At 67.1% G+C, this 56,823-nt stretch carries 48 protein-coding genes and 1 pseudogene; 22 read left to right on the forward strand and 27 right to left on the reverse strand.

Annotated elements, in window-relative coordinates; genetic code table 11:
• Positions 1–164 precede the first annotated feature (164 nt).
• Positions 165–1,370 (reverse strand): MFS transporter, encoded by a 1,206-nt coding sequence (locus tag ACTOWJ_RS18815; protein ID WP_441336154.1) that lies wholly within the window; start codon positions 1,368–1,370, stop codon positions 165–167.
• A 654-nt stretch (positions 1,371–2,024) separates the two neighbouring features.
• Between ACTOWJ_RS18815 and ACTOWJ_RS18820 the strand changes: the two genes are divergently transcribed.
• Together ACTOWJ_RS18820 and wrbA are read left to right on the forward strand one after the other, a co-directional pair.
• On the forward strand, positions 2,025–2,789 hold the full coding sequence (locus tag ACTOWJ_RS18820; RefSeq protein WP_441336155.1) for a hypothetical protein: 765 nt from the start codon (positions 2,025–2,027) through the stop codon (positions 2,787–2,789).
• 86 nt (positions 2,790–2,875) lie between these two features.
• A complete protein-coding gene (gene wrbA / locus ACTOWJ_RS18825; protein ID WP_441336156.1) occupies positions 2,876–3,475 on the forward strand; it encodes an NAD(P)H:quinone oxidoreductase in 600 nt (199 codons plus the stop codon).
• 421 nt (positions 3,476–3,896) lie between these two features.
• Here the strand turns inward: wrbA and ACTOWJ_RS18830 are convergent.
• Positions 3,897–4,192 (reverse strand): annotated as a pseudogene (locus ACTOWJ_RS18830) (DUF1304 domain-containing protein).
• A 14-nt stretch (positions 4,193–4,206) separates the two neighbouring features.
• Between ACTOWJ_RS18830 and ACTOWJ_RS18835 the strand changes: the two are divergent.
• The 3 genes from ACTOWJ_RS18835 (at position 4,207) to ACTOWJ_RS18845 (ending at position 6,663) form a co-directional block, all read left to right on the forward strand.
• Positions 4,207–4,770, forward strand: a complete 564-nt coding sequence (locus tag ACTOWJ_RS18835) for a DUF4442 domain-containing protein (protein WP_441336157.1) — start codon at positions 4,207–4,209, stop codon at positions 4,768–4,770.
• Positions 4,771–5,112: 342 nt separating this feature from the next.
• Positions 5,113–5,712: a hypothetical protein gene (locus tag ACTOWJ_RS18840; protein ID WP_441336158.1), complete on the forward strand. Its 600-nt coding sequence runs from the start codon at positions 5,113–5,115 to the stop codon at positions 5,710–5,712.
• A 162-nt stretch (positions 5,713–5,874) separates the two neighbouring features.
• A complete protein-coding gene (locus ACTOWJ_RS18845; protein ID WP_441336159.1) occupies positions 5,875–6,663 on the forward strand; it encodes a hypothetical protein in 789 nt (262 codons plus the stop codon).
• Here the strand turns inward: ACTOWJ_RS18845 and ACTOWJ_RS18850 are convergent, their stop codons facing one another.
• From ACTOWJ_RS18850 to ACTOWJ_RS18870, 5 genes are all read right to left on the reverse strand, one after another.
• Positions 6,664–7,017 (reverse strand): DUF1304 domain-containing protein, encoded by a 354-nt coding sequence (locus ACTOWJ_RS18850; RefSeq protein ID WP_441336160.1) that lies wholly within the window; start codon positions 7,015–7,017, stop codon positions 6,664–6,666.
• Positions 7,018–7,156: 139 nt separating this feature from the next.
• On the reverse strand, positions 7,157–8,287 hold the full coding sequence (locus ACTOWJ_RS18855) for an SDR family oxidoreductase (RefSeq protein ID WP_441336161.1): 1,131 nt from the start codon (positions 8,285–8,287) through the stop codon (positions 7,157–7,159).
• Positions 8,284–9,654 (reverse strand): NTP/NDP exchange transporter, encoded by a 1,371-nt coding sequence (locus ACTOWJ_RS18860; protein WP_441336162.1) that lies wholly within the window; start codon positions 9,652–9,654, stop codon positions 8,284–8,286. The genes ACTOWJ_RS18855 and ACTOWJ_RS18860 overlap by 4 nt, the downstream gene beginning before the upstream one ends.
• Before the next feature lie 350 nt (positions 9,655–10,004).
• Entirely contained in the window at positions 10,005–10,898 is an 894-nt protein-coding gene (locus tag ACTOWJ_RS18865; protein ID WP_441336163.1) for a metallophosphoesterase, read from the reverse strand.
• Complete coding sequence (locus tag ACTOWJ_RS18870; RefSeq protein ID WP_441336164.1) at positions 10,895–12,298, reverse strand: NTP/NDP exchange transporter; 1,404 nt, start codon at positions 12,296–12,298, stop codon at positions 10,895–10,897. Before ACTOWJ_RS18870 ends, ACTOWJ_RS18865 begins: the two co-directional genes overlap by 4 nt.
• A 177-nt stretch (positions 12,299–12,475) precedes the next feature.
• Here ACTOWJ_RS18870 and ACTOWJ_RS18875 point away from each other — a divergent pair, with 177 nt between their 5' ends.
• Together ACTOWJ_RS18875 and ACTOWJ_RS18880 are read left to right on the forward strand one after the other, a co-directional pair.
• On the forward strand, positions 12,476–14,176 hold the full coding sequence (locus ACTOWJ_RS18875) for a GMC family oxidoreductase (RefSeq protein WP_441336165.1): 1,701 nt from the start codon (positions 12,476–12,478) through the stop codon (positions 14,174–14,176).
• A gap of 365 nt (positions 14,177–14,541) precedes the next feature.
• Positions 14,542–15,963 carry a serine hydrolase domain-containing protein gene (locus tag ACTOWJ_RS18880; protein ID WP_441336166.1) on the forward strand — a complete coding sequence of 474 codons (1,422 nt, stop codon included), beginning with the start codon at positions 14,542–14,544 and terminating at the stop codon, positions 15,961–15,963.
• A gap of 121 nt (positions 15,964–16,084) precedes the next feature.
• Here ACTOWJ_RS18880 and ACTOWJ_RS18885 read toward each other — a convergent pair whose 3' ends face one another.
• From ACTOWJ_RS18885 to ACTOWJ_RS18925, 9 genes are all read right to left on the reverse strand, one after another.
• The gene (locus ACTOWJ_RS18885; RefSeq protein WP_441336167.1) at positions 16,085–16,618 is read right to left on the reverse strand and encodes an SRPBCC family protein; all 534 of its coding nucleotides are present in this window, start codon (positions 16,616–16,618) and stop codon (positions 16,085–16,087) included.
• A 697-nt stretch (positions 16,619–17,315) separates the two neighbouring features.
• Positions 17,316–17,771, reverse strand: a complete 456-nt coding sequence (locus tag ACTOWJ_RS18890; protein ID WP_441336168.1) for a hypothetical protein — start codon at positions 17,769–17,771, stop codon at positions 17,316–17,318.
• A gap of 631 nt (positions 17,772–18,402) precedes the next feature.
• Positions 18,403–19,080 carry a hypothetical protein gene (locus tag ACTOWJ_RS18895; RefSeq protein ID WP_441336169.1) on the reverse strand — a complete coding sequence of 226 codons (678 nt, stop codon included), beginning with the start codon at positions 19,078–19,080 and terminating at the stop codon, positions 18,403–18,405.
• Between the two features lie 610 nt (positions 19,081–19,690).
• Entirely contained in the window at positions 19,691–20,086 is a 396-nt protein-coding gene (gene gcvH, locus ACTOWJ_RS18900) for a glycine cleavage system protein GcvH (protein WP_441336170.1), read from the reverse strand.
• A gap of 246 nt (positions 20,087–20,332) precedes the next feature.
• Complete coding sequence (locus ACTOWJ_RS18905) at positions 20,333–20,956, reverse strand: 2-hydroxychromene-2-carboxylate isomerase (RefSeq protein WP_441336171.1); 624 nt, start codon at positions 20,954–20,956, stop codon at positions 20,333–20,335.
• A 14-nt stretch (positions 20,957–20,970) separates the two neighbouring features.
• Positions 20,971–22,107, reverse strand: coding sequence for a glycine cleavage system aminomethyltransferase GcvT (gcvT, locus tag ACTOWJ_RS18910; protein WP_441336172.1), 1,137 nt, complete (start codon positions 22,105–22,107; stop codon positions 20,971–20,973).
• 252 nt (positions 22,108–22,359) lie between these two features.
• Positions 22,360–23,088, reverse strand: coding sequence for a hypothetical protein (locus ACTOWJ_RS18915; protein WP_441336173.1), 729 nt, complete (start codon positions 23,086–23,088; stop codon positions 22,360–22,362).
• Positions 23,089–23,091: 3 nt separating this feature from the next.
• The gene (locus tag ACTOWJ_RS18920) at positions 23,092–23,532 is read right to left on the reverse strand and encodes an NfeD family protein (RefSeq protein ID WP_441336174.1); all 441 of its coding nucleotides are present in this window, start codon (positions 23,530–23,532) and stop codon (positions 23,092–23,094) included.
• Positions 23,533–23,535: 3 nt separating this feature from the next.
• Complete coding sequence (locus ACTOWJ_RS18925) at positions 23,536–24,501, reverse strand: SPFH domain-containing protein (RefSeq protein WP_441336175.1); 966 nt, start codon at positions 24,499–24,501, stop codon at positions 23,536–23,538.
• Between the two features lie 143 nt (positions 24,502–24,644).
• Here ACTOWJ_RS18925 and ACTOWJ_RS18930 point away from each other — a divergent pair, with 143 nt between their 5' ends.
• From ACTOWJ_RS18930 to ACTOWJ_RS18940, 3 genes are read left to right on the forward strand one after another with little or no spacing between them, the layout of a single operon-like run.
• On the forward strand, positions 24,645–25,214 hold the full coding sequence (locus ACTOWJ_RS18930; RefSeq protein WP_441336176.1) for an RNA polymerase sigma factor: 570 nt from the start codon (positions 24,645–24,647) through the stop codon (positions 25,212–25,214).
• Positions 25,207–26,262 (forward strand): hypothetical protein, encoded by a 1,056-nt coding sequence (locus tag ACTOWJ_RS18935; RefSeq protein ID WP_441336177.1) that lies wholly within the window; start codon positions 25,207–25,209, stop codon positions 26,260–26,262. The genes ACTOWJ_RS18930 and ACTOWJ_RS18935 overlap by 8 nt, the downstream gene beginning before the upstream one ends.
• Before the next feature lie 41 nt (positions 26,263–26,303).
• Positions 26,304–27,575, forward strand: coding sequence for a PDZ domain-containing protein (locus tag ACTOWJ_RS18940; RefSeq protein WP_441336178.1), 1,272 nt, complete (start codon positions 26,304–26,306; stop codon positions 27,573–27,575).
• Between the two features lie 381 nt (positions 27,576–27,956).
• Here ACTOWJ_RS18940 and ACTOWJ_RS18945 read toward each other — a convergent pair whose 3' ends face one another.
• The 5 genes from ACTOWJ_RS18945 to ACTOWJ_RS18965 form a co-directional block, all read right to left on the reverse strand.
• Complete coding sequence (locus tag ACTOWJ_RS18945; RefSeq protein ID WP_441336179.1) at positions 27,957–28,916, reverse strand: DUF6607 family protein; 960 nt, start codon at positions 28,914–28,916, stop codon at positions 27,957–27,959.
• Between the two features lie 78 nt (positions 28,917–28,994).
• A complete protein-coding gene (locus tag ACTOWJ_RS18950; protein ID WP_441336180.1) occupies positions 28,995–29,591 on the reverse strand; it encodes a Hemin transport protein in 597 nt (198 codons plus the stop codon).
• A 2-nt stretch (positions 29,592–29,593) separates the two neighbouring features.
• Entirely contained in the window at positions 29,594–31,891 is a 2,298-nt protein-coding gene (locus tag ACTOWJ_RS18955) for a TonB-dependent hemoglobin/transferrin/lactoferrin family receptor (protein ID WP_441336181.1), read from the reverse strand.
• A gap of 357 nt (positions 31,892–32,248) precedes the next feature.
• Complete coding sequence (gene hemP, locus ACTOWJ_RS18960; protein ID WP_075575093.1) at positions 32,249–32,398, reverse strand: hemin uptake protein HemP; 150 nt, start codon at positions 32,396–32,398, stop codon at positions 32,249–32,251.
• Positions 32,399–32,676: 278 nt separating this feature from the next.
• Positions 32,677–33,651, reverse strand: coding sequence for an aldo/keto reductase (locus ACTOWJ_RS18965; protein WP_441336182.1), 975 nt, complete (start codon positions 33,649–33,651; stop codon positions 32,677–32,679).
• 75 nt (positions 33,652–33,726) lie between these two features.
• Between ACTOWJ_RS18965 and ACTOWJ_RS18970 the strand changes: the two genes are divergently transcribed.
• The 9 genes from ACTOWJ_RS18970 (at position 33,727) to dusB (ending at position 44,787) form a co-directional block, all read left to right on the forward strand.
• Positions 33,727–34,668 carry a hypothetical protein gene (locus tag ACTOWJ_RS18970; protein ID WP_441336183.1) on the forward strand — a complete coding sequence of 314 codons (942 nt, stop codon included), beginning with the start codon at positions 33,727–33,729 and terminating at the stop codon, positions 34,666–34,668.
• Positions 34,669–35,021: 353 nt separating this feature from the next.
• Positions 35,022–35,612, forward strand: coding sequence for a TMEM165/GDT1 family protein (locus tag ACTOWJ_RS18975; RefSeq protein ID WP_441336184.1), 591 nt, complete (start codon positions 35,022–35,024; stop codon positions 35,610–35,612).
• A gap of 149 nt (positions 35,613–35,761) precedes the next feature.
• On the forward strand, positions 35,762–36,901 hold the full coding sequence (locus ACTOWJ_RS18980) for a GGDEF domain-containing protein (RefSeq protein WP_441336185.1): 1,140 nt from the start codon (positions 35,762–35,764) through the stop codon (positions 36,899–36,901).
• Positions 36,902–37,127: 226 nt separating this feature from the next.
• Complete coding sequence (locus ACTOWJ_RS18985; RefSeq protein WP_441336186.1) at positions 37,128–38,426, forward strand: NupC/NupG family nucleoside CNT transporter; 1,299 nt, start codon at positions 37,128–37,130, stop codon at positions 38,424–38,426.
• A gap of 6 nt (positions 38,427–38,432) precedes the next feature.
• Complete coding sequence (locus tag ACTOWJ_RS18990; protein WP_441336187.1) at positions 38,433–39,410, forward strand: ribokinase; 978 nt, start codon at positions 38,433–38,435, stop codon at positions 39,408–39,410.
• 351 nt (positions 39,411–39,761) lie between these two features.
• The gene (locus ACTOWJ_RS18995) at positions 39,762–41,882 is read left to right on the forward strand and encodes a TonB-dependent receptor (protein WP_441336188.1); all 2,121 of its coding nucleotides are present in this window, start codon (positions 39,762–39,764) and stop codon (positions 41,880–41,882) included.
• Between the two features lie 27 nt (positions 41,883–41,909).
• Positions 41,910–43,016 carry a PepSY-associated TM helix domain-containing protein gene (locus ACTOWJ_RS19000; protein WP_441336189.1) on the forward strand — a complete coding sequence of 369 codons (1,107 nt, stop codon included), beginning with the start codon at positions 41,910–41,912 and terminating at the stop codon, positions 43,014–43,016.
• A 296-nt stretch (positions 43,017–43,312) separates the two neighbouring features.
• Positions 43,313–43,645 carry a YegP family protein gene (locus ACTOWJ_RS19005; protein ID WP_441336190.1) on the forward strand — a complete coding sequence of 111 codons (333 nt, stop codon included), beginning with the start codon at positions 43,313–43,315 and terminating at the stop codon, positions 43,643–43,645.
• 143 nt (positions 43,646–43,788) lie between these two features.
• Positions 43,789–44,787, forward strand: a complete 999-nt coding sequence (gene dusB / locus ACTOWJ_RS19010) for a tRNA dihydrouridine synthase DusB (protein ID WP_441336191.1) — start codon at positions 43,789–43,791, stop codon at positions 44,785–44,787.
• Positions 44,788–44,956: 169 nt separating this feature from the next.
• Here the strand turns inward: dusB and ACTOWJ_RS19015 are convergent, their stop codons facing one another.
• Positions 44,957–45,445, reverse strand: coding sequence for a PEGA domain-containing protein (locus ACTOWJ_RS19015; RefSeq protein ID WP_441336192.1), 489 nt, complete (start codon positions 45,443–45,445; stop codon positions 44,957–44,959).
• 198 nt (positions 45,446–45,643) lie between these two features.
• Entirely contained in the window at positions 45,644–46,735 is a 1,092-nt protein-coding gene (locus ACTOWJ_RS19020) for a metal-dependent hydrolase (protein ID WP_441336193.1), read from the reverse strand.
• Positions 46,736–46,939: 204 nt separating this feature from the next.
• Here ACTOWJ_RS19020 and ACTOWJ_RS19025 point away from each other — a divergent pair, with 204 nt between their 5' ends.
• Entirely contained in the window at positions 46,940–47,641 is a 702-nt protein-coding gene (locus ACTOWJ_RS19025; protein ID WP_441336194.1) for an aspartate/glutamate racemase family protein, read from the forward strand.
• A gap of 309 nt (positions 47,642–47,950) precedes the next feature.
• Here the strand turns inward: ACTOWJ_RS19025 and ACTOWJ_RS19030 are convergent, their stop codons facing one another.
• The gene (locus ACTOWJ_RS19030; RefSeq protein WP_441336195.1) at positions 47,951–48,778 is read right to left on the reverse strand and encodes a UDP-2,3-diacylglucosamine diphosphatase; all 828 of its coding nucleotides are present in this window, start codon (positions 48,776–48,778) and stop codon (positions 47,951–47,953) included.
• A 24-nt stretch (positions 48,779–48,802) separates the two neighbouring features.
• A complete protein-coding gene (locus tag ACTOWJ_RS19035) occupies positions 48,803–50,545 on the reverse strand; it encodes a lysophospholipid acyltransferase family protein (RefSeq protein ID WP_441336196.1) in 1,743 nt (580 codons plus the stop codon).
• A 337-nt stretch (positions 50,546–50,882) separates the two neighbouring features.
• Here ACTOWJ_RS19035 and metK point away from each other — a divergent pair, with 337 nt between their 5' ends.
• Positions 50,883–52,106, forward strand: a complete 1,224-nt coding sequence (metK, locus tag ACTOWJ_RS19040) for a methionine adenosyltransferase (RefSeq protein WP_441336197.1) — start codon at positions 50,883–50,885, stop codon at positions 52,104–52,106.
• A gap of 73 nt (positions 52,107–52,179) precedes the next feature.
• Here metK and ACTOWJ_RS19045 read toward each other — a convergent pair whose 3' ends face one another.
• Positions 52,180–53,160 (reverse strand): hypothetical protein, encoded by a 981-nt coding sequence (locus tag ACTOWJ_RS19045; RefSeq protein WP_441336198.1) that lies wholly within the window; start codon positions 53,158–53,160, stop codon positions 52,180–52,182.
• A gap of 161 nt (positions 53,161–53,321) precedes the next feature.
• On the opposite strand from ACTOWJ_RS19045, the gene ACTOWJ_RS19050 reads away from it, so the two are divergent.
• Positions 53,322–53,756, forward strand: coding sequence for a DUF3955 domain-containing protein (locus tag ACTOWJ_RS19050; RefSeq protein WP_441336199.1), 435 nt, complete (start codon positions 53,322–53,324; stop codon positions 53,754–53,756).
• Between the two features lie 399 nt (positions 53,757–54,155).
• On the opposite strand, the gene ACTOWJ_RS19055 is transcribed toward ACTOWJ_RS19050, so the two are convergent.
• On the reverse strand, positions 54,156–56,645 hold the full coding sequence (locus ACTOWJ_RS19055; RefSeq protein ID WP_441336333.1) for a prolyl oligopeptidase family serine peptidase: 2,490 nt from the start codon (positions 56,643–56,645) through the stop codon (positions 54,156–54,158).
• Positions 56,646–56,823 lie beyond the last annotated feature (178 nt).

The raw sequence follows: 56,823 nt of genomic DNA on the forward strand, positions 1-56,823 counted from the left end.
TTGCTTTTGCTCTGCAACGCGAACGGCCGAAGTAAATCCCCCGCGCTACGGTTGATCATCTGAAACGCAACTTTCGCCGGGCGCTTGCCTCCTTTTCCATAGGGGTCAACGGACCGTCGCCGACCTGTGTATGGCAGATTCGCGTTGCACGTAACTTCGGTGGACTACGAAACGCAGTCCACCGTCTGCTCCGGTTCCGCCGCGACGGCAGCCTGCGCTTCAGGCTCGATCCGCGTCCCCACCGACATCAGCACGAAGCCCAGCAGCACCGACACCGCGACGATGCCGGCGGCCGCATAACCCAAGCCGCTCACGCCGACCGCGTCGATCACCCGACCGCCGACGATCGCGCCGACACCGATGCCCAGGTTGGCGCCGGAGATGTTCAGCGAGGCGGCGAACGCCGGCGCTTGCGGCGCCGATTTCATCACCCGCACATGGCTGACCGGGAACAACGCGGCCTGGGTGATGCCCCACAACGCCAGCGTCACCGCGAACAGGGGCAAGGACGACACCGCCGGCACCACCAGCACCAGACCCAGCGCCATCGGCACGCTGAAGATCAGCGACGCCGCGAGCGGGTTGCGGTCGACGATGCGGCCGCCGAGCGTATTGCCGACCAGGCCCACCGCGCCGAAGGCCATCAACGCCCAACCGACCAGCGAACCCTTGAAGCCGGCCAAACGCTCGAACATGTCGGCCAGATAGGTGTAGGCGGTGAACATGCCGGTGAACAGAATCACCGACAGCAGCACGTGTCCGCCGACGCGCGGATCGCGCAGCACGCGGAACTGTTCGCTGAGCTTGCTCTGCGGCTGCGCGGTGCGGCTGTCGGGCAGGAACACGAACAGCAAGGTCGCCTTGAGCACCGAAGCGATCGCCAGCGCCACGAACGCCGCGCGCCAACCGAAGGCATCGGCGATCAGAGTGCCGGTGGGAACGCCGATCACCGTGGCGCAGATCACGCCGAAGGAAATCACCGAGATCGCGCGGCCTGCGCGCTCCTGCCCGGCCAAGTCGACCGCGGTCTCGCTGGCCAACGCCCAGAACACCGGCACGCCCAGCGCCGGAATCAACCGCGCCAGCGCCATCACACCCAGGTTCGGCGCCATCGCCGCGAGCAGGTTGGACGCGGCGAACAGCAGCAAGACGATGATGAACAGACGTTTGCGTTCGAAGCGCGAAAAGTACGCGGTCAAGAACGGGCCGCTGGCGGCGACCGCGAACGCGAACAGGGTCACCAGCAAACCGGCCTGCGACACGCTCACGTTCAAATCGCGTGCGAGCGAGGGCAGCAGGCCGACCAGGATGAATTCGGTCGTCAGCACGGTGAAACCGGCCGCCGACAACAACATGAGAGGCAATAGCACGGCGAACTCCATGGGCGGCATGCCGGCGCAGCGCGAGCAGCAGCGCACCGGCACGGCGGAAATAAGGAAAGGTGGGCCTGGCTGGATCGGGCAGAGTGCCGGGCCGGCGCCACGGCGGCGCGTGGCATGACTGTAGGCAACCATGCGTCATGGATAAACCGCATCGCCACGGCCACATCGTTCCGAACCGGGGACAATGCCTGCGCGCCTTGTGGTTGCGGGCTTTGGCGAGTTTGATGCGGATCGGGACTATAAATCCCGTATCCGGGGCTAGTCGCGCGCGAAGGCTCGAGGCACGCTTGACAAGCGCACGTGTGATCCGCGCGAAACGAAGCTCTTGCAATGAACCCTTCGGGGCCAGTGCCTTTCGATCAGCCGCGGTGATGTAAGGCAAGAGCGTCGGGGCCGAAGCCCCTCCAACGAGAGCAGCGTAGCGGCGATGCACCGGTGATTGCGTTTTCTCATCAAACACCGCCGGCGGCGATTGCCGTCACCCATCGCTTCATCTGAAGCAGGACAGGCCAAGTTCCAAACGCCGCCACATTGTTTGCATGACGTTCGAAAACGTGCGAATCATGGCCGCGCCGCGATCGGGCTTGTACTCGCCGTTGGCGCAGAACCACTGGCATGAATCATTCTTCAAGGATCCAGGATATGCGAAAGATCCTGTTTGCCATGCTGCTGTGTCTGGCGGCGCTGCCGACTCATGCAACGGTAATACTCGCCACGTTTTCCGGCGGTGGCTATGACATCACCATTTGGGGACACTCCAGCGTTCAGGAGGTAGAGATGGACGGGCCAGGCCCTCGCCGATTCAAAATACCCGCTCCTCCTCAGCTGACGGTGTCAGGCAGCTCGTTGAAGCGCGAAATACTCATCAAGGTGGCGAATCCTGGCGACCCCGCCTACGCGCCAAGCTTTGTCTTCAAAGGCTACGGCACCCGGGGAACGCTGACCATCGGCGGCAAGACCTTCACCGGTCCACTGCATTGGGATTCGGGTGGGATCGGTGACAACGAAGACTTGCTTCGCTTCAACCGGTTTTATTTCGAATCGCCCGGGCATCCGCACGGTGACATGGTCATAGCGCTGCAAGGCTATGAGGACCCTGGCGAACCGGTGATGGTCTACAACGACTACGGACCTCTGCCACTGCCCGAAGGCAGTTACAAGATCCAAATGAACAGAAAAACCAAGCGACTGACCATGCGCTTCATCAACCCCAGCGTCCCTGCCATCCATGAACTGGAACGCCTTCCGTCCTCTTTCGTGCTTACCGTCGACGGCCAGGCGGGCACCGTGAAGCATGACGGCAAGACCTATGCCGGAACCGCCAAATGGGATTTCCTATCGCCCCAAAGGGCGAATTCCGGCCGGCAAAAGCCCGTCTCCCGACAAGACCATTCCGCCCGTCCTTGATCCCAGCAAGGATCGACCGCCATCACATCGCGTGAAACATCGCTGTCCTAGGCTCGATGCCCTGTCAACAGCGCGAGGCGAGAGTCATGGCGAAGGTACTGGTGCTTTACTACTCGGCCTACGGCCACTGCGAAAAAATGGCCGCAGCCGTGGCCGAAGGCGCGCGCGAGGCCGGCGCCCAGGTCGACATCAAGCGCGTTCCGGAACTGGTGCCCGACGAAGTCGCGCGCAAGTCGCACTACAAACTCGATCAGGCCGCCCCGATCGCTCAGATCGCCGATCTGGAGCATTACGACGCCATCGTGGTCGGCACCGGCACCCGCTTCGGCCGGATGTCCTCGCAGATGGCCAACTTCCTCGATCAGGCCGGCGGGCTGTGGGCCAAGGGCGCGCTGCACGGCAAGGTCGGCGCGGCGTTCACCTCGACCGCGACCCAGCACGGCGGCCAGGAAACCACGCTGTTCTCGATCATCACCAACCTGCTGCACTTCGGCATGGTGATCGTCGGGCTCAACTACGGTTACGCCGGTCAGATGCGTCTGGACGAAGTCACCGGCGGCTCGCCTTACGGCACCACGACGATCACCGGCGGCGATGGTTCGCGGCAGCCGACGCAGAACGAACTGGACGCGGCGCGGTATCAGGGGCGCGAGGTGGCGCAGACCGCGATCAAGTTGCACGGGTGAGTTGGGGTGGTAGTGCGAAGAGCAGAAGCAAAAGCAAATCCCTCCTAGCCCTCCGGCCCGCAGGCATAGCCTGCGGTCGTTCAGTGCCGCGCGAACCTGCGGTTCGCAAGCGCGGCCCTTCACCCTTTTTCAAAGGGGGAACAGCATGGGCGGTGGCGGATTGGAAGTTGGAGGACGGCCGTGTCCGATCAGGAAAGTGGGATCCACAACAACTCCAGCGGTGCCGCGTCAATTCGCCCCCTTTGAAAAAGGGGTCTGGCGCCCTGTGGCGCACGAAGTCCGAAAGATCCGCAGGCGCCGGGGGATGTGCTCTTTGCTGCAGACGCGGCGATCGATCAGTAAAAGCAAATCTCAGCCGCCATTTTTCAACAATGGCGACGCAAATTCCCGCCGCTCTCCTCAACGCGACTTCAATCGCAAGTCACAACAACCAAAGCGCCGCCAACGCGGCAAACGCCGGAACCTGATGGACATAGGAAGATCCGACGGCTGACCCGTGGTCGCGGCGCACGAGCTCGCGACCACCACGCAGACCAGGAAGAACGTCGCCACGTCGACTCGTGCGCAGATCAGTCCCCACACCGGGCCGGCCACGAGGAAGCCGTTATACAGGCCCTGGTTCGCCGCCAGCCCTCGGGTGATCTCGGCTTTTTCCGGGGTGTTGCGGAACACCTTCATGCTCAGCGGCTTGGTCCATAGGAACATTTCCAGGACCAGGGCTCACCGCGGGTGTGATGACCGACGCGACGATTCCCAAGTCGATGCGCTGGATTCCCAAAGGCATGAGCGTGGACTACCTCAAGAAGGCGGTCGGCACGATGCGCGCGGTGGCGACGCCGGCGATTCCCGTCGTCGGATCGGCCAACGGTTACGAACTGCCCGTCAAGGCCGCCATCACCGATCCGTCCGGCGACACCGTGTTCCGCGCACGCATCGGCATGTGGGTCGCGCCGTGCAAGCAGCCAGATGACTTCCGGGAAAGCTTCGATAGGCGCTGGCGAATCCGTTGCAACCAGGGCATGTGCGCAGACGATCGCTCGAAGCGGGTTTTCTCGAAGCTGGCCCTATCGAGACAAGCGTTCTCAAAAAAAAAACCTCGCAGACAGGCCCGAGAACCGTCTCACAACAGACCTCAAAAACGGTCAGTTGGAAACACTCAGCAGCCTTTTCATTTGAAGCAGGTGCCGGGGAAACATGCGGCACCGCGGAAGATTCGCATCGCGCTGGCCGGGAACCAGCCTCTACGACCCACCTTGTCCACCGGGGTCATTTTTTGGCCACGCTTTTTGAGATAAACATCACTTTAAAAATGAGAGTGGAAGCCGGAAAAACGATCAGTTGGAAACACTCAGCAGCCTTTTCATTTGAGGCAGTTGCCGGGGAAACATGCTGCATCGCGGAAGATTCGCATCACGCTGGCCGGGAACCGCCCTTTTTCGACCCGCATTGTCCACCGGGGTCATTTTTCGGCCGCGCCTATTGAGATAGCCATCACTTTGAAAATGCGGTTGAAATCCGGTTCTGTGGCAGGCCTCTGCGCGTGAGCGATTTTGCAACATGCCATCACGGTTACGGCCCGGGTGCTTAGCAAGCCTAATGTTGTCACACGTCGTACAACCAAACCTAAGGAGAACACCATGTCGAAAGCGTATCGCACGGCCGCGGGACTCTTGGCGGCTTGCGGATTGTCATTGCTGGCTCCCAGCGCGTTCGCGCAGGTCGGGGGCGGCAGCTGGACCTCGTACTCGCCCTCCTTCAACGTGCAGGAGCGCGGTTGCGGCCAGGTCAACAACCTGACCTTCACCCTCACCTGCTCCACCGCAAGCGGTGACCAGCGCGCCGAGCGGCGCTACGTCACCTACACCGGCGGCACGCACCAGTTCGAAGGTAGCTTCCGCATCGTCAGCCTGGGCGGCACCCGCATCAGCCTGAAGCAGACGTTCAACGATTCCGCGCCCGGCCCCTTCTTCATGCTGGCGGCCGAAAACGGCGGCCGGCTCTACGCCGTGCACGGCGGCGCCACCATCGGCTCGGAAGCGACCGTCGGCAACTGGGTGCGCGTCAATACGATCCACGAGATCGGCAACAGCCACCGCACCTACATCAACGGGCAGCTGCGCCACACCTACGGCAGCTCGAACGCCAGCTACTACGACAAGTTCGGTGCCTACCGCACCAGCAGCGGCCAGGGCCCCGCGACGGTGGAATGGCGCGGCATCCGCTTCTGGCGTCGTTGACGCTTCCCGCGCCGCCGCAAGCATGCGGCGGCGCTTCTATCGGTGGAGAACACACTCTTGCAGAACGTGCCTCGGCAGAACCGGGTCTTGGAGACTGCTTGTTTGGAGCGTGCTTGTTTGAAGCGTGCTCGTTTGGAGAGTGCTCGTTTGAAGAATGCTTGTTTGATCAGGCTTTCGTTTCCGCGCTGGTTGAGCCTGCCCGTCGCCGCGCTGCTCGCGGCCTGTTCCTCCTCGGCAACTTCGCCTGCCGCCACTGCGACACCGCAAGCCCTTCCCGACACGCTGAGTGCGACCCTGACCGCGCCGACGGACATCGTCGTCGCCTGGACGCGCAAGGACACCGGCGCCGCCGGACGCGTCATCGAATTCGCCACCGAACCGCAAGGCCACTTCACCATACTGAAGTTCATGCCGCTGCATGAGGCGCGTTTCGATCACAACGAACTCATTCCCCACACCACGTTCTACTACCGCCTGCGTCCGTACTACGGGCCGGCTTCCAACGAAATCACTTTGACGCTGCCGCCGGGCGACTTCAACGAGAAGGACCAGAGCCGTGACCACCAATGGGCGCCGCCGCGCCATGCGCCGCAGGCGCCGACCACGCAGTTCTCCGTGCGCGGCACCGCGCCGGCCGGTCCGCACGATCTGAAAGCCACCGTCATGCACGCCAACGGCATCCATTTCACCTGGACCGACCGCGCCAACGACGAAGACGCCAATCTGCTCGAAGTACGGCCGCAGAACAGCGCAGACTTCCACACCGCGGCGTTGCTCGATCCGGACACCAATTCGTTCGGCCTGATCACGATGCCGGACGAGAAGACCGCGACCTACCGTGTGCGCCCGATCTACTACACCGCCGCATCGGACGTCGTCCACCAGACCACGGGCGCCGCACCGTGGGAACGCGCTGAAACGCCAACGCGGGCCGAAACCCCTCGGCCGTAATCAGCCCAGCAGTACGAGCGCAGCGATCGCCGCCAGCGCCGGAACCGCCTGCACGTAGAAGATGCGGCGGCTGACCGTGGCCGCACCGTACGCGCCGGCGACCACCACGCAGACCAGGAAGAACATCGTCACGTCGACGCGCGCGCAGACCAGCCCCCACACCAGGCCGGCAACCAGAAAACCGTTGTACAGCCCCTGGTTCGCCGCCAGCACACGGGTGATCTCGGCTTTCTCCGGCGTGTTGCGGAACACCTTCATGCCCAGCGGTTTGGTCCACAGGAACATTTCCAGGACCAAGAAGTACAGGTGCAGCAAGGCGACCACGGCGATCAGGACGATGGCGAGCCAATGCATCGGTCGGAGCTCCTTGCGATAAGAACGAAGCCGCCAGCATACGGCTTTGGCTCAAACGCGCCGAGATCGGCGGCACGGCTTGCGCCTTGCCGCGATCCCATCGTTCCACGCGCCCGCTCCGGCTTCGTTCGGCGCGTGCTCAGCCGGTCTTGGCGTCCGCCTTCGCATGCCAGGCCTTGAGCACTTCGGCCTCGCGCTCGGCCGCTAATCCCGCCTTGAGTTTGGCGCGGCGTTCGGCCGGCAGCGCGCGCCACCAGGTCAGGGTATCGCGCACCGTCTCGCGCAAGGGGCGGTAGCTCAGGCCGGCGGCGCGCGCCTTGGCCACCGAGGTGCGGCCGAACCCGGCGTACTCGCCGCGCGCGGCAATCCACGCCGGCATGTCGGACCAGGCCTGCACCTTGTGTTCTTCGAGGAAATCGGCCGGCACCCAGGTCACGCTGGATTTCTTGCCCGCTGCGGCTTGCGATTCGCGCAGCATCGCGCCCATGGTCAACGTGCCCGGCGCGGCATCGGCGTTGTAGATACCGAAATGGCCGCGTTCGATCGTGGCCAACAAGAACGCGGCCAAGTCGCGCACGTCGATGAACTGGGTCGGGTCCTGCGCGCTGCCGGGCGCGAGAATCTCGCCGCCGCGATCGGCGCGCGCCGGCCAATAGGTGAAGCGGTCGCTGTTGTCGCCCGGCCCGACGATCAGGCCGGGACGGACCACGGTGGTGCGGCCGGGCAGCTCCTGTTCGGCGGCTTTCTCGCACAGCGCTTTCAACCCGCCGTAGGTTTCGCCGGTGACCTCGGTGACGTTGGGATCGGCCAGCGTCGCCAACGGCGAGGTCTCGTCGGCCGGCACATCGTTCTTGGCGTAGACCGAAATCGTGGAGACCAGCAGATACTGCTTTACCCGCGAGGCCAGCAGCTTGCCCGAACGGGTCACATCGGCCGGAATGTAAGCGGAGGTATCGAGCACCGCATCCCACTGCCGGTCGCCTTCCAGCGCTTTCATATCGGTCTTGCGGTCGCCGTGCAGTTGCTCGATGTCGTGGTATTGCTCGCCGGAGAATTTGTCCGGATTGGTCTTACCGCGGTTGAACAAGGTCAGCGTGTGGCCATGCTTGCGCGCGATCTCGACGAAATGCGGACCGAGAAAACCAGTACCGCCCAGCACCAACAGCTTGCGCGGCTTGGGCCTGAGAATCGTGCGGGCGAACGAAGGCAGCGCAAGCAGGCCGGTGCCGGCGGCGCCGGCGGCGAGAAAGTCGCGGCGGCTGGTGGTCATGATTCACCTCGTGCGGGTTGGCGGTCGGAAATGGTGTCGGAAGAGGAATGAGCGCCCGGCAAGCCGCGCTGCGCGCGCACGATGCTCCAGGCGCCCGCCGTCATGCCCGCGGCGGTGAGCACGCCGGCCGCGAACACCGCCTGGGTGCCGAACAAGGCGACGCCTTTGTGGATCCAGACGAACGCCAGATCGGTGCCGCGGAAGATGGCCGTATCGATCACCGCCTTGCCCTTGTAGCGCGACGGCCGATCCATCCGCGTGTACAGCGTCTCGCGCGCAGGCTTGGCCAAGGCGAACTCGCTGGAACGCTGCAGCACCTGCACGATCGCCACCATCACCGGCACCGGCGAGGCCATCAACAACCCGAAGCCGAGCAGCAAAGTCAGCCCCGGCATCAGCAGCGCGGGCGCGACGCCGTGACGGTTGAGCAACCAACGGGTGAGCAGCAGTTGGGTGAGGATCGCCAGCAGGTTCACCGCGCTGTCGATCCGCGCGAAGTAACGCGTCGCCGCTTCGGCGGTCGGATAAAACTCGCGCGCGATCGCCGCCTGCTGGTTATACAACAGCGTCGCCGCGCCGACGCTGAAGAACAAGGTCACCGCCATCGCCCGCAGCACCGGCTTTTCCCAGACCAGTTTCAAACCGGCCCACACCGAACCGCCCATGGCCGCCTCGCCGCTGTCCAGGCCCTGCGCCTGCGCTCGCGCGATCGCATACGGCCGCAGCCGCACGATGCACAGCACGCACACCGACAACAGCGCGGCCGACACCAGCAACAGATTGGCCACACCCAAAGGCTGCACTAACCACTGCGTCAGCGCCGGCCCGATCACCGCGCCGGCGGTGCCGCCCGCGCCGATGTAGCCGTACAAGCGCCGCGCCTGCCGATCGTCGAAAACGTCGGCCATGTAGCTCCAGAACACGGTCACCGCGAACAGGTTGAACACCGCGGTCCAGACGAAGAACACCATGCCGCGGCCGGGAACGCCGGCATGGAATGCCCAATGAAATCCGAGCAAGCAGACGATGAACAAGGCATACACCACCGGCAGGAACACCCGTCGCGGAAATCGCGCGACCAGGGCGCCGTACAACGGTTGCAAGGCGATCATGGCCACGAAGGTGCAAGTGAATAGCGCTTGCAGCACGAAGTCCTTGAGCTGCCATCCGTGCGACTGCGCCCATTGGATCAAGGCATGCGGAAACACCGTGGCCGCATCGTTGGAGGCGCCCATCGCATCGCGCACCGGGCGCAGCACGTAGTAGCCGCACAGCAGGCAGAAGAAATAAAGCAATGCCCACCACAGCGGTGGCGTGCTCGCCAGGGCGCCGCGCAGGCGGTCCAGGCCGGGTTGGGCGGCGCTCACGACCGCGCGTCCCGCACGGCCGCCTGCATCCGGCACGACGCGGTACCGACGCAGGCGCGCCCGTCTCCGCTCAGCCCAAATGGCGTGCGCATGATCGCCGCTCCCTATTCCCTCGCCTACGTTAACCGCGCCCACCTCGGGCGGCCTCTGCGGATGGTCATACCAACCTTCGGCACAGGTTGTTGGCGAGTGTGGCGCAGGTCTGTCGCCTGGGTATCGAGATCGGCGCGGGTGTGCGGGGTTCGCGGTCGCGGCTTGCGCCGCTCCTACAGACGGACTACAAAGCTGCGATCACCCCCCTGTAGGAGCGGCGCAAGCCGCGACCGCGCGCCCCGCACACCGGCGCAACCCTACCGTGCGACAGAACCACCCGACGCCGGCCGATTCGCTGCGCGCAACGTCAACCGCGAAATCTCCGGCGGCACCCCGAACCGCACCGGCAAGATGCTGGTGCCGATGCCGGTGGTGACGAACAGCGACTTGCCGTCCTCGATCAGATAACCGCCGGCGTAGCGCTGCTGCGCCGGCAGTACCGGGGTGCCGATCAGCGGCAGTTTCACCTGGCCGCCGTGGGTGTGGCCGGCGATGGTCAACGAAGCGCGCGGCGGAATGTCGGGGAACAGATCCGGGTTGTGGGTCAGCGCGATCGCCGGCGCGTCGTCGGCGACGCCGGAGAATGCCCGCGGGATATCGTGACGGGTTTCCCATTTGTCGCCGATGCCCACGATCCACACCTTGCACGCGCCGAACTGCGCGGCCTGGGCCTGGTCTTCGAGCACGATCACCCCGGCCGACTCCAACGCCGCGCGCACCTTGTGTCCGTCCTTCCACCAGTCGTGGTTGCCGAGCACGGCATAGACCGGTTTGCGCGCGGTCAAAGGCTTGAGATGCGGCGCCATCTGTTCGGCGGACACGTAGGTGCCGCCGAGCACGCTGAGGATCACGTAGTCGCCGGCCATCAACACCGCGCTGGCATCGCTGGCCGACAAGCGTTCGACGATTTCGTCGAGCTTGTCCAGGCCGTTGTGCGGCGAACCGGTATGGATGTCGGAGACCACGTCCAGGCGCAGCCCGTCGCATGCGCGCGACCAATGCGGCAGGGCGAATTCGTAATCGCGCTCGATCAGCCGGCGCGGTTCCCAGAAGAAACCCCAGGCCAGGCAAGCCGACGCGCACAGCGTCAGCGTCACGAACAGGCGCTGCAACCACGGCTGGCGCGGCCACGGCCGCCAACCGCGCCTCATGCGCGAGCGCTCTCGCCGGCAACGCCACGCTCGGCGATGTCCGCGCCGCCGCGCTGCACCCAACGCGCGATGTTCCAGCCGACCACGCCCGCGCCGGCGGCGACCACGGCGCTGATCCCGGCCATGCCGGCGACACCGACGCCAAGGCTGCGCAGGCTCACCATCGCGGTGGCCACCATCACATCGCCGAACCGCCAGGCGGCGGTATCGACTGCGTTCTTGCCCTTGTAACGCAAGGTGCGCGCGGCGCTGGCGAACAGGCTCTCGCGCGCCGGGCCGACCATGCCGTAGGCCAGCCCGCGGCTGACCACCAGCGCCACCGCCACCGCCGGCAGCGGCGCGATCGTCGCCGCCATGCCTTGCGGCAACGAAGCCACCAGCGCGCCATAGGCCGGGAACAGTTCGGTCAGCGGCGCATGCGCGTCGGCGACCACCGCGGCCAGGGTCAGGAAGCACACCGTCACCACCGACCACACGCCGATCACCGCCGCCGCGCCGCGCCGCGACAACAGCCACGGCGTCAGCAACACCTGCATGCTCAGCGCCAGGATATTGGTCAGCAGGTCCAGGTCGGCGGCGAAGCGCGTGCGCGCCACCGCGTCGGTGAATGTGGCCTTGGAGTAGTCCACCACTAGACCGTAGTTGACCGTACCGATCCAGTCGCCCAACAGCAGCAGAATCGCCATCGAGCGCATGAAGGGATTGGCGAAGATCTGCTTGATTCCATCCAGCATGCCGCCGCCGAGCGCATCCTCGTGCGCGGTCTCGAACCGGCGCGAGCCGTGCACCCGCGACCAGCGCCCGAGCAGCACCACGAACACCAGCGCCACGCTGAGCAAGCTCGCCGACACCACCAGCAACGGCGCCACGCCGATCACTCCGACCAAGGCGCGGGTCAGCGCCGGCCCGACCAGCGAACCGACCGTGCCGCCGACGGCGATGATCGGAAACAACCGGCGCGCCTGCCCCTCGCTCCAGATATCGGTCATGAAGCTCCAGAACACCGACACCACGAACAGATTGAAGATGCTGATCCATAGAAAGAACAGCGTGCCCAGCACGCGCGGGCTCAGCGGTCCGTTTTCGGCGAACAGGGGCGCGAAGCCGATCAGGCAGGCGATGAAGAAGCCGTATACCAGCGGCACCACCACCCGGCGCGGGTAGCGCGAGACCAATCCGGAGAACAACGGCGTCAACGCCAGCGTCGCCACGAACGTGGCGGCGTAGAACCACGGCAACTGCGTGGACCCCACCACCGCGCTGAGCTGATCGCGCACCGGCCGGATCACGTAATAAGCGGTGAGCACGCAGAAGAAATAACCCACCGACAAAGCCACCGCGCGCCATTCACCGGTATATACCCGTCCGGTGGACAGGCTGGCGCCTTGAACTGCCGACATCGCGTCGCTCCGTGAGGGAACCGCCGCACTGCGGCCGGTTCTGCAGATCGTGGATTGCGGATCAGCGGCGCGGGGTGGCGTGACGCGCTCCCGTCGTCGCCTGCGCGGTCGCCACTGCCGGCCGCCCAGGTTTGCCGGCACGGTAGCCCAAGGCGTCGGCGGCCGCCACCACAGCGTATGGCGAAACCGCGGACGCCGGCCGTTGGGAGCATTTGCTCTAGTTTTGCCGCTTACGGTCGGCCGATCCGCGCGGCGAGCGACGCTGCGCCCCTGCCGGAAGCGCCAGTGCCCACCGAGTTCGACTACATCATCATCGGCGCCGGTTCGGCCGGCTGCGTGCTCGCCAACCGTCTCAGCGAAGATCCCGACACCCGGGTGTTGCTGATCGAAGCCGGCCCGCGCGACGTGCATCCGTTCATCCACATGCCCGCCGGCGTGGCCAAGCTGGTCAATAAGAAGGGCGTGAACTGGAACTACGACACCGCGCCCGAGCCGCAACTGGACAACCGGGTGCTGTGGTGGCCGCGCGGCAAGGTCCTGGGCGGTTCGAGTTCGATCAACGCCATGTGCTACATCCGCGGCGTTCCCCGCGATTACGACGATTGGTCCGCCGCCGGCGCCAGCGGCTGGGATTGGAACTCGGTGCTGCCCTATTTCAAGCGCAGCGAACGCAACAGCCGCGGCGACGATGCTCTGCACGGCAGCATGGGTCCGCTGTACGTGTCCGATCTGCGCTACACCAATCCGCTGTCGGCCGCTTTCATTCAAGCCGGGCAGCAGGCCGGCTTCGCGCTCAACTCCGATTTCAACGGGCCGCAGCAACAAGGCGTGGGCTATTACCAGGTGACCCAGAAAAACGGCGCGCGCTGCTCCACCGCGGTCGCTTACTTGGACCCGGCGCGCGAACGCCGCAACTTGCACGTCGTCACCGGTGCGCTGGTCAGCCGCATCACCCTGGAAAACGGCCGCGCGACCGGCGTGGTCTACAGCAGCGGCGGCCGCGCGTATCACCAGCACGCGCAGCGCGAAGTGCTGCTCAGCGGCGGCGCGATCAATTCGCCGCAGTTGCTGATGCTCTCGGGCATCGGCCCGGCCGAACAACTGCGTCGTCACGGCATCGAAGTCGCCGTCGACGCAGCGCAGGTCGGCCAGAACCTGCAGGATCATCTGGACGTCTGCACGCTGCAGCATTCCACCCGGCGCATCACCTACGACCGGCTCAGCGACGTGGTCGTCGCGTTCAACTACTACCTGCGCGGCCACAGCGGTCCGGGCAGCAGCAATCTCGCCGAGGCCGGAGGCTTCGTGCGGTCGAACCTGGCGCCGGACGACCGCGCCGACGTGCAGTTCCACTTCGTGCCGGCGATGCTCGACGATCATGGACGCCATCGTCTGGCCGGCGACGGTTACACCGTGCACGCCTGCTTCCTGCGTCCGCGCAGCCGCGGCCATATCGAACTGGCCAGCGGCAGCGCCGGCGACAAGGCGCGGATCCGCGCCAACTACCTCAGCGATCCGGAAGGTTTCGATCTGAAGATGATGGTCGAGTGCGCCAAGCTCGGCCGCACCTTGCTCAAGCAGAAAGCGTTCGACGCCTACCGCGGCACGCCGATCTTTCCTGCCCGCGACGACCTCAGCGATGCCGAACTGGTCGAGTTCGTGCGCGCCAAGGCCGAGTCGGTCTATCACCCGATCGGCACCTGCCGAATGGGCGACGACGCGGCGTCGGTGGTGGACTCGCAGTTGCGCGTGCGCGGCGTCGAAGGCCTGCGCGTGGTCGACGCCTCGGTGATGCCGACCCTGATCGGCGGCAACACCAATGCCCCGACGATCATGATCGCCGAGCGCGCTTCGGATCTGATTCGCGGACGGGTTTGATTCGGGATTCGGGATTCGGGATTCGGGATTCGGGATTCGGGATTCGGAAATCGGAAATCGGAAATCGGAACTAGGCCCTCACCGCGCCCCTTCCAGATCGATTCCCCCCATTGAAAAAGGGGGCCAGGGGGGATTTGCTCTTGCTCTTCCCTCAAAAGCCAACCAAAGCCGCCGCCCCGAACAGCCACCCGGGCACAAATACCTCACCATTTGGCCGCTCACCGCCCCTCGTATCGTTTGCACAATCGGTCCTCAGCCCGACCACTAATCCCTGAAAAATCAGAATCCTGAATGCGGTTGTTGTTCAACTCCCTGAGATCGGCGCTAGAATCGGCTCAACCCGGTCCACGCAGGCGCTGCGAGCGATGAAACACGATCCTTCCCCACGCTCCCTCACCCCCTGGCGTCTGGGCACTCTCGCTGCCCTGCTCACCCTGACCCTGGGGTCCACCGCGCAGACTTCGCTGCATTGGCGCACGCCCGATGCGACCCAGACCGCTACCTCGCAGCCTGCGGTCGCGCGCGCGCAAGGCTTCGACGGCACCGCCGCGACCGGCCTGCAGATCGGTTCGGTTCCCAACCTCAATACCCGCGTCCTGCCGCTGGCCGCCGACTTCGACGTGCACCAGTTCGAAGCCATGGCGCAAGCGCTGGTCGCCGATCAACGCATTCCGGGCATGGCCATGGCCATCGTCCACAACGGCCAAGTCCTCAGCGCGCGCGGCTACGGCATCACCGACGTGCGCAACGCCGAACCGATCGACGCCCATACCGTGTTCCGCCTGGCGTCGCTGTCCAAGAGTTTCGCCGGCACCCTCACCGGCCTGCTGGTCAACGACGGCACCCTGCGTTGGGACAGCAAGGTCGTCGACTACATGCCCAGCTTCCAACTCGGCGACGCCAACGCCGCGCGCACGGTCACCGTCGCCGATCTGCTCAGCCACCGCGTCGGCCTGAGCCACAACACCTACGACCGCGATCTGGAGAACTACGCCGACTACCGCGTACTGACCCAGAAGCTGGCCTATGCGCCGATGACCTGCCAGCCAGGCACCTGCTACGGCTATCAGAACATCGCCTTCAGCATGATCGGCGACGTGGTCTTCGCCGCGACCGGCGACTTCTACAGCCAGGAAGTGCAGCGCCGCCTGCTCAAGCCGCTCGGCATGAACGATGCCAGCCTCGGCCTGGAAGGCATCACCTCGGCCGCGCGCTGGGCCAAGCCGCACGTGCGCGCGCGCGGCGGCTGGGCTTCGCTGACGCCCAAGCCGACCTATTACCAGTTGCCGCCGGCCGCTGGCGTCAACGCCAGCGCCAGCGACATGGCGCAGTGGCTGATCGCGCAGACCGGCCACCGCCCCGACGTGCTGCCGCTGCCGCTGTTGGCCACCCTGCACCAGCCGCTGGTCGAAACGCCTTCGGAGATCCGCGGCTCCAGCTGGCGCCGTCAACGCCTGACTTCGGCCGGCTACGCGCTGGGTTGGCGCGTGTTCGATTACGCCGGCCGCCGCGTGGTGTTCCATGCCGGTGCGGTGCAGGGCTACCGCGGCATCGTCGCGATGCTGCCCGAACGCGACCTCGGCATCGCCATCTTGTGGAACAGCGAAAGCGGCCTGCCGACCGGCCTGCTGCCGACCCTGCTCGACCGCGCCATCGGCATGCCGGCGCAGCGTTGGCTCGATGTCGACGGCTTCGACGACCCGGGCTTGTACGCTTCCGAGGGCGTCACGCCGCAATACGATCCCAACGGCAGCAACGCGCAGAAGTCCACCGCGGCGCCGCATTGATTCGGGATTCGGCAGAGCATAGAAAAGGCCCGCCATTGGCGGGCCTTTTCGTTTCTGCCTGCGGGCGAACTCAGGCCGCGTGGTGCGGCGATGCGTTCGCTCCAACGACTCTCGCCCCGGCTTACTGCGCCCCGGTCTCCAACACCTGCTTCAACTTCGCCAGGCCCTTGTCGTAGTCCTTGCCGACCATCGAATCGAGCAGTAGGCCGAACCAGCGCGAAACCAGATTGTTGCCGTGTTCGCTGTCCAAGGCCCAGGTCACGCGCGTGCCGCTGCCTTGCGCCTGCAGGGTGAACGTACCGGTGGCCTGAGTGCCGTCGAAGTCCAGCGCGTTGACCACCTTGAGCTGCGGTACCGACTCGGTGATGCGCTGGCTGCCCTTGCCGACCTTCGCGCCTTCCCAGGCCATCGCCGCGCCGACGCCGGATTCCGGGCCGCTGTAGTTGTAGGTCGCGGTCGGCTCGATCTCGTACCAGGGCGACCACTCGTTGAAGCGCTTGTAGGAATCGAGCATCGCGTGGACCTCGCCGGGCGGCCGTTCGACGACGATCGAGCGCTCGACGTGACTGCGTCCGGGCAACAGGAAGCCGCCGACGACGAACACGATGGCCAGCAGGACGACGAGATAGAGCAGCCCCTTGAGCAAGGATTTCATGGCGCACCCCCGGTGGTGGATTTCCGGCGATGCTAACCACTGAGCGCGGACCGTGGCATGCAGGCCTCGGGTTTGCCGACGAGAGGCACGGCGATGCTCGCGGCGGGTCGTGAGTTAAGGTGAGCGAGCGCGGCGGCATGGTGGCGGGGGATGGAGGGCGCGTTGGCGGAGACAGCCGGCTCGATCCGCGCTCGTCGCCCAGGCGCTCGCGAAGCCGCGAGCCTGCGGCTCGATGAGCCATCCATTGTCGTCTTCGCGGGGAGTCTTCGCTTGCCCGGCCCGGGCTGGTCGCCCGGGCGCTCGCGAAGCCGCGAGCCTGCGGCTCGATGAGACATCCACTGCCGTCTTCGCGGGGAGTCTTCGCTTGCCCGGCCCGGGCTGGTCGCCCAGGCGCTCGCGAAGCCGCGAGCCTGCGGCTCGATGAGACATCCATTGTCGTCTTCGCCGGGAGTCTTCGCTTGCCCGGCCCGGGCTGGTCGCCCGGGCGCTCGCGAAGCCGCGAGCCTGCGGCTCGATGAGACATCCATTGTCGTCTTCGCCGGGAGTCTTCGCTTGCCCGGCCCGGGCTGGTCGCCCGGGCGCTCGCGAAGCCGCGAGCCTGCGGCTCGCAAGCGGCTTCGCTCGCCCCACAAAAAAACTCTCCCCCCGCCTGGGCTGCGGGGAGAGAGTCTGGATTACGGCTAATCGGGGATTTTTATTAGATCAGCGGAGCCGGGGTAGCCGGCATCGCCGCAGCCTTCGGCTTGCGCTTGGCAGCCTTCTTAGCGGCCTTCTTCGGGGCCTTCTTGGCGGCTTTCTTGGCAGTCTTCTTAGCTGCCTTCTTGGCGGTCTTCTTGGCGGTCTTCTTGGCGGTCTTCTTGGTCGCCTTCTTAGCAGCCTTCTTGGCGGTCTTCTTGGTCGCCTTCTTGGCAGCCTTCTTGGCGGTCTTCTTGGTCGCCTTCTTAGCAGCCTTCTTGGCGGTCTTCTTGGTCGCCTTCTTGGCGGCCTTCTTGGCGGTCTTGCGGACGGCCTTCTTGGCGGTCTTCTTCACGGCCTTCTTGGCGCCGGCCTTCTTGGCGGCTTTCTTCACGGTCTTCTTGGCGCCGGCCTTCTTGGCGACTTTCTTGGTCGCTTTCTTGGCGGAGGCTTTCTTAGCAGCTTTCTTAACGGCCATGGGATGGCTCCTCGTCAGTGATGATCAGGGATGATCAGTGGTAGTGCGGTAAGCCCAGATATGAAGAACTCTGTGGTGGCAGAGCCGCGGGAGTCGGACCCGCGTGCAACCGCCGGCGCGCGGAGCGCGTCGGAACGGATCGGGGATCGCGTCCGGCCGTGGCGGCGGCAGGACCGATGGCGTACCCGCCGAAAAGGCGGGCGAGGCTGGCCGCGAAACGGGGCGGCCAAACAAAAACCCGGGCCGCCGAACGCGAACCGGGTTGCTGGAAGCAGGACGCCAACGATGTCATCAGGGATTTGGATGTCATCGGCGAAGAGAGCGAGGCCAACATTTCTGCAGAGGAAGCGAATCCTGCGTCCACCGTTTTGATTGTCCGGGCGGAGGTTCGAATTGTGCTGCGTGTTGTCGCGCTTTGTTTTCTCACTCTCGTGGCAGGAAACGTCTGCTGGGCGAAACCTAATCACGCTTTTTCTGACTGTCAACAACCTCGGCGATTTTTTTTTGGGGCCGCGGCCCCGGACCGCGCCACCGCCGACCGCGCGCGCGTCGTCGCCGATCGCGCGCGCGCATCGACGCATCGACAACGCATTCGAATCGACATCGCTGAAACCCAAGCGTGGCGCGGGTTTCAGCGCACTCGCGTTTTTCGTTTCGATTTTTTTCCGAAAGCGCGCGCGTGTTCGTCGACGCTTCGAAGGCGTCCCGCACGACCTGTACCGGAAGAAAAAATTCCTCTCCGCGACGACCCCGGATTTCGCGTCGCACAAGCCCGATTGCGCGAAAGTGCGCGAACTTTTTTCGGCCGCGACGACCGCCCGACCGCCGCCGCGCGCACCGTCGGCGGGTCGGCGACGACCGCGAACGCGGCTTCGAATGCCGGCGCGAGGCGACCGCGAACGCGACGACGAGCGCGCGCGACGGTGCGAAGCGACGCGACCGTCGCCGGTCCGATGCGCGCGAAACTACCGTTCGTCAGCCGAGCCGGAACGCTCGCCGTCGTCGGTCGCGCACGATCTGCGGCGCGCACGCCGAGTCGGAAAGCGTTTACGCCGACACGCATCGCCGGTCCGCGCGCCGCGTCGCCGACCACGGCCGCGAGCGCGAGCACCATGTCGCGATGTTGTCGCCGCGTCGGCGCGGCGAGTTCGCGAGCCGGCCAAGCGCCACGCGAAAGTGGCGGCGCATCCTGCGCGCGCAGCGCGTCCTCGCGCTCGCGCACGGCCGCGGCGACGCTTGCGTCTTCACGCCGGATACACGGTTTTCGCGACGGCGGCGGCAACGCATCGAGGCATTCGAAGGCGCGCACGCCGACTCGCCGCAGCCTCGCCAGACGCGCTCACCCGACCTCGCCGCGCACGCACGCGATCGTCTGCCGCATGCGCGCGGTAATCGCAAACGACGGTTTTTCCGCAGCGGATTCGCGCAACGCAGAATTGCCGCGCCTGTTCTTCGTACGCGTCGTCGCGCGACCTAGGCGATCGAAGGCGATCGAAGGCGGGCGCGGCACGCGGCGACGGACGAGAGGTCGCGGTCGCGCGAGCGACATGCCTCGCCCGTTCGTCGGCGACGCGCCGTCGATCCGGCGGCGCGCCGAAAGCCGATGCGAAGGACTCGCCGAAGACCGGCGCGCGTCCCTCGCGCTCTCGCGCGCCCGACGCATTGCCACCTCGGATTCGCATTCGACCGACGACCCGCGGCGTGGCCGGAATATCCGTCGGCATCGCGCGGCGGGATCGATACGCTCGGCGAGAGCGGACCCATCGCGCCCTCGCTTCATCTCCAATCGCCGCGGCCGCCGGACCCGATGTCCGGCCGAACGTTCGCCGCAAACGAAACGGGGAGCGAGTCCGGTGCCGCATCGCGGTCCGGTCTGCGCTCCCCGTCTACCGTGGCCGTCGCCGGCCGCGGCGGGTCGATCAGTGGTCGTCTTCTTCGAGCAGCTCGGCGTAGTCGTCCGGAGCCAGCAACTCATTAAGCTGGTCGGGCTCGTCGATTTCTACGGTGTAGATCCAGCCTTCGCCGTACGCGTCTTCGTTGATGGTTTCCGGCTTGTCGGCCAGCGCGGCGTTGACCGCGGTCACGGTGCCGGACACCGGCGCGTAGACGTCGGAGGCTGCCTTGACCGACTCGACCACGGCACTGGCGTTGCCCGCCTCGACGCGGTCGCCGACGTTGGGCAGTTCGACGTAGACCAGATCGCCGAGCAGGCCCTGGGCATGGTCGGAGATGCCGACGGTGACTTTGCCGTCGCCTTCGACGCGTGCCCACTCGTGGGATTTCAGGAACTTCAGATCGCCGGGAATTTCACTCATGGCAGGGGCCTCGAACGTTGCAGGGAGCGGCGGGTGGTGGCGCGTAGTTTAACTATGCTGAGGCGCCATGGGAGGGGTGGAAGGTCGAAGCGGCGCGACGACGCGCAAATCGGGGCGAGAGAAACCGGGTCGAAGAACTGATGCGCCGTCGCAGGTACATCGCGCAAGTCGCGGCCGGCCCGCGATTTCGGCGCGCGCCGGGCATGTGAAATCGCATGCCGGACCGGCGGCGCGATGCCGCCTCGCTCAGTTCGCACTCACCCCGAACGGCTCGCGCCCGCTGACCAGCGCCTCGCGCAGCGCTTCGACGCGGTCCTGTCCCCAGAACGGCTCGCCGCGCAACACGTAGCCGGGCAAACCCGGCAGATCGGCGTCGATCGCCGCGGCGGTGTTGGCCTGGTAGCTGACGCCGACTGCGTCGCTGTCGGCGGCGGCGAAGATCGCATCGGCATCGTGACCGTCATCGCGCAACAGTTGGGCCAGCACGGCGCGATCGGCCAGATCCCGATCGTCGACCCAGATCGCCCGGAACGCGGCGTCCATGTACGCGGCCGGATCGCGGCCCGCCGCGCACAAGGCGATGGCGCAGCGGTCGGCCAGGCTCGGATCGACCGGGAAGAACTTCGGCGTCAGATTCAGCGGCACGCCGCGCTGCGCGCGCGCCCGCTGCAACTCGACCAGGCGATAGCGCCGGCGCGCCGGCGCGCGCTGGCCCAACGGCAGGCCGCCGTTGGCCGCGAACAGCTCGAAGATCCGCACCGGCTTGTAGACCAGGCGCGAACCGGTCTCGCGCGCGAGCGCGAGCACGGGCGCATGGCCCAGGTAGGCATAGGGCGAGATCAGGCTGAAGTAGTAATCGATGTGGGTCATGGCCGCGGCACCGTTCAGGCGAGCACGCCGTCCTGCGCCTGTCCGTCGCGCACGAACGGGAACTTGACCACCCGCACCGGCACTTCCTTGCCGCGGATGTCCACGCGCACGTTACCAGCCGCGCCCAACGCGATCTCGCCGGCCGGCACGCGCGCGAAGGCGATCGACTTGCCCAGCGTCGGCGAGAAGGTGCCCGAGAGGATCTCGCCCTCGCCGTACGGCGTCAGCACTTTCTGGCCATGGCGCAACACACCCTTCTCGTCCATCACCAGACCGATCATCTGCCGCGGCGCGCCGGCGCCCTTGTGTTGCTGCAGCGGGCCGCGGCCGATGAAGTCGCGCGGCTCGCCCTCGGCGCTCGCGTCCAGGGCCACCGTCCACGCCAGCGCGGCTTCATAAGGAGACACGGTGTCGTCCATGTCCTGACCGTACAGATTCATGCCCGCTTCCAGGCGCAGGGTGTCGCGCGCGCCCAGGCCGGCCGGCTTGACGCCGACGCCCAGCAGCGCGTCCCACAGCGCGACCGCGCGATCTTCCGGCACGACCACTTCGAAACCGTCCTCGCCGGTGTAACCGGTGCGGGCGATGAACAGCGCGATGCCGTCGGAGGTCTGCGCCTCGCCGGCGACGAATTTGCCGAGCTTGCCGATCCGCGCGCGATCTTCCTCGCGCAGCAGGCCGATGACTTTCGCGCGCGCGTTGGGGCCCTGCACCGCGATCATCGCAAGCTCCGGACGCTCGGTCACCGACACGTCGAAAGCGCGGGCCTGCTCGCCGATCCACGCCAGGTCCTTGTCGCGGGTGGCGGCGTTGACCACCATGCGGAAGTAAGCCTCGTCGAGGAAGTAAACGATCAGATCGTCGATGACTCCGCCGTCGGGATTGAGCATGCAGGTGTAGAGCGCCTTGCCGGATTTCTGCAGCTTGTCGACCGAATTGGCGACCAGGTGGCGCAGGAAATCGCGCACGCGCGCGCCGCGCAGGTCGACCACGGTCATGTGGCTGACGTCGAACATGCCCGCGTCGCGACGCACCTGGTGGTGCTCCTCGATCTGCGAGCCGTAGCTGATCGGCATGTCCCAACCGCCGAAATCCACCATCTTGGCGCCGAATGCGCGGTGGGCGTCGTTGAGGATGGTTTTCTGGCTCATGGGGGCGTGGCCTGCTCGTGGGGTTTGGAGGCGGCGATTATCCCTCAAGCGCGCGTCCCGCGTATCGACCGGATTTGGGTACGCGGGCGAATGGTGTGCGTGGCGTTCTCGCTTCAGAGGGTAGGAGCGGCGCGAGCCGCGACTGCGGACTTGCGGTTGCCGGCGGCGCGATCTGGAGGGCGCGCGGTCGCGGCTCGCGCCGCTCCTACAGTGAGGGGGTGTCCGTGGGGCGATCTTGCAAAGCAACCGATTTCATTCCCCTTCGGTTCCTTCGTTGTAACAGCTTACTTCGGTTGGCTTGACCGGAATGAAGCGGCCCTTGCGGCGGTCGAGCTTCACCGCCCAACGCACCGCGTCGAACATTTCGCGCGCGTCGGCGCCTTCCACGGCGGTATCGACGATCGCGATCACGCCGGGGTCGTTGACCCCATCAATCATGCAGGTCGACATCGATACGCGCTCGCCGCGCTGCAGTTTCGGATACGGCACCACGTCGGTGATCTTCCAGCGCGCCTCGTTGCCGATCCGGCCGACCAGTTCACCGGCGTAGAACTTCAATGAACGGTCTTCGGCGTCGTCGATGGTACCGATGCTGCGCGCGCAGATCTGTTCGGCGCTGCGGCCGCTGCCGACGCAGCCGCCGGTGTTGGATTTGTAGCCGTCCGGGTACGGCGGCACTACCTTGCCGATCCAGTTACCGACGCCGGCGGCGGCGTCAGCCGGCGCGGGATGCGTCGAGCGCGACGCCACGCTCGATGTCGGCGCCGACTGCACGGAGGGCGCCGCGGTGGCCGTGGCGCACAGGCCGATGGAGGCGATCAGGCACGCCGACATCGCCGATGCGCGCAGGGCTTGTTTGGCGAGTGCATGCTTGGCAAGGGCTGGCTTGGCAATGACTGGCTTGGCAAGGGCTGACTTAACGAGAACCTGCTTGGCAGAAGCAAGCTCGGCAACAGCCCGCTTGGCGCGCGCGGCGGTCATCGTTCAACTCGCCGGCTCGACCTGCAAGGTCATGCCGTCGGTGGCGACCACGCGCACCATCGCGCCGGCGTCCAGCTCGGGCCCGATCACGTCCCAGAACGCATCGGCGATCTGCACCCGTCCGCGACCCTGGACGATGCCGCGCTCCAGCGGCACCACGCGGCCGACCAATTGCTCGGCGCGCCGGTTCAACAAAGGCTGGTCGCTCTGCCGCTCGCGGCCGCGGAACCAAGTGCGGTACGCCTGGATCGAGGCGAAGCTCAGCACCACGAAAGCGGCGACCTGGGCCAGCAAGGTCAAGTCCGGGAACGCCACCACCAACACGAACACCGCCGCCGCGGCCAGACCGAGCCACAGCATGAACGCACCGGGTACCAGCGCCTCGGCCGCGAACAGCAGCAGCGCGATCGCCGCCCAGCTGATGGTCTGCCAGCTCCACGACATGGGTCAGCCTCCGCTGCGCGGCGCGACCGCGCCGGTGCCGCGCGCGGCCTGCTGCGCGTTCAGCGCATCCTTGGCCAGCTCGCCGATGCCGGCCAGCGAACCGATGATGCCGGCCGACTCCATCGGCATCATCACGAATTTCTGATTCGGCGCTTCGGCCAGCGACTTGAACGCCTCGATGTACTTCTGCGCGATGAAGTAGTTGATCGCCTGCACGTTGCCCGAGGCGATCGCGTTGGACACCACTTCGGTGGCCTTGGCTTCGGCCTGGGCCAGACGCTCGCGCGCCTCGGCCTGGCGGAACGCGGCTTCCTTTTCGCCCTCGGCTTCCAGGATCACCGACTGCTTCTCGCCCTCGGCCTTGAGGATCGCGGCCTGGCGGAAACCCTCGGCTTCCAGGATGTTGGCGCGCTTCTCGCGTTCGGCCTTCATCTGCCGGGCCATCGAGTCGACCAGATCGCGCGGCGGCTGGATGTCCTTGAGCTCGATGCGATTGACCTTCAGGCCCCAGGGATGGGTCGCCGCGTCGACCGCGTTGAGCACCTTGGTATTGATCTCGTCGCGCTTGGACAGCGATTCGTCCAGGTCCATCGAACCGATCGCGGTGCGGATGTTGGTCATGACCAAGTTGAGAATCGCGATTTCCAGCTGCGCGACCTCGTACGCGGCCTTTGCCGCGTCCTGTACCTGGAAGAACACGATGCCGTCGACCTTGACCACCGCGTTGTCCTTGGTGATCACGTCCTGGCTGGGCACTTCCAGCACCTGCTCCATCATGTTGATCTTGCGGCCGACGCCGTAGATCACCGGGACCAGGAAGTGCAGGCCGGGGTCCATGGTGTGGGTGTAGCGGCCGAATCGCTCGACGGTCCACTGATAGCCCTGCGGGACCATGCGCACGGTCTTGAACAGCAGGATCACGCCCGCGAATACCAGAACCAACGCCAACAAGCTGGTGCCCGTGCCCATGTGCCCCCTCCTCCTTGTCCGATGGGCGCAGTATAGGCCCAGCACCGTGGGTGCGACCCTTCACGCCCTTGCCGCATCCTTGTCTGGGAATGCCGCCCGAATCGACCCCATCGCCGCTGCCCGCCCCCGCGCCCGACCGGCCGGTGTCGAGCTTCGCCATCGACGTCCCCGAGGCGCTGCTGGCGCGCGTGCGCGCCGGCGACGGCGCCGCGTTCGAGCAGATCTACCGCTGTTTCGAGCGTCCGGTGTTCACCTTGGCGATACGCATCGCCGGCGATCGCGACGGCGCCACCGACGTGCTGCAGGAGACCATGCTGAAGGTATTCACGCGGATCGGCGATTTCCGCGGCCACCGCGACGGCAGCGGCACGCCGTTCTGGGGCTGGCTGCGCCAGATCGCGGTCAACGAGGCGCTGATGCGTCTGCGCAGCCAGCGCCGCCACGAGCACGCGCTGGAACCGGAGGACGAACACCTCGTGGACGAGCGCATTCCGCCGCCTCCGGCCGCGGCCGACGCCGCGGCGCTGGGCCGGGCGCTGGCGCAGTTGCCGGCGCCGACCCGCAGCGTGCTGTGGCTGTACCACGCCGAGGGCTACACCCATGAGGAGATCGCCGCGTTGATGCAGCGTTCGACCAGTTTTTCCAAATCGCAGCTCGCCCGCGGCGGACGCCGCCTGCGTCAGTTGCTGGAACCGGAGCAGGCCCATGCCTGATCGCAATCCTCTCCCGCCGCAAAACTGGGCCGACGCGTTCGCGCGGCTGCCGCAGGAAACGCCGCCGACCGACGGCTGGGCGCGCATGGCCGCGACCCTGGCCGCCGGCCGCGAGCAAGCGCCGCGCGCGGCCGATGCGCCGCTGGGTTCGGCGCAGACCGGCCCGGCGCGCGGCGAGTCCCGTCACATCCAGACGACACCGCGGCGCAGGGCCGCGACGCATCCGGCGCGACGCTGGGCGATCGCGGCGATGCTGGCCGCGGCGCTGCCGCTGGGCCTGTGGCTGGCGCTGAACGCACAGCGGCCGACGCTGCCGACGCGCTCGCCCAATCCACTCGCGACGGTTCCTGCCGCGCGCGACACCGTCGATCCGCAAGCCGCGACGCCGCATCGGCCCGCGGGCGATGCGAGTTCCACCGATGCAACCGCATCGGTCGCCAAGGCTCCGGCTGCGGCCTCCACCGGCGCCGCGGAAACGCGCGCGAACGATTCGGCGCGTGCGCGGAGCGATACGGCGAAGACGGGCCTGGCCACGATGACACCGACGGGTGCAGGCGACGCTGCGCGGGAATCTCCGCGTCGCGCCGCCGCGACCGGCACTGCAGCAGTCGCCACCGCCGCGGTCGCGAACCCCTTGGCGCGCACGCCTGCCGCCGACGTATCCACCGCTGCGCGAATCGCCGGCGTTTCGGCGGCCGATGCCGCGCCGCGCGTCGCCGATGCGTCCGGCCGCGAACCCGCCGACCGCATCGCCCGCCAGTTGCAGGATCTGCAAGCCGAATCGGCCCAGCTCGAAGCGCTGGTCGCGCTGACCCGCGACGACAGTGTCGCCAATGCCAGCGCGACGGTGATGAGCGCCGACCTCGATCAGCGCCTGCGTCTGATCGATGCCGGCCTCACCGATGCCGCGCTGTCGGCCGAGCAACGCCTGGCGCTGTGGCATCAGCGCGTCGGCGCGTTGCGCTCGCTGGCCGGCGTGGAAAGCACCCAACGCTGGTTCGCCGCGCGCGGCGAACGCTACGGCGACGCGCTGGTGCGCGTCGACTGACTCTTCCTTATTCCATACCGATCCGCGTACCGGAGATCGCCATGTCACGCATTCCCCTGCTTCCCGCGCTGTTGTTCGCCGCAATCGGCAGCGCCCTCGCCCAGCCGGCCGCCGCGCCGGCGGTCGGCGCGCAGCCCGTTCAAGCGCATACGCGCACCCTGCTGATCCAGCGCCAGCACGGCGCCGCGCCGTCGTTGCTCGCGCAAGCGCGTCCGCACGTGCTGCCGATGCCGGGTACCTCACGTGGCCCCGGCGGCTTGCCCGATCCGGTGACCAAGCCGGTGCTCATCCGCGACGAGATCCGCGGCCCGCAGCTCGGCGTGATCCTGGCACCGGACGACCAGCGCGGCGTCGGCATCATCGCGGTCACCCCCGGCAGCGCCGCGGCGCAGGTCGGTTTGCGCAGCGGCGACCGGTTGCTCTCGGTCGACGGCAAGCCCGTCGACGGCAAGGACGGCGATGCGCGTTTGCAGAGCGCGCGCGCCCTGCTCGGCAAACTCGAGACCGGCAAGGTCACGCGCATCGGCTATCTGCGCGATGGCCGCGATGCCAAGGTCGAGGTGACGCCGCGGGTCGGCGAGCGGGTGATGGTGTTCGAGAACGCCGATGGATCGCAGATGGTCGCCAGCGGCCGGGTCGAGATCCTGCGCTCGCCCGACGGCACGCTGGACGTCAGCAGCGATTCGTTCGAATACACCGTCGCCGATGCGGCGGTCGCCCCGCGCATGCGCACCGAGATCCACCGCATCGGCCCCGACCAGGACTGCAAAGGCAAACCCTGTCCGCTGCCGATGATCAGCGAGGCGCTGCGCTGGAACGGTCTGAACCTGGCCACGGTCGACGCCAAGCTCGGCCGCTACTTCGGCGCCCAGCGCGGCGTACTGGTGCTCAGCGCGGGGCCGAAACTCAAGGGTCTGGAAGCCGGCGACGTGATCCAGAGCATCGACGGCCGCGCGGTCGCGAGCCCGCGCGAAGCGATGGAGGCGCTGCGCGACAAACCCGAAGGTACGCAGGTCGAGATCGGCTATCTGCGCGACCGCGCCAGCGCCAAACTCAAGCTCACCCTGCCCAAGGCCGTGGCCTGGGTACCGCCGGCACCGCCCGCGCCGCCTGCGCCACCGCCGCCGCCGCGTGCGCCCTCTGCGCCGGTACCGCCCGCTCCACCCGCTCCGGCTGCGGCGCCCGCACCGCCGCCTCCGCCGCCGCCGGCATCCAACGAAGTCAGCGCGGCGCCAGCACCGCCCTCGCCGCCCTCGCCGCCGCGATGGGCGACGACGACCGGCACTCATATCTATACACAGCGCGTCGATTGATCGATCACCGTGGCGGCCGGTGATCTGCAAAGGGTTTGCGGTTATCTGAGCGGAAGGCGTCGGGGCTGAAGCCCCTCCCACAAGAAACCTCGTCGCCACGTTGGCTTTTGTGGGAGGGGCCTTCAGCCTCGACGCTTTACCCGCCCGACCGCGACTGGCCCCTCATGCCGCGGCCATTCGCAAAACCCGCGCAAGCGGCCCTCGCGAATCCCTGCGCCGAACGCCGGCGCAAGAAAAAGGCCGGGCATCCTGCCCGGCCTGTTCCGATCATCGCTCCGGCATCCCGCGTTCCTTCGCGGCCCGCACCGGAAAACTTGGACGGTGGTGCGGTGATGCCGTCGGCTGCGATCTCTGTGCAGCCCACGCATTACCGCCCCTCGCTCACTCCGCCGGCGCGACGGTCACCCACTTGGCGAACACCGCGTCGATGTCCTTGTCGGCGACCTTCTTGCCCTGCTCCAGCTTTCCGGCCTGCTCGAACAGCGGAATGATCATCGCCATGCCGTCGACCTTGGTCTTGAGCAGCACGCCCGGCGCGCGACCCAGATAACGGTCCCAATGCGCGCGGACCTTGGCCCAATAGCCCTGGGTCGCGTCCCAGTACTTGTAGGCCGGCTTGAAGTCCACATCCTTGGTCTTGACGTAGTCGTTGAAGCCGAACTCGCGGGCCAACTCTTCCTGCGTGCCGTCGGGCTTGCGCAGCACCTTGGTGTTGAACTGCTCGTGGGTCCAGCCGTTCGGAGTGACGGTGTGGCGGTTGATCGCGGCGACCGCGTTGTAGTCGCTGCGCTTGGTGTATTCGCGGCGAGGCAACGGGCGCCAGCTCGGATCGCTGGTCCAGGTCGCGACATCGTTCTTGTACTCCCAACGGCCGGTGCCGCAGTAACGCGGCGCATCGCTGACTTCGAACACGCACTGGGTCCAGGCGCCGCGGTTGAGCTCGGCCGGAATCTTGCGCACGTGCCAGGTCTGATCGGCGCTGAATTCGAAACGCTGCGGCGCTTCATAGGTCCAGTCCTGACGCCAGTGCTTGGTCACGTGGCCACTCTTGGCGTCGACCAGAATGTGCTGCAGCACCAGCTTGGCCGGGGTGTTCTCGACCACGATCACGGTCTCGTTGGCGCCGCTGCGCATCGCCGGCGCTCGCTCGTAACCGGGCTTGAGCAGCACGGTTTCGTCGAAGGCGAAATCGACGATGTACTCGCCCTGCATCGCCAGAATCGAGGCGCGATCGCGTTCGGGCGAAGGCGCCTGCGCGGCCGGGGCCGATTGGGCCGGCACGAGCGGGCTGAACGAAAAACAGATCGCCAGCACGCTGGCGCGGTAAGGCATTGGGGTCATGGCTGAACTCGGTGGCTTTTTGGCTTTGAGAGAGAAAGAAGGAATGGGTCGGTCGTGGTCGTGGATCGAAGCGCGCGCTCAGGCGAACTGCGCCGGACCGGCACCGTCGCGCAGGCCCGAGGCCATGCAGCAGCACACGTCGGCCTGCGCCTGCAGACGCGCGCCCTCGCCCGCGGCGATACGGCGCGCGCGCGCATGGCCCAGCGCCGACAGTTCGGCGCCGTCGGCCAATAAAACGCAATGGCCGGCGTCGTCGCGCAGCACCTGCAGGCGCAGCACCTGCGCGCACCAGCGTCCGCGCAGACGCCGCAACCAGCGCCGGCGCAGATCGACCCAGACGCCGCTGCGCGCCTCGCTGCCACGATGCGCGGGCAGATCGGCGGCAGCATCGTCCCAGGCCAGGAAGTCGCTGTCGGGCAGCAGGTACAGACGCCAACACACGCGGCCGGCGGCATCGCGGAACAACAAGGCTTCGCAGGCGTTCTCGCCGTCCTGGCGACTGACGCGTTCGGCGCTGCACGCCGCCAGCCAGCCGTCCAGGGCATCGCGATGGCGGCGCGGGCGCACGCACAACACCGTCGCCACCGCGGCCAACCGTTCCGGCGCCGGCAAGCCGGCGCGGGCCGGCCTGACGGTCGCCGCGGCGGAACCGGCGATGGTCGACGGCGCGCGCATGCTTACCAGCTCACCGCGATGCTGGCGCTGACGCTGCGGCCCGGCGCGCTGTAGCGATCGATCACGGCGCTGCTGGCGAGGATGGTGCCCGGCAGGTCGCCGCCGTCCCAGTAGGTCTTGTCGGCGAGGTTGAACACGCCGACGTTGAGCTTGGCGCCCGGCGCGAAGTCCCAATGCGCCAGCAGATCCAACACGCCATAGCCCGGCGTGGCGTAGCGGTTCGGCGCCGGCAGATCGGTCTTGTGCTTGGCGAAACGGCCGGCCAGTTCCACGCCCCAGGCTTCGCGGTCGAAGGCCACGCCGAGGGTTCCGCTCAGCGGCGCGATCGATTCCAGCGGACGGTCGGCGGTCTTGTCCTCGCCCTTGCTGTAGGCCGCGGCGAAACGCGTCGACCAGCCGGCCAGCGACGGCGACAACTCGCCGAAGTCCACGCCGCCGCGCAGCTCGACGCCGCGGATGCGCGCCTTGGCCACGTTCTGAGACTGGAACACGACCAGCGGTGTCTGCGGCGGCGCGCTGACCTGGCGGCTGGACTGGATGAAGTCCTTGTAGTCGTTGTAGTACGCCGACACCTGCGCGTATGCCGCCTTGCTGTTGAAACGCAGACCCAACTCGTAGCCGTCGCTGGTTTCCGGCTTGAGATCGGGATTGGGAATAGCGGTGTAGCCCTGCTGCAAGTTAGTGAAACCCAGATTGACGTCGTTGTAGGGCGGCGCGCGGAAGCCGCGCTGGTAGCCGCCGTACAGCGACCAGTCTTCGGCGATATGCCACACCGCGCCGAGCTTGGGCGAGACGCTGGTCTTGCTCAGGTCGCTGACCTTCATGCCCGGATTGTCGCTGGTGAAGATCGCATCGGGCTTCACCCGCAGCTCGTAGCGGTCCACGCGCACCGCCGGCACCAGGCGGAACTTGCCGTCGGCGAACTGGATTTCGTCCTGCACGAACACGCCGGCGCTGCGGGTCTGGCTGATCGGGAAATCGCGCACCGGGAAGGTGTCGGGCGAGATCGTGTTGCTGACCGCGCCGGTGGTCAGATTGACCAGGCGGCCGTCGCGCTTCTGCCGGAAATCGGTGTGTTCGTACTCGAAGCCGTAGGTCAGCGAGTGTTCGACCGAACCGGTGGCGAAGTCCTTGTGCGCGGTGGCTTCGGCGCCGTAGACGCGCTGATCGAAGTTGAATTCGCGCAGGCGCAGGATCGGGTTGGGGTCGGCGGCCAAGACCACGCGCTGCTCGCGGGTGCGCTGGGTGGTCTCGCTGTCCTGGCGATAGATCTGCCAACGCAGCGAACCGGCCAATACGCTGTCGAGCGAATCGATTTCATGCGCGAACGACACGCGGGCGCGGGTCTGGTGATCGTCGCCGAACATCGAAGCCACGCGCGAGCGCGGCGTGTTCGGCGGCGCCCCCGGGGTCGGCGGGACCAGGCCCAGCGCGCTGAAAGCGTCGGTGTCGGTCTGGTCCTCGCTGCGTTCCACGGTCAGGCGGAAACGCTGGTTATCGCTGGGCGCGTAGACCAGCTTGGTCAGCAGGCTGCGGCCGTCGAAGTTCTGCGGGTTGGCGCGAGTGCGCGAGCCATCGTGGGCATCGTTATTGCCTTGGTTCTCGGTTTCCTTGCCTTGATGATGGTTGACCACCACCAGGCCCGACCAACGATCGCCGCCGAACGCCGCGGTGGCGCTGGCGAACAAGCCCTCGTTCTGGCTTTCGCCGCCGAACTTGAGGCCGAAGTAGCTCTTTGCACCGTCCTTGAGGTAGTCGTCCGGATCCTTGGTCACGAACGACACCACGCCGCCGAGCGCATCGGAGCCGTGCAGCGCGCTGCTCGGGCCGCGCACTACTTCGACTTCCTTGACCGTGTCCAGATCGACGAAGTTGCGCCCGGCGTTGGAGAAGCTGCCGATCAAAAAACTGTCGGACACCGAGATGCCGTCGATCAGCACGCGCACGCGGTTGCCGCCCAGGCCGCGGATACGGATGTCGCTCAGGCCGAAGCGCTCGCGGTTGGCGCCGACTTCGATACCGGGCTCGTAACGGAACAGGTCGCGGATGTTGCGCACCATCTCGTTGTCCATGCGCTCGCGATCGATCGCGTTGACCGTGGCCGGTACGTCCTGGACCTGACGCTCGGTACGGGTGGCGCTGACCACCACGCGATTGAGCTCGTTGACCTCGGCGGCGGGCGCCTCGGCGGCCTGCGCCGCCGGCAGCGCCAGCAACACGGCCAAGGCCAGCGCGGAACGCGCTGGAACATGGGGAAAGGTGGATCGTGCGAGCAGGGCCGGGAGTTGGACGCGGGACATTCTTTCGACTCGGATGATGAGATGAGACCTAGGCGGCTGGCATCCGAAACGAACGGGGGCTGGCAGCCTTGGAAGAAAAGGTGCTGGCGGGCCCCGGCAGGGGCCGACACGCCCCGCCGCACCCCGGAACTGGGGCGCGGCGGGGCGGTGACGCGGGCGTTGGGACGGCCGCCAGGGGCTCGGCAAGACCGGTCGGACTTCGCGATGGACACGGCGGACTGGAGAGAAGTCCGCGGAGGTCCGGGGGCGAGGCGGTCGAATCGGTTGGGGAGAGGGAGACTGCCGGGGGGGCTGGTGTCCGGCCTGACCCGCTGGATGGTGCTGAGCGGGCTTGGTCGGGGCGCGCCTTACGCGGGGTTACTTGGTCAGGATCAACTTGTCGTTGCGGGTATGACGCAGGCGGTAGACCTCGCCGCCGTGGCGGATCAGCACCTCGCGCGCGCCGCGCAGCAGCGCGGTGCTTTCGACCAGAACGCCCTGAGCGGCGGCGACGACGGCCGAGGTCACGGCCGCAGCGGACGCCGGGGCCACGGCGGCGACGGGCGCGGCGACGGCGGCCAGGGAACGATCGGTGCGGGGCTTCAACTGCAGCACGGGGTTGCGCAGAGACATGGCGGAGACTCGTTCGGGGGTGGGCTCCCGAATGATGATAATGATTCTCATTTGCCAGTCAACACGCAAATGCAGAAATTTGTGACGTTCCGCCTGAAGGCCGGCATCGGACCGGCGTCAGCCGACAAGCGGCACCACGCGACGCCGCGAGGCAGGCCGGAGCCCTGCTTCGTTCAGCCGGCGGTGACCGCCTCAACCCGTTGCCAGCCGGCCTCGTCGACCCGCTCGACCAGTTCCAGCGCCTGCAGGTTCTGCAACAGTTGCTCGACCCGGCTGGCGCCGAGAATCGCGCTGGACACATGCGGGTTGCGCAGGCACCAGGCGATCGCCAGCGGCGCCGGGGCCACGCCCAATTCGCGCGCCACCGCCGCGAACGCCGCGGCCCGCTCCAGCCGGCGCTGCTCGGAGCTGCCCACCGCGACCCGTCGCAACCATTGCTTGTCGGCGTGGCCCAAACGGCTTTCGCCGTCGAAGCCCGCGCTGTACTTGCCGGTCAACAGGCCCGAGGCCAGCGGCGACCAGATCGTGATGCCCAATCCCAGTTCGGCATACAACGGCGCGTATTCGAGCTCGACCCGCTCGCGATGCAGCAGGTTGTACTGCGGCTGCTCCATGCTCGGCGCATGCAGATGGTGGGCGCGCGCGAGCTTGTGCGCTTCGCGGATCGACGCCGCCGGCCATTCCGAGGTGCCCCAGTACAGCACCTTGCCCTGGCGGATCAGCGCGTCCATCGCCCACACCGTTTCCTCCACCGGCGCGTCGGGATCCGGGCGGTGGCAGAAGTACAGATCGAGATGATCGACACGCAGCCGGCGCAGCGCCTCGTGGCAGGCTTCGGTGACGTGCTTGCGCGACAGTCCCTTCTGGGTCGGACGCGGTTGTTCGTGTGCGCCGAAGAACACCTTGCTCGATACGCAGTAACCGTCGCGCGGCAGGCGCAGATCGGCGATCGCCTCGCCCATCACCCGCTCGGCCTCGCCGTTGGCGTAGCTTTCGGCGTTGTCGAAGAAATTGATGCCATGGTCCCAGGCCGCGGCGATCAATTCGCGCGCGGTGTCGCGGCCGACCTGCGCGCCGAAGGTGACCCAGGCGCCGAAGGACAATGCGGAAATCTGCAGGCCGGATGAACCCAGTCGTCGGTATTGCATGCCAGGACTCCAATCGAACCGGTGATTGCAGGCATGCTACGCGCAGATCGGCGATACGAAGGACGGTATGCGGCAATGGCTTTGAAAACCCGGGGCTTGGTCGTGGGCCTGATCGCGATCGCCGCCGCGCTGCTGGGTTGGCAGCTTTGGCGCCTGCGCGCGCCGCAAGCGGACGCCGCGCCGACGCCGGCGCAAGCCGATGCAACGCCGCACGCTCAACCGGCAACGGCAGCCACGCCGACCGACACGCCGCGCAAGATAGAGCCGACCGCGGACAACTATCGCAATCCCCAGTTGGCCGAACTCAAGGGCCGCGCCGACGCCGGCGACAGCCGCGCCTCGTGCCAGCTCGGCATGGAACTGCTGCGCTGCACCGACACCTCGGCGGCCGAACAGATGCTCGCCGCGGCCGAGGAAAACGCGCGCCCGGATCTGCCGCCCGACCAGCGCGCCTACATGACCAAGCTGGAGAACCGCGCGCGGCAGATGCTGGCCGAATGCCGCAACACGCCGGCCGATGCGTGGAAACAGGGCAACCACTATTTGCGCCAGGCGGCGTTGGCCGGCGAACCCGAAGCGATGTACCGCTATGCGCGCGGCGATTCGGTGCTGGTCGACTACTCGCACATGAATTCGCCCGAGTTCGATCGCTGGCGTTCGGAGGCCGGCAACATGCTGCAGTTGTCCTTCGAGGCCGGCTACCTGCCCGCGGTGTTCGATCTGATGGTGGCCTACAGCGACAACTCCTCGCCGCTGACCGGCCTGATCGCCAACGACCCGACCAAGTCGCGCGCGATGCGCGTGTTGATCGGCCGCCTGGCCGGCCGTCCCGTCGATCGTCCCGAATCGCGCTATGCCAATCTGGAACCGGCCGCGGCGGCGCTGGCCGCGCAGTGGCAGCGCGATTATTTTCCGACGGTGAAACCGCCGCTGCAGAAACTGCCGCGCGTCATGCCGGCAGGATTCTCGGCGCTGTACTCCGACGAAGCCGATCAACCCGCGCCCTGCACGCAGTGAGGCGCCGCCGACCGCGCGTGCGCCACGCGGCAAAGCCAAGCGACACGCGCGGTCAATAGCGAAAGCTTCTCATTTGCTGCGTGCCCTGGTCGGGCCGGCTACAATGCGCGCACTTTCCTCCTCCGGGGAGTAGCCCACCGGCGACCGAACAGGCTCGCGGGGACATGCGTCAACACACTTGGCCCACCGGCCATGGCGCATGAGCGGCAGCCAGTGCGATCGCACCCGACATCGGGCCCGCGACCGGCGCAGCTACCACGGACAAGACCGAAGGCAGGCGTTGCGCGAAACCCGGGTCGGGCCGCGCGGCGTCCGCCTTCGCGTTCTCGCGAATGCCCGACCCCGGAGTTGTCATGGATTTGTCCTTCCTCCCGGCCTGGGTCGTCGCCACCGGCGTTTCCACCGGTACCGTCGCGCTCGCCGAAATCGGCGATAAGACCCAGTTGCTGGCCTTGTTGCTGGCTGCGCGCTTCCGCAAGCCCTGGCCGATCATCGCCGGCATCCTGCTCGCCACCTTGCTCAACCACGCCCTCGCCGCGTGGTTCGGCACCCTGGTCGCGCAATGGCTCAAGCCGGAGATCTTGCGCTGGGTGGTCGCGGCGAGTTTCCTGGCGGTGGCGCTGTGGACGCTCAAGCCCGATCAGCTCGATGAGGAAGAAGCCAAGTTCTCCGCGCGCGGCGCCTTCATCGCCACCACCATCGCGTTCTTCTTCGCCGAAATCGGCGACAAGACCCAGGTCGCCACGGTGCTGCTGGCGACCCGCTACGAGCCGCTGTGGGCGGTGATCTTCGGCACCACCGTCGGGATGCTGCTGGCCAATGTGCCGGTGGCCCTGCTCGGCAGCCGATTCGCCGATCGCCTGCCGCTCAAGACCGCCCGCTACGTCGCCGCGGCGGTGTTCGCCGCGCTGGCGCTCTGGGTCGGCGTGCGCGGCATCGGCTGAGCGGCATCGACTGATCGGTCGCTTCGGCCGGTCCGGGCGGAGACGCAAGTCGTAATCCTGCGTCCGGCCCCGCCGATCCGGCGTGGGCCGGATCGACTCTCGCGCTATGCTCGCGACGGCGGCGGCGAGCCGCAGGGACGGGAACCGGGATGTACCAAGGCGTGGGCGGTCGGATGCGCAGCGTGATCGTGGCGCTGTTGTCGCGGCCGGACGAAATCATGTTGGAGATCGGCGCCGGCGGCGAGCTGCTGGTCGCGCGGCTGCGCGCGGTGCTCGCGGCGATGCTGCTGCTGTTGCCGTTGTTCAACGCGATCGGCGGCGGCAGCGTCAAGGAAACCATGATCGGCCTGGGCGGGACGATCGTGGTCAACGTGTTCTCGCAATTGTGGCTGGCCCTGGCCCGGCGCCAGCGCCGTTACCGTTGGCTGCCCTTCTCCACCGCCGCCTTCGACGTCACCGCGACCACCCTGGTGCTGGCCGCGCTGGCCGTGCAGCACCTGCCCGCCGGGCTCAACAGTCTGATCGTGTGGTGCGGCTATCTGCTGGCGATCCTGATGACCGCGCTGCGCAGCGACGGCCGGGTGACCTTGTTCGCCGGAGTGCTGGCGCTGCTGCAGTACGGCTTGCTGGTGGGCTGGGTGTTCGCGCTGGCCGATTCGCCCGAAGACCTGATGTCCAGCGATTACGGCGCGGTCACCCTCGGCAGCCAGACCCAGCGCTTGGTGCTGTTGGCGATGATGACGGTGGCCACCTCGATGGTGGTCTACCGCATGCAGCGGCTGATCGAGATGTCCGGCACCGACGGTCTGACCCGGTTGCCCAACCGCACCTGGTTGACCCACCGCATTCCGCGCCTGTTCGACACGGTGCGCCGCGACGGCGGCAGCCTGACCCTGGCGTTGATCGACCTGGATCACTTCAAGCGGATCAACGACGACTACGGCCACCGCCTGGGCGACCGCAGCCTGCGCCATCTGGTCGCGGTGCTGCGCGAGCAGTCCGAACCCAGCGAATGGCTGGTGCGGCTGAGCGGCGGCGAATTCCTGCTGGTGATGCGCAAACCGCTGGGCACCGCGTTCGAGGAAGTCGACGCGATCCGGCGCACGGTGGCCGAGCGGCCGTTCGAACCCGGCCGCGGCGCCGAGCCGCTGTGGCTGAGCTTCAGCGCCGGGCTGGTGACGTTTCCGCAGGAAGGCAGCGACCTCTCGCGCCTGCTGCGCCGCGCCGATTTGCGCCTGCAGCGGGCCAAACAGTCCGGTCGCAACCGGGTGGTGGCGCGGGATATCTGAACGATCCGGGCCGCATTCGGCCCTGTCGCTCCTGCGCGATCGGGCCAATCGCGCGGCGGCGGCGATCCTCGCAAGGCCTCGACGGCCTGCATCCGTACGTTTTTTCAGCCTTCCGCACTGCCCGCGCGCTGCGCCGCGGCTTGCCGCCCAGGCGCCCAGCCACTAGGCTGCGCCGACTAATTAGACGTCAAAAAGCCGCCGGTGCCCCGGCGCCGGGGAGAGTGGAGTGGATTCGATTTCGCGCGTGGCCTTCGGCCTGTTCGGTTTGGCGGTGCTCGTCGGCATTGCGTGGGTGTTCTCGGTCAAGCGCCGCGCGGTCGACTGGAAGCTGGTCGCCACCGGCATCACCTTGCAGATCGCTTTCGCCGCGGTGGTGCTGCTGGTGCCGGGCGGCAAGGACGTGTTCGACGCGATCGGCAAGGGCTTCGTTAAGGTGTTGGAATTCGTTGGCGCCGGTTCGAAGTTCATCTTCGGCGACCTGATGGACGTCAGCAAATTCGGCTTCATCTTCGCCTTCCAAGTGCTGCCGACCATCATCTTCTTCTCTGCGCTGATGGGCGTGCTCTACCACCTGGGCGTGATGCAGTCGGTGGTGCGCGGCATGGCCTGGGCCATCACCAAGGTCATGCGCGTGTCCGGCGCGGAAACCACCAGCGTGTGCGCCAGCGTGTTCATCGGCCAGACCGAGGCGCCGCTGACCGTGCGCCCCTATATTCCCAAGATGACCGAGTCCGAGCTGATCACGATGATGATCGGCGGCATGGCGCATATCGCCGGCGGCGTGCTCGCCGCGTATGTGGGCATGCTCGGCGCGGGCGATCCCGCCGCGCAGGCGTTCTATGCCAAGCATCTGCTCGCGGCCTCGATCATGGCCGCGCCGGCCACCTTGGTGATCGCCAAGATCCTGGTGCCCGAGACCGGCGAGCCGCTGACTCGCGGCACGGTCAAGATGGAAGTCGAAAAGCACACCGCCAACATCATCGACGCGGCCGCGGCCGGCGCCGGCGACGGCCTGCGCCTGGCGCTGAACATCGGCGCGATGCTGCTGGCCTTCATCGCCCTGATCGCGCTGGTCAACGCGCCGCTGACCTGGATCGGCGAGCAGACCGGCCTGACCGCGGCGATCGGCAAGCCGACCGACCTGTCGGCGCTGCTCGGCTTCGTGCTCGCGCCGATCGCCTGGGTGATCGGCACGCCGTGGAGTGATGCGACCGTGGTCGGCGGCTTGATCGGCGAGAAAGTCGTGCTCAACGAATTCGTCGCGTATACGCATCTGGCCGACATCGTCAACGGCAAGGTCGCCGGCACCGCGCTCAGCGACGAAGGGCGGCTGATCGCGACCTATGCACTGTGCGGTTTCGCCAATTTCAGCTCGATCGCGATCCAGATCGGCGGCATCGGCGGACTGGCGCCGGAGCGTCGCCAGGATCTGGCCCGTTTCGGCCTGCGCGCGGTGCTCGGCGGTTCGATCGCGACCTTCATGACCGCGACCATCGCCGGCGTACTCACTCACTTCGCCGGGTAAGTTCGTATGAGTGATACGAATTCCGGCCGCGTCGTCGTCGTCGGCTCGTTCAACGTCGATCACGTCTGGTCGCTGGCCGCGCTGCCGCGTCCGGGCGAGACTCTGGCCGGCAGCTACCACGCCGGCCCTGGCGGCAAAGGTTTCAATCAGGCCACCGCGGCGGCGCGCGCGGGCGCGAGCACGCGTTTCGTCTGCGCGCTCGGCGAAGACGCCGGCGGCCAGCTGGCGCGCGCGCTCGCGGCCGGCGACGGTATCGATCTGCGCGATCTGCGCAGCGCCGAACCCACCGGCACCGCCGGCATCTACGTCGATGCCGACGGCCGCAACACCATCGTGATCGGTCCCGGCGCCAACGCCGAGCTGTCGCCGGAGTTCGTGGCCGGGCAAGGCGACTCGTTCGACCAGGCCCGAGTGGTGCTGACCCAGTTGGAAACGCCGGTGGAGTCGGCAGCGGCCGCGTTCGCCCGCGCCCGCTCCGGCGGCGCGCTGACCCTGCTCAATCCGGCGCCGGCCGACGCCGTCGCCAGCGACGAGCTGTGGTCGCTCAGCGATGCGATCACTCCGAACGAAACCGAGTTCTGCGCGCAATTGCGCCGCCGCGCCGGGGTCGAGCTCGATCCCGACAGCCTGGCGTCCCTGGCCGATGCCGAACTGCACGCGCATTGCCGGCGGCTGCTGCCGCACGGCAGCGTGGTGATCACCTTGGGCCAGTCAGGCTGTTTCGTCTCGCACGCCGACGGCGCGCTGCGCGGCGATGCCCAGGCCTGTTACCGGGTCGCCGCGGCCGCGGTACGCGCGATCGATACCACCGGCGCCGGCGATGCCTTCAACGGCGCGCTGGCCGCCTCGCTGGCGCGCGCCAGCGACACTGCGTTCGCCGAACACGTGGGCTACGCCAACCGTTACGCCGGCCTGTCCACCGAACGCGCCGGCGCGGCGGTGGCGATGCCGCGCGATGCCGAACTGAAGGCGCGGTTCGGCTGAGTCACTGAGTCTGCGCACCGATAAAACGATCGCACTGGAACTACATCGCCGCTGCGACGGACATCGGGCCTGAAGGCCTCCCACAAAAGACCTCGCCGCCTCCGAAGTCTTTTGTGGGAGGGGCTTCAGCCCCGACGCTTCTCGCTCAGATTGCGCCGAACCTGTATCTGACCCGCAAGCCGACACATCCCCTCAAGCTCACCTGCAGCCACGTCAATCCCAAGGCAATAGCTAACCGCCGACATCAAGTTGGCGAACGCCTCCCCTTGCCGCCCGTCCGGCCGCCCTTTAATTTGAGAATGGTTCGCATTAGCATGCCAACCCTGTCGCAGTTCTCAGGTCCGCTTCCCCATGCCCCGCCCCCAGATCCTCGCCAGCGCCCTGCTGGCCATCCTCGCCGCGCCCCTCGCTCACGCCGATGAGGCCAAGGACATCGACCGCGTCGTCGTTTCGGCCAGCACCAGCCGCATGCCCAATTCCGAGGCGGCGCTGGCCAACACCATCACCGTGATCGATCAGGAACAGCTCAAGCAGCAGTTGTCGGTGACCCAGGACATTTCGCAGGTGCTGGCCAACCTGATTCCCTCGTTCTCGCCCTCGCGGCAGAAGCTGACCAACGGCGGCGAGACCCTGCGCGGACGCAAGCCGCTGTATCTGATCGACGGCGTGCCGCAGTCGACTCCGCTGCGCGAGGGCGGCCGCGACGGTCACACCATCGATCCGGCGATGATCGAGCGCATCGAGGTCATCCACGGCGCCAACGCGCTGCAGGGACTGGGCGCCTCGGGCGGCATCATCAACATCATCACCAAGCGCGCGCCGCGCCAGGACGACGAGAGCTTCCAGGACGTCAGCATCGGCGCCAGCACCGCGCTGCCCAACCAGAGCGACAGCGTCGGTTACCGCGCGTCCTACCTGTTCGGCACCCGCCAGGGCGCGTTCGATTTCGTCGGCGGCCTGTCCTACGCCAGCGAGGGTTTGTATTACGACGGCAACGGCGACGCGATCGCGGTCAACGACGTCCAGGGCGACCTGATGGACGCGCGCAGCCACAACCTGTTCGCCAAGGCCGGCTGGGACATCGACGACGACAAGCGTCTGCAGCTCACCGCCAACCGTTATGAGCTCAAGGGCAACAACGACTACATCACCGTCAACGGCGACATCCGCACCGGCCGGCTCGCCACCTCCGCGCGCGGCAGCCGCGAAGGCCAGGGCGCGCGCAATCGCTCGACTTCGCTGGTGCTCGATTACACCGACAAGGCCCTGGCCGGCGGTTATCTCAACGCGCAGCTGTTCTGGGTCGACTTCAAGGGCCTGTACGGCGCGACCGACTGGGAAGATTTCTGGCGCGACGGCCGCGACCTGCACTGGTGGGACCAATCACAGAACGTCTCGCAAAAAATCGGCGGCAAGTTCAGCTGGTCGCGCGACAACCTGTTCGATCAACGCCTGCGCGTGACCCTGGGCCTGGACTGGAACCGCGACAAGACCTATCAGGAACTGGTGGTCTCCCAGCTCAAGTGGGTGCCGCAAACCCAGTACGAATCCTGGTCGCCGTTCGTCCAGGCCGAATGGTGGGTCACCGACAAGATCATGCTGACCGGCGGCGTGCGCCATGAGCGCGGCAAGTTGGAAGTCGACGATTTCAACACCATTCCGGCCAACGCCGGCGGCAGCCGCTTCGTCCGCGGCGGTTCGCCCAAGACGCGCGAAACCTTGCCGAACTACGGCATCGTGTTCGAAGCCACCGACGCGCTGAAGTTCTACGCCTCGTACTCGGAAGGCTACACCGTGGCCGATATCGGCCGGGTGCTGCGCGGCATCACCACGCCCAACCAGAGCGTGGACAAACTGGTGGATCTGTCGCCGGTGGTGTCGGACAACCGCGAAATCGGCGTGGACTTCGACAACGGCCGCTGGCTGGCGCACTTGGCCGCGTATTGGTCGGATTCGGACCTGGGCTCGCGTTTGGCCTTCGATCGCAATACCCAGAGCTATTTCGTGGTGCGCGAACGTACCCAGATCCGCGGCATCGAGGGCAACGTCGCGTTCCAGTTCTCCGATGCCGGCCGCGTCGGCCTGGGCTATGCGCGCGCCAACGGCCGCTACGACAGCGACGGCGACGATCGCGTCGACAGCGATCTGCCGGGCATCAACATCAGTCCCGACCGCGTCACCGCGTTCTGGGACCAGACCTGGAGCGAGACGATTTCCACGCGCCTGCAAGGCAGCCGCGCGCTCGATCGCGATTTCGATTCCAAGGGCGTGCGCGTGGCCAGCGCGGACGGCTACACAACGATCGACCTGCAGGCGCGCTTCAAGCTGCCGCTGGGTCAGCTGAGCCTGGGGGTGGAGAATCTGTTCGACGAGCAGTACATCACCTACTACTCGCAGAGCACTCCGCGCAACGACACCTATGTCGCCGGTCGCGGACGGGTGTTCAGCGCGAGCTGGTCGCACCGGTTCTAAACCGACCACGCCGTCCGACCGCCCAGCATGAGCACGAGCCAGGCACCGCAACGCTCCAAGCCGCGCATCCGCGCGGCCTTGAAGTGGCTGCACCTGTGGCTGGGGCTCAGCGCCGGCGCCTTGTTCGCGATCGTCGCCTTGTCCGGCACCGTGCTCGCGTTCCAGCGCGAACTGGCGCTGTGGGCGTACCCGCAGTTGCAGCGCGACGCGGCGATCACCGCCGAGCAGCGCGGTCGCGCGTTGGCCCGCATCGTCGGGCAATGGCAGTCGCAGGGCATGACCTCGCTGGACCTGCCTTCGTCGCAGTTGCCGGTCTGGCAAGGTTATTTTCCGAACAACGAACGCCGTTACTTCGATCCGGCCAGCGGCGAGCTGCTGCTGACCCGCAACACCGGCAACGATCTGGTGTTGTGGCTGCGCGACCTGCACACCCATCTGCTGTCCGGTAAAACCGGCGAACAGGTGCTCGGTGCGGTCGGCATCGTCGCGTTGTTCATGCTGCTCAGCGGCCTGTATTTGTGGTGGCCGCGCTGGTCGGCGTTGGCGGCGAGCCTGAAGTGGTATCGCGGACCGCCGACGCGCCGTTGGCTGAGCTGGCATCGCGGTATCGGTCTGTGGCTGTTGCCGCTGACCTTGCTGGCCGCGCTCACCGGCACGGCGATGGTCTACGACGACATCGCGCGCGACGCCTTGCGCGACGCGTTCGGCGACGCCAAGCCGCGCAAACCGCCGAAACTCGCCGCGCGCGAGGACGCGATCGACTGGAGCGCGGTGCTGCGGGCCGCCGACACCGCGACCGCGGCCGACGGCGGCCTGGCCGGCGCGCAGTTGCGGCGCATCAGCCTGCCCAAAGCGGGCAGCGGCCTGATCGCTTTGCGCGCACGCGCCGTCGGCGAATGGCATCCGGTCGGCCGCAGCCTGGTCTGGATCGATCCCTATCGCGGCCGCGTGCTCGGCACCCTCGATGCCACGCGCCAAGGCCGCGGTTCGCGCATCTACGAAGCCTTCTATCCGCTGCACGGCGGATTCGTCGGTGGGCGCGCATGGCAACTTCTGATCGCGCTGACCGGTCTGCTGCCGCCGTTTTTGCTGATCACCGGATTCTTGTTCTGGCGGCGTCGGCGCGGACGCTGATCGCGCTTCTGGAAAATCTTGTGTGGCACGAAGCCTGTGTGGGAGGGGCTTCAGCCCCGACGCTTCGATCACTTGCCAGCGGTTTTCAACCCTCGGGCGATTCCAGGTGCGTTGGGGAGAACGCCGGGACCGAAGTCCTTCCACAAAAGACCTCGCGCAGGAAGTTCGCCCGACCGGGGTTTTCCGTTCATCGGCGCAACGATCCGTGCAGGCCGGTCCGGGTTCACTAATGCGTTCTCTCGACGTGTAACCGCAAGTCACACGTCCGCTTCAGGCGGCTCAACGAGGGAACGAACATGGCAGGCAAGTACGTCATCAAGAAACAGGCCAACGGCCAGTACCACTTCACGCTCAAGGCCGGCAACGGCGAGACCATTCTCAGCAGCGAAAGCTATACGGCCAAACCCTCGTGCGAGAAAGGCATCGAGTCGGTACGTACCAACAGCCCGGACGAGGCGCGGTACGAGCGCAGAACCTCGTCGACCAGCAAGCCTTATTTCGTGCTCAAGGCCGGCAATCACGAGATCATCGGCTCCAGCGAGCTGTACAACAGCGACGCGGCCCGCGAGAACGGCATCGCCTCGGTCAAGCTGAACGGTCCGACCACCACGGTCGACGATCAGAGCTGAATCTGCCGGCAGGGCCGCGGACCGGATCCGCGGCCCTGCCGGTCGCGATACCGCGCGCTCGTCGGCGCGGCCCGACGGCGGCCCCGCAGCGCCGGAACGGGCAGCGCGGAACCGCCCGCCGCGCCGTGGCTTACAATGCCGCCATGCGCATCGGCCCTCATCCCATCGTCCCGCGCGTGATCCTCGCGCCGATGGCCGGGGTCACCGACAAACCCTTCCGGGTGCTGTGCAAGCGTCTGGGCGGTGGCCTGTGCGTGTCGGAGATGACCACCAGCGATCCGCGCTTCTGGAACACGGCGAAGTCGCGCCATCGCATGGATCACGACGGCGAACCCGATCCGATCAGCGTGCAGATCGCCGGCACCGTGCCGCAGATCATGGCCGAGGCGGCGCGTTACAACGTCGATCACGGCGCCCAGATCATCGACATCAACATGGGCTGCCCGGCCAAGAAGGTGTGTAACGCCTGGGCCGGCTCGGCGCTGATGCGCGATGAGAGTCTGGTGGCGCGCATCCTCGAGGCCGTGGTCAAGGCCGTGGACGTGCCGGTCACGCTCAAGATCCGCACCGGCTGGGATCACGATCAACGCAACGCGCCGACCATCGCCCGCATCGCGCAGGACGCCGGCATCGCTGCGCTCGCGGTGCACGGCCGCACCCGCGATCAGCAATACACCGGCACCGCCGAGTACGACACCATCGCCGCGATCAAGGCGCGGCTGTCGATTCCGGTGATCGCCAACGGCGATATCGACTCCCCGCGCAAGGCCGCCTTCGTGCTCGCCCATACCGGCTGCGATGCGGTCATGGTCGGGCGCGCCGCGCAGGGGCGGCCGTGGATCTTCGGCGAGATCGCGCATTTTCTCGAGCACGGCGAAGAACTGGCGCCGCCGTCGCTGGCGCGGATACGCGACATCCTGCTCGGCCACCTGGAACATCTGCACGCGTTCTATGGCGAAGTCTCGGGCGTGCGCATCGCGCGCAAGCACCTGGGCTGGTATGCGAAGGATCGCCCGGAAAACATCGCTTTCCGCTCGGTGGTCAATCGCGCCGATTCGGCCGAGCTGCAGTTGCGGCTGACCCGCGATTACTTCGACGCACTGGTGGCCGGCGTGGATCCACAATGGTCTGCCGCGGCTTGAAGCCTCGGGGCTGAAGCCCGGCCCGCAAAGACATCCGCGGTCGCCGCGCACGCCGCGGAATCGTTTATGGCGGGAGCTTCAGCGCCGACAGGCGACGACCACCGGCAGCGGCCGCACCGCTCAAGCGCGGCGCGACCGTCGCACCCGACTCGGCGTCATTTCTTCGGCGTTATTTCTTCTGCTTGGCCTTGTCCCGCGCGTAGTCTTCCGGCGTCTGCCCGTGTTCGGGTATCGCCGGGAACGTCGGCACGGTGCAGCCGGGCGCCTCTTCGAGCAAGAGCACGGCGAGCACGTTGGGATTCAAGTCCTTGGCCGCGCCGCTGGCCGCGTCCACGCCCGCGCCGATCAGGCCGCCGACCAGCATGTTGCCGGCCAGACCGAACGCGCCGCCGCGCCCCACTTCGCTGCGCACCTGCGCCAGCGCTTGGCGGTAACCGGGCTTGCACAGCTCCACCGCGACCGGATGCTTGCGCTTGAGCTTGAGCGTGCACGGCGTCGCGCAGCGCTCGCCGTTGGACAGCGACACGGTCGCGCCGCCGGGAAGGCTGTCGATGGTCACGGCCTGGGTGGAACCGCGCACGAAGGTGGCGCAACCGGCGCCGGCGAGCGTCATGAGCACGGCGAGCGCCAGTGCGAGCCGCTGCGGGAGATGATGCATGGAGTGCCTCGGAAAGGTCGGATGCGCGTTTCCGCGGTGGCCTGCGGTTCGCGCAGGCATCAGGCCATAGCCGCTTTGCCCGCGCAATCCCGCGGTTGGCAGATTATCCAACTTTGGATTCCCGGCGATAGCACGAGCTGCGAGGCCGGGCGCGGCGGCATCCGGCCGCGCCAGCGTCGACGATCGGCGGATCCGGGCTTACTTCAACGCGCCGCTGTGGCCGCGGCCGCGCATCGCGGTCGCGCCGCGCAGGTCGCGCACGTCGACGGCCGTATCGGCGGCGGCGGCCGGTTCATGCCAGATCCGCGTCCACATCGCCGGCAGTTTGCCAGCGGCTTCCCACGGCCATTCCAGCTGCTGCGGCGCGATTTCGCGCCAGGATTCGCCTTCGCGCTGCGCCACCGCGAAGCGGAAGCTGTAGTCCGGTTCGGCGCCCATGCGCAGATCGCTCAGCACCAGTCGGCCGTCGCGTTCTTCGGCCTTCATGAAGCCGCGGTTGAACCATTGCAGCCGGTGCACGGCCGGATACCCGCTGACCTGGCTGTAGGCCTGGGCGTCGGAGGCATACGCGCGGAACCGCATCGGCCCGCGATCGGCGACCAGCGAGCGCTCGCCTTCGACGAAGCCGTCCGGGGTCATCGCCACCACTCGCCACAACAAGGTGTTGAACGGCATCGGCACCGAGAAACGCGGCGCGTTCTCCAGCCCGAGCCGGGCCAGCGCCGGTTCGGCCTGCCGTTCGACCTGATGCTTGGCCCACAGCGAGCCGCCCAGATACAGCGAGCTCAACGCCAGCCCGACCATCAGCGCCGGTTGCGCCGAGCGCCGCTCGCGCGCGAACCAGGCCCAGACGCAGGCGATCAGCAGCCACACGGTGTACAGCGGATCGATGATGAACACGCTCGACCACATCACCGGCTTGACCGGCAGCGGCCACAGCAGTTGGGTGCCGTAGACGGTGAAGGCATCGAGCACCGGATGGGTCAGCAAGGCCGCCTGCATCGCCCAGAACCAGCGTTTGGGCGATTGCGCGACGCGCCCGCCGCGGGCGCGGCACCAGCCCCAGATCGCCCAGGCCACGAACGGCAGCACCAACAGCGAATGACTGAGGCTGCGGTGCCAGGTCATGCGCGCGACCGGGTCGTCGGTCAGCAGGTTGACGGGAATGACGTCGAGGTCGGGCAAGGTGCCCAGGGCGGCGCCCGCGAGCAGGGCCGCGCGGCGATGTCCGGCAGGGGCGATGGCGGCGCTCAGCGCGGCGCCGAGCACGATCTGGGTCAGTGAATCCATCCGCGGATGCTACCGGGGCGACCCGCGGCGGGCGTTTGTTTTTCGTTTTCTGACGCGATTCTCCGATTTCCCCTGTAGGAGCGGCGCGAGCCGCGACCGCGACATCGCACATACGACGCAAACCGAATGTCGCGGTCGCGGCTCGCGCCGCTCCTACAGGGGCTTCGGCAAAATAGCGTTGTCCGCCCCACTCAGGAGTCCCCCGTGTCCGACCCCGCTTCCATCGGCATCGTCGCCTGTTCGGCCGAAGGCGCCGCGCTGTGTTACCGCACGATCTGCAGCGAAGGCGCGGCCTTGCTGGGGCCGCATGCGCACCCACAGATCGCGCTGCACACCCATTCCCTGGCCGACTATGTGGTCTGCCTGGATCGCGGCGACATCGACGGCGTGGGCGAGCTGATGCTGTCCTCGGCGCGCAAGCTCGAACGCGCCGGCGCGCAATTCCTGATCTGCCCCGACAACACCATCCACCAGGCCATGGACTATGTATCGCCGCGTTCGCCGCTGCCGTGGCTGCACATCGCCGAGGTGGTGACGCAGGCGGCGGTCGAACGCGGGTTTCGCCGGATCGGGCTCACCGGCACGCAATGGCTGGTCGAGAGCGAGGTGTATCCGGACAAGCTCGGCGCGCGCGGTCTGCAGTTCGTACGGCCGCCGGCGGAGCAGCGCGCGCGGATCGGCCGGCTGATCATGGACGAATTGGTCTGCGGAGTGTTCAAGCCGGAAACGGTGGCGTACTTCCAGCAGGTCATCGATGGGTTGAAGGCGCAGGGCTGCGATGCGGTGGTGCTGGGCTGCACCGAGATTCCGCTGATCATCGACGATGCGAATTCGTCGTTGCCCACGCTGGATTCGACGCGGTTGTTGGCGCGTGCGGCGTTGCGGCGGGCGGTTGGGGACAGTTGACTAAGAAGCAGATGTCCGCGTCGAAGATTTTAAGAAGGCAGGCCCGCATGTCACGAGGGCCGCCATTGCGACAAGGACGGCAGTCACAGCCATTAGGTCCTCATCTTCAGGCCGTCATTCCCGCGAAAGGCGGGCTCCGCTTTACTTCGGCGGAGCCGAACATCCAGTGCCTTTCGTGCGAGAACGTTTGAAGTCTCTGGATGTTCGGCTCCGCCGAAGTAAAGCGGAGCCCGCCTTCGCGGGAATGACGGTCTGGGAGATGGCGCTGAAGTCTCCGAATGTTCGGTTCCGCAACCCCGAACCGATCACTCAAGCCGCGTGCGGCAACTCGTCCGTCATTCGTTGCAACGGCCGCGGCGGCAGCATCGCCAGCGTCTCGCCCGTGTGCGCCAGCAGGCGCAACGTCCCGTCGGGATCTTCCGCCAGCGCGGTCAGGCTTTCGACCCAGTCGCCGTCATTGGCGTAGACGCAGCCGTCGCGTTCGAACAGAGCCGCGCGGTGGATGTGGCCGCAGACGATCCCGTCCAGACCGCGCTGGCGCGCATCGCCCAGGCCGGCCTGGACGAAGCGCGAGATGTAGCGCTCGGCCGCGCCGCTCTGACGCTTGAGGAAGTCGGCCAGCGACCAGTAGCGCAAGCCGAAGCGGCGGCGCACCCGATTGGTCAACTGGTTGCCGGTGAGGATGCGTTCGTACAACCAGTCGCCGAATTTCTCCTGCATGCCGCCGAACTGGGTCACGGTGTCGTAGTCGTCGCCGTGGGTGATCAGCAGGCGGCGGCCATCGGCGGTGAGGTGGATCGCGCGCCGGCGCACCTGCATGCGCGGCAGCACCAGGCCGCAGAAGCGGCGCACCGAGCGGTCGTGGTTGCCGGGCACGTAAATCAGTTCTGTGCCGGCGCGGACCAGCGCGTGCAGCGCCTCGACCACCCGGTATTGCGCCGCGCCCCAGGCCGCGCGGCGCTGCGACATCCACCACAAGTCGATGATGTCGCCGACCAGGTACAAGCGGTCGCAGCGCAGGTTCTGCAGAAAATCGGCGAACTCCGCGGCGTGACAGTGCTTCGATCCCAAGTGCACGTCCGAAACGAATACTGCTCGACGACGTATCGGTAACTGAGTGATCGAGGCAGGACTCATGACACGTTCTCGTTGGCGGCGGGGTCAGGTGTCGACAGCGGCATCCGTTCTCGCGTTCGCTTCGGCACGCGGCGTGGCCGCGCCGAGGTAGCGCTCGCGCTTCTTAGGACGCAACTGCTGCAGGTCCACTTCGATCAGCCCGTCGACCGCGTCGCTGAACGCCGGGTCCACGCCGAAGGCGAGGAAGCGCGCGCCGCCGGGTTCGCACAGGTCGGTGTACTGCTTGTAGAGCATCGGCACGCTGGTGCCGAGCGCGTCGAGGTTGTTCTTGAGCACGCGGAACGCGGTCGCCGCGTCGAGCTCGTCGAACCGCGGCGGCGCGGCGCGGTACATGAAGGGCTGCTTGGAGAACGCTTCCGACTCCAGATCGCCGTAGTAGCGTGCGTAGTAGGCGACGATCTGCTCGCGTGCGTCGGGCGGCAGCGCGGCGCTGATCGAGACCGGCCCGAACAGGTAACGCACGCCCGGATGACGGATCAGGTAGGCACCGATGCCCTGCCACAGGTAATCGATGCTGCGGCTGTTCCAGTATTCCGGCGCGACGAAGCTGCGTCCCAGCTCCATGCCCTGGGCCAGGCGCGGCACCGCGTCGTCGGCGTAGCGGAACAAGGAGGCGGTGTAGAACCCGGCCAGGCCGCGTTCGCCGATCAGGCGGTTGCCGCGGGCGATGCGGTAGGCGCCGGCGACCTTCTGTTCGGCCTCGTCCCACAGCACGATGTGCTCGTACCAGCTGTCGTAGATGTCCACGTCCAGGCGCTGGCCGGTGCCCTCGCCGACCGCGCGGAAGGTCAGCTCGCGCAGGCGGCCGATCTCGCGCAGCAGCGGCGAACCCGGACGCAGCGTGCCGACCCGGATCTGCTTGCCGTCGGTGGTCTGGCCCAGCGATTCCATGGCCTCCACGCCGGCGCGGACCTGGATCGGATCGACCGGGTCGATCAGCGGCTCCGGACCGACCGGCGCGACGCGTTCGCGCGGCGTGCCGATCGCATGCAGCTCGGCGCGGACCTCGCGCAGCAACTGGTTCGGGTCGCCCTGCGCCGGCAGGTGCAGCGGCCGGCCGATGCGCAGCGCGATCCTGCGCGCGCGGCGGGCGAACATCTCGCGTGCCAGCAGGGCGGTGCCCACGGGCTTGAACAAGGCCGAGGCGCCGTAGAACAGCGCCGAGTTGCGCGCCTCGATCCGCACCGGCAGCACCGGCGCGTCGGTCCTGCGGGCGAAGCGCAGGAACCCGCGCTGCCAGCGCCCGTCGGTGACTCCGCGCAGGCCGAGCCGGGCGACTTCGCCGGCCGGGAACACGATCACGCACTGTTCCTCGTTGAGCGCCGCCTCGATCGCATGCAGGCTTTCGGCGCTGGGCCGGCCGCCGAGGATGCGGATCGGCAGCAACAGCCCCTGCAGCCCGTCCAGCGCCAACAGCAGGTCGTTGGCGACGATCTTGACGTCGCGGCGCACCCGGCCCACCGCATCCAGCAACGCCAGCGCGTCGACCGCGCCGGAAGGATGGTTGGCGACGATCAACAGCCGGCCGCTGCGCGGTATCCGCTGCAGCTCGGCCTCGTCCACCAGGTAACGCGCCTGGACGAAATCCAGCGACGCGGTGACGAAATCGAAGTCCCGCAGGTGACGGGTTTCGGTGAGGAATTGGTCGATATGGTCGAATTTCGACCAACGCCCGATGGTCCGGATCAGGGGTCGGGTCAACGCGGCCCGGCGTCCACGGAACCATTGCGGGAAGCGTTCTTCCAGTCGGCGTTCGAAGTGCAGCATCGGTGTCGTCGCATCAAGGGCGGCGGTATGCCGCGCAGCCTGAGCGGGCGCGGCGACAGCCACATGGCGGAATCGAGTCAGTCCGATGACAGCGCTGACCCGGCCTGAACAGTGCCGTCAGGATGGCGAGAAGAGGGATCGCCGCGCCGTCCTGGCATGCCGCGCAAGCTTCCCATACGCCATCGCATCCAACCTCCTCCCAACGGCCTAAACGCGACAGGCGTTCAGGAGCCGCTTAACGCACGGACAACCCCAAGGCACGGCACAATGCGCGCTCCCGGCCCAGGCTGTATCCTATGCGGCCATCTTTTTATCCGAATTGAAGGATATCCACCCGATGTCGAGCTACCTGTTCACTTCCGAGTCAGTGTCCGAAGGCCATCCGGACAAGATCGCCGACCAGATTTCCGATGCGGTGCTGGATGCGATCCTGGCCCAGGACAAGCGCGCGCGCGTGGCCTGCGAAACCCTGGTCAAGACCGGTGCGGCCATCGTCGCCGGCGAAGTGACCACCAGCGCATGGGTCGATATCGAAGGCCTGGCCCGCAAGGTCATCAACGAGATCGGCTACAACAATTCCAACGTCGGTTTCGACGGCCACACCTGCGCGATCATCAACATGCTCGGCAAGCAGTCGCCCGACATCGCCGCCGGCGTGGACCGCAAGAAGCCGGAAGAACAAGGCGCGGGCGACCAGGGCCTGATGTTCGGCTACGCCTGCAACGAAGCCCCGGAATACATGCCGGCGCCGATCTACTACTCGCACCGCCTGGTCGAGCAGCAGGCCAAGGTCCGCAAGCAGAAGAACTCCAAGCTGCCGTGGCTGCGTCCGGACGCCAAGTCGCAGGTCACCCTGCGCTATGACGACAAGCACCAGGTCGTCGGTCTCGACGCGGTGGTGCTGTCCACCCAGCACGATCCGGGTATCAAGCAGAAGGATCTGGTCGAAGGCGTGTACGAGCACATCCTCAAGCCGGTGCTGCCCAAGGCGTGGCTGGACAAGCTGCCCAAGAGCAAGGTGCACATCAATCCGACCGGCATCTTCGTGATCGGCGGCCCGGTCGGCGACTGCGGCCTGACCGGCCGCAAGATCATCGTCGACAGCTACGGCGGCATGGCCCGTCACGGCGGCGGCGCGTTTTCGGGCAAAGATCCGTCCAAGGTCGACCGTTCGGCCGCTTACGCCGCGCGTTACGTGGCCAAGAACATCGTCGCCGCGGGCCTGGCCGACAAGTGCGAAGTGCAGGTCTCCTACGCCATCGGCGTGGCCGAGCCGACTTCGATCTCGGTGACCACCTTCGGCACCGGCAAGATCAGCGACGAGAAGATCGAGAAGCTGATCCGCAAGCACTTCGACCTGCGCCCGTACGGCATCGTCAAGATGCTCGACCTGATCCATCCGGTCTACCAGCTCACCGCCGCCTACGGCCACTTCGGCCGCAAGCCGAAGGAAGTCAGCTACCTCGACGGCGCCGGCAAGAAGCACACCGCGACCGCGTTCTCGTGGGAGAAGACCGACAAGGCCGACGACCTGCGCAAGGACGCCGGGCTGAAGAAGTAATTCGGCGCCAGCGGTGCGATAAAAAAAGGGCCGCGAAAGCGGCCCTTTTTCTTGCCCGAGCGATTCCGGGCGATCACTGATGCAACGGCGCGCTGTTGCCCTGGGCCAAGTTCTGTCCCGGGCTCGAGGTCTTTTGCGCTGCGTATTCGGGGTACAGCGCCATCGCCTCGCGCCCCATCTGTCGCTCCAACTGCGGGTAGCGCTCCGGATCGGCCTTGGCCAATTCCACGCTCATGCCGTGTCCCGACGCCTCCGGCGGATCGGTCGCGAGGAACAGCGCCCGGTTGGATTCCGGCCCGCCCACGCCGACCTTGCCGATCGCCGCGTGACCGCCGTGCTTCATGTACTCCACGGTCAACGCCGAAGCCAACTGCTTGGCTTCCGAAGCGAACGGTTTGTCGTCGTCGTCCTCGCAATTGACCAGTTCCTTGGGAATCTTGGCCAGAATCTGGTTGTACACCTCGTGCATGGGATGCTCGGTCTCGGCCAGACGCAGATCGGGTACGGCGCTCGAACTGGAGGCTTGCTTGCGCTCGTCGCGATCGGCCAGCACCGTCGTGGTCTGCGCCGCCACCGCGCTGTCGGACAAGGTCGATCGTTGCACCTCATCGCCGGCGTCGGCCGAGGTCCGGTAACCGTGCAGGTATTCGGCCTTGGTGCGCTCGCTCTTGAGCGAGAAATCCAACCTGCCGTCGGCTTGGCCGATCGCGCATCCCGGCGCGATCGCGCCTTCCGGATCGAAGCCCTTGCGCTCCAGCCAGTCCTCGATCTTGCCGGCCAGCCAGCGATCGCTGAGATCGGAATACACCACGAACGCGTTCGCGCCGTCGGCGCCGCCGAACCCCGACTTCTCCAGCGCCTTGTCCAGGGCGGCCTCGTACGCACCCCAGTTGCCGTTCTTCTGGCTGCAATCGGAGTACACATGCGCCAAGGCGATCTTGTCGTCCTTGGACAAGGCGATCGCAACACATCCGCTCAGACCGTCGGTCATGAGCTTGGTTTTGCCGGCGTCGGCCACCAGCCATTCGTCCGCTCCCACCTTCACTCGAGTCATCGCCGTCTCCCCTGCCAGCCCTCGTCCGTCGCGAGATCGCCACCGCGGCGCCCCGCCGGCCGCGCGGCGCGCGAACCTCCGCTCCGGGCGCGCCGGATGCGGTCGTTGCAGCGCATTAGACGTGGAAAGCCCGCAAGAACGGCCGCGACCGGAGGCCGCGTATGCGCATGAGCGTGGTGCGCGTGGTCGCCATCACGCCGGCACGGTGCTTCTATCGCGCGACGCTGAATCCCGCCGCAACCGGCAGGCCACCTCACCGCCGCTTCATTCTCGACTCACACCGAACGCGCATCGTCCATCGCATCGCGATATCGCGGGCGGCCATATCGCCGCGACCGCCCGCGCCGTTTCCCCTACCGAGGTTGTTCGCCATGCGCTTCTCGTTCTCGCTCCCCATGCTGTCGCTGGTTTCGATCGCTCTCGGCGGCGGCTGCCTGCTCGCCTTCCGCCTGATCGGCTCGAGCATCGACGAACACGGTTTCCTGCACGAGCCCTTCGGTCTGTTGCCGATCGGCTGGACGCTGATCCTCGGCGGCGCCGTGGCGATGCTGGTCGCCGGTCTGGGCGCGATGGCGCGCAGACAGCGCCCGGACTGAGCGCGGCAAGGGCGTCGTCACCACGATTTCACCGGCGAGAACGCGCTGGCCAAGCCGCAAAGCAAGCCGATTGCGATCCAGACGCAGAGCACGCCGCGCTGAAACGCAGCTTCGACGAGCGTCCAAGGTGGGCAGTCGTCCACTTTTGTGGTAGGGAGCTTTAGCCCCGACGCTCTTGGTTGTGCCTCAGTAAACTGGCCGGAAAGCGTCGGGGCTAAAGCTCCCTCCCACAAAAGAAATGACGGCACGCGATCACCGCCGATGAGACGACGCGGCGCCTGAGCGCCCCGTCGCTGGTCTGGCCTGGTCTGGCCTGGTCCTGCCAAACTCGATCTTGCCGAACTCGATCGCGAAACATCCGATCTGCTCAGCCCGATTCGGCCGATCCGACCTCGCCGCTTACTTGGCCGGCGCCGCCGCGCGCTTCTTGCCCTCGCTGCGATCCGCCTTCGCGTCGTCAGGCTTGGCGTTCTTCACATACAGGTCCAGCCAGCGATTGGTTTCGGCCATCAGCTGCAGGATCGATTCGCGCGCCCGATAGGCATGCGATTCGTTCGGCAGCAGCACCAGCCGGGCCTTGCCGCCCAATCCCTTGATCGCGGCGAACAAGCGTTCGCTCTGGATCGGGAAGGTGCCGGAGTTGTTGTCCTGTTCGCCGTGGATCAGCAGCAGCGGGTCCTTGATCCGGTCGGCGAAATTGAACGGCGACATCGCCTCGTAGGTCGATTGCGCCTGCCAATAGTTGCGCTCCTCGGCCTGAAAACCGAACGGCGTCAGGGTGCGGTTGTAAGCGCCGCTGCGGGCGATGCCGGCCTTGAACAGGCGCGTGTGCGCCAGCAGGTTGGCGGTCATGAAGGCGCCGTAGGAATGGCCGCCGATCGCGATCCGGTTGCGGTCGGCGACGCCGCGCCGCACCACTTCGTCGATCGCCGCCTGGGCGCTGGCGGTGAGCTGGTCGATGTAGGTGTCGTTGGGTTCGTGATCGCCCTCGCCGACGACCGGCATCGATGGGTTGTCGAGCACCGCATAGCCCATCGCCAGGTACGGCAACGGCCCCCAATAGCTCACCGCGTTGAAGCGGTACGGCGAACCGGTGACCTGGCTGGCCGCATCGGCCGATTTGAATTCGGCCGGATAGGCGTACATCAGCATCGGCAACGGGCCGTCGCGCTTGGGATCGTAGTTGGGCGGCAGATACAGGTTCGCGGTCAACTCGACGCCGTCGTTGCGCTTGTAGCGGATCTGTTCTTTCTTGATCTCGCGCAATTGCGGAGTCGGATGCGGGAACCGGGTCAGTGCGCGCGGCTTGGCGTCGGCGGCATCGAGTTCGCGCAGGTTGAGGTTGGCCGGCTCGGTCGGCGATTCGCGCATGGTCAGCAGGCGCTTGCCGGCCTCGTCGAGCAGCGCCATCGGTTTTTCGTAGTACGGCGCTTGCGAGTGGAACAGGCGGGTCTTGCGTTTGTCGCCCAGATCCAGGCGGTCGACGAACGGGCGGTCGCCTTCGGCCGACGCGCCGTCGCCGGCGTAGTACAGCGCATTGCCGTCGGCGGAGGTCAGCAGACGCTCGAAACCGGCCGCATCGCGCTGCATCAGCGGTTCGCCCGGATCGTTGTAACGGTCTTCGCTGGAACCCTCATGCACCAGCTCCGGCGCACGCTCGCCCTGGTCGGGCGCGATCCGCCACTGCCGGGCCTTGCGCGTCTTCCACCAGAACTCATCGATCAACGCCAGCCCGCCGCTGCTCCAGCGCGCGCGCTCGTAGCGCATGGACAAACGCGCGATGGTCAGCGGCGGTTGATCGAACGGTGCCGCCTGCATCAGCACCGCGTCGCGGATCTCGGCCGCGCGCGCCGGATCGCCGCCGTCCTGCGCCTCGGCCCAGACCAGGGTCGCCGCTGCGTCGCTGCGCCAGGCGATGTCGCGCACGCCGGTCGGCACCGCGTCGTTGCCGGTCGGCAGCCCCTCGACCAGCGGCAGCCGCGCGATTTCGTGTTCGAACCGGCCGTCGGCGCTCAGCACTTCGATGCGATGGGCGAACATCGAGGCCGGCACCTGGTACGAGAACGGACGCTCCAGGCGGACGGTCAGCACATGGCCGCCGTCGGGCGACGGCGTGGCGTCGGTGTACAGCGCGGGCTCGCCCGCCTTGGCGACCTGGCCGGTCAGATCGACCGTGGCCAGTTGCGAACGCAGGTAGTACTCGAAGGTGCGCGCGTCGCTCTCGTTACGCAGCAGATCCTGATAGGTGCGGATCTGGCGCACGGTCGCGCTGGCCTGCGTTTCCTGCGTCGCCGGTCCGGTCGGCGCGATATCGCGCGGCGGCGGTTCGCCCTGCCCTTCGGGCTGCAGTTGGATCAGCAGACGGCGGCTGTCGGGCATCCACGCATAGCCATCGCCGCTGACGGTGTTGAGGCCGGACACCAGCTTGCGCGCGTGTCGGGTTTCGCGTTCGATCAACCACAGCTCGTTGGCGCCGCTGGCGGCGTCGACGCGGTTGAAGGCGATCCAGCGCTGATCGGGCGACCACTGCAAGGTCGCCAGCGACAACGGCGACGGCAGGCCTTCGATCTCCAGGCGCTTGCCGCTGTCCACCTCGAGCAGGCTCAGGCCGGCGCCGAAGCTGAAGCGGCTCTGCGCGCGCACGCGCGGATGAATGCGCAGGCCGGCGAGCTTGAGTTCGGGCTGCGCGACCACCGCGATGCCCGGCAACGACGGCGTGAGCACCATCGCCACGGTGTCGCGCCGCGGGCTGAGGAACAGCGTCGGCGCGCGCGGCGCGTCGGCGATGGCCTGCAGCGCCTTGGGCGGCAGTTGGTAGCCGTCGGCCAGGGTCTGCGGCGCGGGCGCGGCGGCGGGCTTGGCGGTGCGCGCCGAGGCGTCCTGCGGCATCAGCGCCAAGGCCAGAGCGGGCGCCAACACGCTCAGCAACAGGCCGCCGCGGCGCAGGCGTGGCGGTAACAGGCCGTCGCGGCCGGGACGTCGCGGGTTGGATTTCATTGCGATGCGATCCTGGTGGAATGAAAGACGGTGCGGCGCATACCGCTCGGCATGCCCGCCAGGGGCCGAG

Origin of the sequence: Lysobacter sp. CA199 (assembly GCF_052078715.1) — a bacterium.
In the GTDB taxonomy this organism is placed as follows: domain Bacteria; phylum Pseudomonadota; class Gammaproteobacteria; order Xanthomonadales; family Xanthomonadaceae; genus Lysobacter.

What these genes read in the sequence shown, in the direction of transcription:
- ACTOWJ_RS18875 (WP_441336165.1), top strand. Translation starts at nt 12,476, where the DNA reads ATGGCGAAACCGCGGACGCCGGCCGTTGGGAGCATTTGCTCTAGTTTT.
- ACTOWJ_RS18850 (WP_441336160.1), bottom strand. Translation starts at nt 7,017, where the DNA reads ATGCATTGGCTCGCCATCGTCCTGATCGCCGTGGTCGCCTTGCTGCAC.
- ACTOWJ_RS19050 (WP_441336199.1), top strand. Translation starts at nt 53,322, where the DNA reads ATGCGCATGAGCGTGGTGCGCGTGGTCGCCATCACGCCGGCACGGTGC.
- ACTOWJ_RS19030 (WP_441336195.1), bottom strand. Translation starts at nt 48,778, where the DNA reads ATGAGTCCTGCCTCGATCACTCAGTTACCGATACGTCGTCGAGCAGTA.
- dusB (WP_441336191.1), top strand. Translation starts at nt 43,789, where the DNA reads ATGCGCATCGGCCCTCATCCCATCGTCCCGCGCGTGATCCTCGCGCCG.
- ACTOWJ_RS18965 (WP_441336182.1), bottom strand. Translation starts at nt 33,651, where the DNA reads ATGCAATACCGACGACTGGGTTCATCCGGCCTGCAGATTTCCGCATTG.
- ACTOWJ_RS18840 (WP_441336158.1), top strand. Translation starts at nt 5,113, where the DNA reads ATGTCGAAAGCGTATCGCACGGCCGCGGGACTCTTGGCGGCTTGCGGA.
- ACTOWJ_RS18980 (WP_441336185.1), top strand. Translation starts at nt 35,762, where the DNA reads ATGTACCAAGGCGTGGGCGGTCGGATGCGCAGCGTGATCGTGGCGCTG.
- ACTOWJ_RS19035 (WP_441336196.1), bottom strand. Translation starts at nt 50,545, where the DNA reads ATGCTGCACTTCGAACGCCGACTGGAAGAACGCTTCCCGCAATGGTTC.
- ACTOWJ_RS18885 (WP_441336167.1), bottom strand. Translation starts at nt 16,618, where the DNA reads ATGAAATCCTTGCTCAAGGGGCTGCTCTATCTCGTCGTCCTGCTGGCC.
- ACTOWJ_RS19000 (WP_441336189.1), top strand. Translation starts at nt 41,910, where the DNA reads ATGAGCACGAGCCAGGCACCGCAACGCTCCAAGCCGCGCATCCGCGCG.
- ACTOWJ_RS18905 (WP_441336171.1), bottom strand. Translation starts at nt 20,956, where the DNA reads ATGACCCACATCGATTACTACTTCAGCCTGATCTCGCCCTATGCCTAC.
- ACTOWJ_RS18925 (WP_441336175.1), bottom strand. Translation starts at nt 24,501, where the DNA reads ATGGGCACGGGCACCAGCTTGTTGGCGTTGGTTCTGGTATTCGCGGGC.
- ACTOWJ_RS18975 (WP_441336184.1), top strand. Translation starts at nt 35,022, where the DNA reads ATGGATTTGTCCTTCCTCCCGGCCTGGGTCGTCGCCACCGGCGTTTCC.
- metK (WP_441336197.1), top strand. Translation starts at nt 50,883, where the DNA reads ATGTCGAGCTACCTGTTCACTTCCGAGTCAGTGTCCGAAGGCCATCCG.
- ACTOWJ_RS18940 (WP_441336178.1), top strand. Translation starts at nt 26,304, where the DNA reads ATGTCACGCATTCCCCTGCTTCCCGCGCTGTTGTTCGCCGCAATCGGC.
- ACTOWJ_RS18990 (WP_441336187.1), top strand. Translation starts at nt 38,433, where the DNA reads ATGAGTGATACGAATTCCGGCCGCGTCGTCGTCGTCGGCTCGTTCAAC.
- gcvH (WP_441336170.1), bottom strand. Translation starts at nt 20,086, where the DNA reads ATGAGTGAAATTCCCGGCGATCTGAAGTTCCTGAAATCCCACGAGTGG.
- ACTOWJ_RS18865 (WP_441336163.1), bottom strand. Translation starts at nt 10,898, where the DNA reads ATGAGGCGCGGTTGGCGGCCGTGGCCGCGCCAGCCGTGGTTGCAGCGC.
- gcvT (WP_441336172.1), bottom strand. Translation starts at nt 22,107, where the DNA reads ATGAGCCAGAAAACCATCCTCAACGACGCCCACCGCGCATTCGGCGCC.
- ACTOWJ_RS18995 (WP_441336188.1), top strand. Translation starts at nt 39,762, where the DNA reads ATGCCCCGCCCCCAGATCCTCGCCAGCGCCCTGCTGGCCATCCTCGCC.
- ACTOWJ_RS18920 (WP_441336174.1), bottom strand. Translation starts at nt 23,532, where the DNA reads ATGTCGTGGAGCTGGCAGACCATCAGCTGGGCGGCGATCGCGCTGCTG.
- ACTOWJ_RS18945 (WP_441336179.1), bottom strand. Translation starts at nt 28,916, where the DNA reads ATGACCCCAATGCCTTACCGCGCCAGCGTGCTGGCGATCTGTTTTTCG.
- ACTOWJ_RS18890 (WP_441336168.1), bottom strand. Translation starts at nt 17,771, where the DNA reads ATGGCCGTTAAGAAAGCTGCTAAGAAAGCCTCCGCCAAGAAAGCGACC.
- wrbA (WP_441336156.1), top strand. Translation starts at nt 2,876, where the DNA reads ATGGCGAAGGTACTGGTGCTTTACTACTCGGCCTACGGCCACTGCGAA.
- ACTOWJ_RS18915 (WP_441336173.1), bottom strand. Translation starts at nt 23,088, where the DNA reads ATGACCGCCGCGCGCGCCAAGCGGGCTGTTGCCGAGCTTGCTTCTGCC.
- ACTOWJ_RS18970 (WP_441336183.1), top strand. Translation starts at nt 33,727, where the DNA reads ATGGCTTTGAAAACCCGGGGCTTGGTCGTGGGCCTGATCGCGATCGCC.
- ACTOWJ_RS19020 (WP_441336193.1), bottom strand. Translation starts at nt 46,735, where the DNA reads ATGGATTCACTGACCCAGATCGTGCTCGGCGCCGCGCTGAGCGCCGCC.
- ACTOWJ_RS18855 (WP_441336161.1), bottom strand. Translation starts at nt 8,287, where the DNA reads ATGACCACCAGCCGCCGCGACTTTCTCGCCGCCGGCGCCGCCGGCACC.
- ACTOWJ_RS18820 (WP_441336155.1), top strand. Translation starts at nt 2,025, where the DNA reads ATGCGAAAGATCCTGTTTGCCATGCTGCTGTGTCTGGCGGCGCTGCCG.
- ACTOWJ_RS19005 (WP_441336190.1), top strand. Translation starts at nt 43,313, where the DNA reads ATGGCAGGCAAGTACGTCATCAAGAAACAGGCCAACGGCCAGTACCAC.
- ACTOWJ_RS18950 (WP_441336180.1), bottom strand. Translation starts at nt 29,591, where the DNA reads ATGCGCGCGCCGTCGACCATCGCCGGTTCCGCCGCGGCGACCGTCAGG.
- ACTOWJ_RS18935 (WP_441336177.1), top strand. Translation starts at nt 25,207, where the DNA reads ATGCCTGATCGCAATCCTCTCCCGCCGCAAAACTGGGCCGACGCGTTC.
- ACTOWJ_RS18880 (WP_441336166.1), top strand. Translation starts at nt 14,542, where the DNA reads ATGAAACACGATCCTTCCCCACGCTCCCTCACCCCCTGGCGTCTGGGC.
- ACTOWJ_RS19045 (WP_441336198.1), bottom strand. Translation starts at nt 53,160, where the DNA reads ATGACTCGAGTGAAGGTGGGAGCGGACGAATGGCTGGTGGCCGACGCC.
- ACTOWJ_RS19015 (WP_441336192.1), bottom strand. Translation starts at nt 45,445, where the DNA reads ATGCATCATCTCCCGCAGCGGCTCGCACTGGCGCTCGCCGTGCTCATG.
- ACTOWJ_RS19055 (WP_441336333.1), bottom strand. Translation starts at nt 56,645, where the DNA reads ATGCCGCAGGACGCCTCGGCGCGCACCGCCAAGCCCGCCGCCGCGCCC.
- ACTOWJ_RS18955 (WP_441336181.1), bottom strand. Translation starts at nt 31,891, where the DNA reads ATGTCCCGCGTCCAACTCCCGGCCCTGCTCGCACGATCCACCTTTCCC.
- ACTOWJ_RS18870 (WP_441336164.1), bottom strand. Translation starts at nt 12,298, where the DNA reads ATGTCGGCAGTTCAAGGCGCCAGCCTGTCCACCGGACGGGTATATACC.